The following is a 56167-nucleotide window of genomic DNA, read 5'->3' on the forward strand; positions in this document are numbered from 1 at the left end:
TAATGCTTTTCTTCACGATAAAACTCCTTTACAATATTTTTATAGAATTATTTTGCAATGAAAATAATAACATATTTTTTAAAAAATAGGAGTGTGTTTATGAAAAAAAAAAGTTTATATTTTTTGATACTATTGATCGTTGCAGGCTCGTTTATTGTTAATATTTTTGTAGATAATGAATCTATTTTAACAATAGTTAATATTATTGGACTAATTGCAATTATTATTATGGGCATTGTTTTAAGAATTACTTTTGGTAACTCTTCTGAAAAGTAATCCTTTTTAAGATCAAATGAAAAAAGCATCCTCAATTTTACAAAGGTGAATTACAAAAAGATACATTGTATCTACTCTTAGCGGTTATATCAATACTTTTGCGACTTGACGCCAACATTACGGCAATTCTTTTGTAAACAGAAAAAGAGGAGTAAACACATGGTTTACTCCTCTAACTTAGTTTTTTTACCTTTGGCTTCTTCATAGTCAGGCGTTTTCTTTGATAAGCCAAGACGATCATTTTCACCATTTCCGGGCATGTCGCTCATTTCTATATACTCGTCTCCAAGTTTTTCATAGTATTTAAAAGTAGTTAATTCACGAGAAGAATCATCAGGCATATAAAATGCGAACTGAATATATTTTCCTCCATCGTAAACCCGAACTATAGAATTAGCCCTCGAAACATTTACTCTAGTATCATCGCCTTTATATTCTTTATATTGATTGGTTACATTATCAATCGTATCATCATATTTATTGCCGCCGCATGCAGTTAAAAAGAACATCATCATCAAACTAAGGAGAATAAAAAGGTTTTTCAAAATAAACATTCCCTCCTTTTTCAATATTTAGTATAAACAAACAATTTAATCTTTGCCACTTTTTATCCATTTCCCTTAACCTGCACATTATCGACTAACCAACCATCTTTATCTTTTTTCATAGTCGTTTGAACAATCAACACTTGATTCGTAGTAACTGAATTTGCAGTGGTTGAGATTTCTACAATGTTCAAAAACAATTCATGGGATTGATCTAAGGGTTTTGAATAACTCTCTAAAGAAAGTAATTCACTTTGCACACTGACTGTGTGCTTTTGATAAGAACGAGAAGGGAATGCATAGTCAAATCCTTTTCCAGTTGTATGCTTCTTAACTGCCTCATATCGCTTATCTATGTCCGAGTAATTAAAAAACGCTTCAATATGGTTCAATTCCTTAATTTTTTCTGTCAAAACTTCATTCTTATCCTTTAACTTTTCAAGCTTATACGTTTGCTGTCCATTCGTAAAAAATCCGGTCAGCAATATCAATAATAAACAAGCTGAAGCCCATGTAATATGTGTTTTCATGTTTCCACTCCTAATTATTTAATCCGTCCAAAAGATACAAGGTGATCTCTCCAATAACCAGATTTTAGATCAGAATATTCGATTCCACTGTCATTTGAATTGAACATTCTGCTATTGCCTACATAGATGCCAACATGAGTAATGGTTTTTCCTTCATATGTGCCACCAAAGAACACCAAATCACCCGCAGTCGCTTCTTTTTCACTTATTTTCTTTGTTGCTCCATGTTGTTCTTGTGCTGTTCTTGGAAGAGTGATTCCAGCTTTCGCAAAAGACCATTGAACAAGGCCCGAACAATCGAATCCAGTTTTCGGATTTGAACCGCCCCAGGCATACGGTTGCCCTTCATACTTTAAAGCTTCTTTCATGACCGTTTCATAGAAATCCATAGAACCGTTCACAGGCTTTACATTTTTATCAGAGCCTTTCACATACCTCATGACATGGTCAACATAACTTGGGTCACCGTAGCTTTTCCAGCCCATTTTAAAAGCTTGCAGTCGGCTAAAATCAAGTGCTAATTTCTTAGTGTATTTCCCGCCATTCTTTTTCACATAGTCTATAAATCCAGAACCGAAATTGTATGCCTGTAAGGTTAAACGAACATCACCGCCAGCCTGTTTAAAAACCTTCTTAAAATGTTTAATTCCAACTTCAATCGAACGTTCTGTGTCAGTTATGGAGTTTGGAGGTAAACCGATACTCTCGGAACTTTGCATAATATCTAAAGAACGCCCACCACTTTCCTGCATGGTGAGCGCCATTATAATATTCACTTGGTCAAATACGCCTTCCTGACGGGCGTACTTCTCAAATACAGCCCTAAATCGTTCGACTTCCGGTGCAATGCCAACTGTTTCATATTCGCCATCCCCGCCGCCTTTAGGCAAGTGGGCAGTTCGTGGGGAGTACACAATTTTTAAAAAAGCACAAAAAAATACCAAGGTCGTCAAAACCCTTGGTATCATTGATGCGGCCGAGAGGACTTGAACCTCCACGGGTTATTCACCCACTAGGCCCTCAATAAAGTGGAAGTATATTGTCAGTTACAAAAGCCTGTTATTTCAAGCATTTGAGGTCATTCATTACATCTATTTACATCGGTTTATATCTATTTTGGGCACAAAATGGGCACAAGTTCAGCAATCCGTCCAAATAAAAAAAGGAAGGTCTAATCCCTTCCTCTTTATGCACCAACTCGATCTGCGGCAATTTTAAAACCACCATTTGAAGCATTGTCTGTATCCGAAAAGTGAGTAAATGCTAAGAAGCTACTTAACACCATTACTGTCAATAGAATTCGGCTGATCTTCATTTATAATCTCTCCTTTCTTTATTCTTCGTCTCGCCTCAATACTAATACGATAATACTCATTTGATAGCTCTAAATTTCCCCGATGATGAAAATAATGCCCAATTTCGGTAGCAAAATTTTCAACGTCTGCAAACATTTTTCTGTCTGCAAGATAAGAAAATGCTTCATTAATTAAATGATATTCACCATTCGAAAAATAAAGTCCTTCCAAAATTTTAAACTTTGCTGTGTATTCCTTATCTTTGTTCTTTTTAGCTACCTCTTTACCATGCAAATAATATTCCTGAGCAACATTAACATTATTTCTTTTCGCCTCAACATGAGCCATAGCAAATAAAGCTTTTGTTAAAAAGATGTGTTCAGATTTTTCAAAAATTTTAATTGATAAATCCAGATGATTAGCAGCATTATCGTAATCCTTTAATTCCTCATAACAAATTCCAATATTCATGTGAGACATACCAATCAAATGATCAATCTTTATATCCTCTGCAATATCTAAAGCCTTTAAAAATTGCTGTAAAGCCATTTCAAACTCCAAAGAATCAATTAAATTACCTGCAACAATAAATTGACATCGTAATGTCTGGACAGCATATTCATCATATTTTTTAAATATCTTTAGCGCGCGATTAGCATAGTTCATTGAGAAATAAGTCTGTTTCATATAATAATAAACGTACGATACTTTGAAGAAAAATTCTGCCCTTTCTATCTCATCCTCAACCTGGTATAACTTAGTTTCAGCAATCCTATAAGCACTTATAGCACTTGTTAATTCTTTTCGTCTAAATTCGTACATACCCAAGAAAAAGAAATAATAATATTCAAGCATTCCTGTCAATTGCCCCTGCTCTTCTATTTCCTTTATTGTCTCATAAGCACTATTTAGGTCATCTATTTCTTTGGATTCCATATAGGATAGCATTATCTCATGCCTGAATTCTAACAATTGATAATATAACAGAGCGTCTTGGTTCTCTTCCATATTTACTAATTCCACTTCTACTTCTTTTTTTATTCTCTCAGCTTTTTCAACTTGATCATTCTTTATCGAAGTGTACCAAGTATTTAATTTTTTCGTAACTAGATCATACGGAATTTTAGTTTTATCTAAAAGAATCGGACGCAAGAAATATCCCCCACCCCTACATAAATTATGATAATTTTTACATTAATTGTATTATGTCAGATTTAATTTAAGTATACAAAGATGAATTGCAAAAAGGTACATTATATCTACTCCTTTGCGGTTTTTTTGCGGTCATAGCAATTCTTTTGCGACTTGACAGAAACATTTCAAATTAAAAAAGAAAGGCTCTATGCCTCTCTTTTTTTTTCACTTTTTCCCAAGTGTATCTTTTATTCATATACATTAGGATATTTTTTTTCAAAGTTTTCGCCTAAATATTTACTCGCTTCGCCCTTAATTATTCCATAGTCTGATTTTGCATCTCTTCTTTTATAACATTGCGGATTATAGTTAATACCAGACAGAAGTGCTTGAAATTGTTTCGCGTTAAAGTTTTTAAAATATGGATTAATACAATAATTAAATGTTATATCAGCATTGATAAAGTAATTACTATGTATGTGTTGACTGATCATAAGATCATAAAAACTCTCCAAACAACAATTATCTTCAGCTATTTTTTTTAAAAACTCTATTTCATTTTGTTTAAACACTGTATATTGCGAAAATGGCGTTAGAGAATTCTGAAATGTTTCATCGTATGATTCGTTATTAAGCTTTTTAAAATGCTCTTCAACTGTAGGAGACAAGAAATGTGCTAAATACTCATACTCTCTCTTTCCTTTCACTCTATTAATTATTAATTGCTTAGCATGAGTTTTCAATACTTCGTAAATATCCGGGTAAATTGCCAAAAGATTAATTAACTTTGCAATAATAATTTCTTTGTCAAGAAAATCACTAAAATAATCTCTTTCTTTTTTTACTAATCTCTTTAATAAAGTTTGGTTTTGTTCTAATAAGATCATTAGTACATCAAAGTTTACCTTTCTATTTTCCTCCTCATTGGATCCTTCTTTTCTGAAGACACACTTCCACAAATTTTTAAATACGTACTCCGTCAGTTCATCATTAAAGTAATTGAAAAACTTGGAATTAAGATAAGTTTTCAATTTCTCAATTGACGAAAATTCATTCTTAACCCTTGCAATCTCCACAAGAAATGGAACGAAAACTAACTTTGAAAATATCGGTTTTTTTATAAGTAAACCGTCCAACATATTTCGGATATGTGATATGACTAATTCCTCTGTAGGTTCATATAAAATTTCTATAGAATTAACAACCGGATGGGCAGATAAATTTCTGTCGTTTTTCAATGCCAAAATATGTGTGTACACATCGTTTTCTAAAATTCTTGCTTCTTTGAATGCTTTTTCTATTAAATTATTTTCCCATTGAGGCGATACTGGGTTTTCATCCTTCTCAACATCTAAATCACTAAGAACTTTTTCTGCTTTTTGGTCGTTATGGATATCTCTAAGATCAGAAAGTTTATAAATTAAGTCACAAATGACTACAGAATATAACATCACTATTGCAGACCTAAAATTTTTATTTTCATAAGAACTTACAACTTCTTCAAAATATTTCTTAGTCTTGTGATGATCTATTTTCTCCATCTCTTCTCTAAGATTATACGCCATCTTAACACCCTTCTTATTTGAATTATATTTTCGCTCTCATATATTATACATCAACTTCTTCAAAGTGGATTTACAGCAATCCTTTTATAAATTGAAAAAAAGAGGAGTAAACACACGGTTTACTCCTCTAACTTTGTCTCTTTTCCTTTTACTTCTTCATAGTCTGGTGTTTTCTTTGATAAACCTAGTCTATCATTCTCTCCGTTTCCAGGCATGCTATCCATTTCTTCATATTTATCTCCTAGTTTTTCAAAGTAATCATATGGTGAAAGTTCACGAGAATGATCTTCTGGAAGATAAAAAGCAACTTGAATATACTTTCCTCCATCATACACACGAATTAAAGCATTCTCTCTTGTATATATACTGGTATCAGCGCCCGATTCTTTTGCGCTTTTTTTGTCTTGATCAATAACTTCATTAATCGCATCATCATACTTGTTTCCACCACATGCAGTTAGAACAAACATCATCATCAAACTAAGAAAAATAAAAAGGTTTTTCAAAACAATCATTCCCTCCTTTTTCAATATTTAGTATAAACAAACAATTCGTTCTTTTCCACTTTTTATCCAGAATGATGACATGATTGAGTAATTCTGAGTATTTGTAAAAACAACTTTGCTACTTGTATTCTCCATTAAGTTCCTATAAAGTAAAACTTAGCGATAGATCGGCTTTTGTAGGGGCGTTCGGCTCACCTCCACGTTTGGAAAGAAGGGAGGTGAGAATATGGCAGTAGAAAGTGCAATTCAGTTGATGCTTTCTTTTGGAATCCTAATTGTAGCGATTCTGACGTTAGCCTATAATTTCACAAACAAAAAAAAGTAAGAACGCCCCAGACTCCTACATCTTAGCGTTCCTACTCATAAATTAGACTTTTGGAAAAAAGCCGACTCCCTTGCAGGAGCTATTCTATTGCAGATCGGAGATGTTACCAGCATCTTCGATCTTTTTTATTCACAGTATACTCATTAAAACAAATAATATTCCCGACACACTGTATATTATAAACCTATAAGCGTGTACTGACTGTCATTACACTAAATGATATCATAGTGATATCATAATTATATCATAACGATGCTGTAATTACAGTGTACCCACATTGAATATACATTGCAACAATTAGTTCTCTAAGAGAGAATAAATTCCCTTAAGAGAACTTCGCTCTCTGACAGACCGGGAAAACTTTATCCATTCCCCTTGACCTGCACATTATCAACTAACCAACCATCTTTTTCTTTCTTCATAGTAGTTTGAACAATCAACACTTGATTCGTAGTGACTGAATTTGCAGTCGTTGAGATTTCAACAATGTTTAAAAACAATTCCCGGGACTTATCTAACGGCTTTGAATAGCTCTCTAATGAAAGTAATTTACTTTGCACGCTGACTGTATGTTTTTGATCAGAACGAGAAGGGAATGCATAGTCAAATCCTTTTCCAGTTGTATACTTCTTAACTGTTTCATACCGCTTATCTATATCGGAGTAATTAAAAAACGCTTCAAAAAATGCCTTATTTTCCGAAGCGCTGCTAGTTGATTCTATATGGTTCAATTCCTGGATTTTTTCTGTGAGAACTTCATTTTTATCCTTTAACTTTTCAATCTTATACGTTTGCTGTCCATTCGTAAAAAATCCGGTCAGCAATATCAATAATAAACAAGCTGAAGCCCATGCAATATGTGTTTTCATACTTTCACTCCTAGTTATTTGATTCGTCCAAAAGATACAAGGTGATCTCTCCAATAACCTGATTTCAGATCAGAATATTCGATTCCACTGTCATTTGAATTAAACATTCTGCCATTGCCTACATATATGCCGACGTGAGTAATGGCTTTTCCTTCATATGTGCCGCCAAAGAACACTAAGTCACCCGCAGTCGCTTCTTTTTCACTTATTTTCTTTGTTGCCCCATGTTGTTCTTGTGCTGTTCTAGGAAGAGTGATTCCAGCTTTCGCAAAAGACCACTGAACAAGGCCCGAACAATCAAATCCAGTTTTCGGGTTTGAACCACCCCAAGCATACGGTTGCCCTTCATACTTCAAAGCTTCTTTCATGACCGTTTCATAAAAGTCCATAGAGCCATTCACAGGCGCTACATTTTTATCAGAACCCTTTACATATCTCATGACGTGGTCAACATAGCTTGGATCACCATAGCTTTTCCAGCCCATTTTAAAGGCTTGCAGTCGACTAAAATCAAGTGCTAATTTCTTTGTGTATTTCCCGCCATTCTTTTTCACATAGTCTATAAATCCAGAACCGAAGTTGTACGCCTGTAAGGTTAAACGAACATCACCGCCAGCCTGTTTAAACACCTTCTTAAAATGTTTAATGCCGACTTCAATTGAATATTCTGGGTCAGTTATGGAGTTGGGAGGTAAGCCGATACTTTCGGAACTTTGCATGATATCTAAAGAACGCCCACCACTTTCCTGCATGGTGAGCGCCATAATAATATTCACTTGATCAAAAACACCTTCCTGACGGGCGTACTTCTCAAATACAGCCCTAAATCGTTCGACCTCCGGTGCAATGCCAACCGTTTCATATTCGCCATCCCCACCGCCTATAAAATCGTCCCCGACTTGATTTTCCCTTGAAATCGTCATAACCACTACGACACATAAAGCAAAAAAGAAGATAAAAGGAGCCGAGAACGCCAAAGGAAGAACTACCTTTTTACTTATCATTTTGTTCTTTCATCCCTTCTCAGTCGATCTTCTACTTTTGATGAAGAGCGTCTTGCAATTTCATTTAAAGACACTTGCTCAAATGTATTAACGCTTTGTTCAGTCCGTTTAATTGTTTGTGATGAAGGCTGTTTTTCTCTTGATACAGTCTTACTTTCAGCAGGGGCAACAGCCACACGAATACCATCTGAATGAACTTTTGCGGGTTCAGATGGTCTGATTTTACGTTCGCTATTGGCAATAGGTTGATTTTCTACTTTTGTAGGTTGATTCGTCATGACTTTTTGGTCTGATCTTTTGATTTCTGCTGTCTTCTCTTGTGCTACAGGCTCACTCTTTGAAACAGAATCATCTTTCTGAACTTCAAAGTCATGATGTTTTTCAGTTTCAGTATTCTGGTTTTGTCCTTCATGAACATATGCCTTTTGGTCTGTACGTTCTGTATCTTTCTCATTCTCTTGTAAAACTGGCGCTCTATTAGAAGTAGTTTCTTCTTTAAGTTGTAATGATGCATCGTCAGTTTGTTGCTGATTATCTGACTGTTTAAGAAGCTGTTCAACATATTCTTTTTGATCTGTTCTAGCTAATTCATCCTTTTTATCCTGTAAAATAGGTGCTCGTTTGGATAAATCCTCATTTCCTTCATTCAAAGCATCTTTCAGCATAGGAGAGTTTATACCGTCTTTTCTCAATCTGTCTAAATGGGATTGCTGATTATTTTCTTTTGCATTTGCAAAGGCTTCTTTTTGTTTTTGTTGTTCTTTCGATATAGTTTGAGGATTTCGCTTTAAATTTCGATTGTTATGACTAGCTATTCCGTTAGCTGTTTCTTTTTGCGGGGTTCTTGAAATGGCATGAGTATTATCATATCCCATAGCAGCCCCACTCGGTGAATTACCGCCGCCACTTGAAGCGCCAGTTACGCCATCAGCATTTGAACCATCTTTTCTCCCCCTAAAATTCTTTGCAAAGTCAGTAAATACGCCACCTCCGTTACCCAATGTGCTTCCTATTTTCTTCGCATTTTCCCAAGCTGGTTGAACAACATTTTGTCTCATGTTTTCCATCATATTATTATCAACTGAAACAACTTTTCCAGCAGTCACAAACTTGATAATGGCATCCCTCTTGTGAAAACCAATCCACAAGATTGAGGCAAGGACAGCGACATTTAAAAGATACATTCCGAAACCATTTGGCGGTATTAACTTGTCAACGATAAAACAAGTCACATACACAAACAGAACGACGACCCCTAACATTGCTTTCAGTAGGTAAACACTCCCCAAGCGTCCAAGCGTAACAAATCCAGAGTAAGCTAATTGAGGAACATACGCTAAGATGAAAGCGAATGGCACAAAGAATACAATCACTAAAGCGATAATTTGAAGCAAGAAGTTAAAAAACGCTAATGCTAAAAAAGGTATCCCAATGACAATAGAAGCGACCACAGCGATAAAAGATTCTCCAAGTTGATTAAAGACATTCCCAGAGGTCATAGACTCATTATCGTATTTTTCAATTTCAGTGTCCTTTATATATTTCTGTTTTGCTTTTTCTCCGTCTTTTGACAGCTTGTATGAAAGCAATTTATCGACCCTCGATAATTTCTCTTTCGAATCACCTCTTTCATTAATTTTTGCTTCACTTGTTTCTCCAAAGTTCACAATTAGAAATGGCTTCATCAAAGCAATGTCAAAGTAAAGATTACGCATAACCGCAACTGTGCCTTCCATTTCTTTGCCTTTTTCAATCGCAGAACTGTCTGCAAAATTGCCTTCATCATTAACAATGCCAACCAATCCATTTCCCGCAGTTAAAAGCTTTCCTTGCGCTTCTACAGACAAGGCATTCAACGCTTTCATGTAATAACCAGCGTTCGACATCCAAAGCCCGCCGATCACCATGACACAAATAAATAGAATACTCCGCCGGATTGCTTCTTTTACGCTACCTCTCACACAGAACAGGTAGACAACATAGGCGCACGTGAAAATAAATAAAACTTCACCGAAATTATTTTTCAGTGTTTTATAAACTGTTTTAGAGACGTTTGTAATAGAATTTGCGAACTCGTCAATTGGTTGCAAGTTATACAAAATATCCATTCCCGCATCAACCACACGGACAATGTTTCCGGCAAAAGAAAAAGTGACGTTTGTCAGTCCAACAAACGCCCCTTTGATTAAATCATCGGATGCTTCATTATTCGCTTGATAGCGTGAGATAGGAAATCTTTTCACCTTCAATTCAACGCCGCCGGCTTTTTCGACTTTTGGCTGAGTGGTGGTATCTCCATCAGCCGAAAATACTGTTACAGCAGAAGCAACAGTTAAAAACAGCAACACGATAGCCGATACAATCAGAATCCTTTTTTTCTTCATCACAGCCACCTCCTAATCTAATCTAGTTAATAAATAAAATTGGTATCTGGCTTTCTCTAAGTCTTTTTTCGATAGCACAACATTTTCAGGATAACGTTCATTCAGAGAAAAACAGATTGCCTTCTGATACTTCATATGTCTAAAAATCTTTCGATTCTGTTCAACTTTAATGCCTAATAATTCTTGAAGAAACTGTGCCGTTGATTTATGACCTATAAAGCTTTTGTATCGCCCTTCATAATACTTAAGCCACTGCTGTGCATCTTCTAATGTAATTTTCTCAGCTTTATAAAATCCTGGAACTGTTACGACAAGAGAATTTAATAAAGCAATTTCCATGTACGTCTTAACCCCTTTTACAAATATTTTTCTTCCGCATAAGCAACAGCTTTTTTCTCGACTGTTTTTAAAGCGCCTTGCCATTCTTCGAATAGACATTCAATTGAAATTTTAGATGTACGGCCATAATAATCTTTAAATAGACATTGACCTTGAAACATGGATTCCATCATCTTTTTGTTTTCTTCTGTGACCTCCATGTTCATCCATTTCAATACTTCTTCACGCTCGTTTGGTTCATCAAAAGCGAAAGCAACACCAAAGTTTCCTTTATCCTCATCATTCAAAGCGTCTTTTGTAGACTGCGAGATAAAATACTCAGCGTTATTATAAGAGCGACCAATACGCCTCATTTGCCGTTCGACTTTTTTTCCTTGTTGTGACGTGGTAAATATCCAAGCTTCATCTATAAATTCAACAGTCTGTTCATCTGGATTCATTCCGAATAATTCACAAAATTTACCGAGTGCAAACATGACGGCACTAGACTTTAATTGCGATATGGTATAGTTTTCAATTCGCTCAGAATAATCCGGCAAATCCATGTTTTCAACTTCTAAAATGGTGATTCGCTCTTCAAGTGACAATGCAGGGTTCGAACCATCGTGAATACAAAGTTTTAAAATAGAATCTGACACAACTTCATTCAAGTAGTCGCCAGCTTTTTGTACAGCTTTTTCGGGATGGTCCTGCATCTTCCGAATAATATCAAGCGAACCGACCTGATTTCCTTTTTGTTTTTCCTCGATTACATCTGACGTAGCACGAAGGAAAGCTGTGTTTATGTCATCCTTTCCTTTGAAATCATAAACTTGTTCAAAAATGACTTGAACCAGCTCTTTTGCTTTCATAGGAGGGAGGAAGGAGATAGGATCAAGCGCCCCCCAATTCTTTCGATCCTCGTGATCTAATGTGATGTAATTATATTTCTCTAAATGGGCGATATATAAAGGGAAGTTTTCTCGGATAGTTTCATCATTTAAAACCTTGCGAATCCATTTACGCATCTCTTTTTTGGGGTCAACGTAAAGCGATTTTATATTTAACATACTGATATAATTAAAGATCAACTTCGCCAAATAAGATTTGCCGTTTCCTGTGTCTCCTGTGATGAGACAGTGAGGAGAACGTGTCTTTGAACCCTTTAACTGCTGATTGGCTAAAAAAGGATGAAATAAGACAAATTCACGGCTGGACATAATGGCGTTTTCTAAATCGGTATGCTCTCGGAAACGATCAACCCAACCGAGGAAAAAACCGATTTTTGAACCAATATCAGAGTTAACTGCGAAAAGACCCTCCGCCACGCCGTCTTGTGTTGTTTTTTGAATCCAGTTTTTATCTGTTATATCTAATTTTTCTCCCGGAAGCATTTTATAAAAAAGGTTCAATTGATCAGCCACTGGAAGACGACATGTAATACCGGCGCCTTTCAAGTGTCTTTTGACAATCTTCGATTTTCCCACACATTCTTTTTTCGTCTTTCCATGAACGACAACAACAGCCAGCCAGTTCATCACATGTACATCTTCTTTCTTTATCTCATCTTGTAAATGTCTTACCATTGTGGCACTTGTGACAGTCGAAACATCACTTCGATCCCCTGTGCTTTGTTGTTCTTTTTGTTCTTCTTTTAGTTGCTGTTTTTTGAGGTTGAGGGCAGGTTTTGTGATTGATTTTGATTCCGTTTGAATTTTCATTTGGACTTCGACAGGGAAGGGAAGAGACTGCGCTTCATAAAACAAATCACTTTCAGACATGTTGTGGAGAAATTCATCAATCACCACAAAAGCCGTATAGCCTTCATCTTGATCACTATGCAGATGTAAAACTGATGGGTCAGTGGGGTCTATGATCGTATTTGTTATAGAACGAACATCCTTTATTTCACTTTCCTCATTCGTCTGGTGTTTCAATCCACGCACAAAGTGATAACGGTTAATGTATGTCATTTCTGATTCTGCAAGCCGTTCTCCGCGAACAGAAGCCATGATATTGGCTAGTGTTTCTTCGACTTCCTCATATCTTTCAAAAAAAGAGGTGGAAACATTTTGTTCCCACCCGAGCATTTTTACAACAGTATCAGTCGCCGTATTGAATAGAGATAAAATATTATCTTTTAGTTCGACACTAATATTTACAAGACTGCTTTTCAGTTTTACACCTAAAATGAAATCATACTTTGTCAGCCTTCCTAATCGCTGTTCTAACAGCCTTACTGTTTCTTCATTGTAGTAACGAGCCACATCCATTGCGTCTGCCGAAATATCTGTTTCTAAGTCCTTAAATCGTTTTTCCAATTCATACTCACTTGGATACATCATCAAGTGGAAATCCTCATAGGATGTAATTTCTTCAAAAAGATGCTGCCACTTCTTTTTATACGATTCAACTTTTTCTCTATTTTGCATAGGAATCGAATTGCTTTTTATTCGGTAGTACGCCCACACGTCGCCCGTTCTTGTTAACAGCAAATTCTTGTGTATTGCCTTCATAGGCGTTTTTAGTCTCATTCGAATAATCCACCACCTTCACAAGTTTTCGAAACTCAATTTGTTTTTCATTACTTAAATCAACCTTTCGGTCATTGCAAAACTTCTTTTGTGGAAGCTTGATGAAGAAGTAATACTTTGCAAAATCAATGAAGTATAAATAGATGTTTTTGCCTTCCGGCTTTATTTTCGTAACAAGCATTGTTAAAAAAATCGGTATTCCAAAAATCACGATGACGAAACTGTTATCAAAAGCGTGAGGAAAAATCATCCTCACGCCGTACCAAAATCCAAAGCAGATACCAACAAAAATGAAGTAGTTAATAGCCGGTATTAATTCAACTGCAAAAGGTAATGAATAGTTGTCGGTTAATTGCTGAATTTTTTTCGGCTCTCTCATCGCCTTCCGATAGTTGAACACCAGACGACTCATTCAAATGCCCCCTTACAATTTTTCCATTAGTGCATTGATCCAGCCGGAGAATTCTGACCAGTGTTTAATAATCCAAGTCACCGCACTGCCAATACAGCAGACAAAAATAATGCCGCCCATTTTTAATTTAGTAAGATGCTTTGCGGCTATGAACATGACCACGATCGTAATGAATTGGACAACAACATCTGATGCCCATCCTTTTACCCCTCCAAGTGTTGGAAGGTCTGCGCCAAGAATAAAGAAATTCACGAAATCCATATTTAAACCTCCTATTGATGTTTAAGTTTATTTACATAAAACTGACCGCTGTTTTCCGTAATCTCCAAACTGAATTTTTCATTTACCGGAATATCATTTTCTTTTTCCTTAAATCGAACAGCACAAAAAACCTCGAAACCTTTTTTCGTCTCGAAGATTTTCATTGACTGCACTTCCCCAAATAACAAGTTTCCTTCCAACGCTTCCGGCTTTTTCATCATATAAACCATTTCTTCTTTCTTTTCAGAAGCGTATTTCTCAAAGAAAGTATGAAGGAATGATTCGATAGATTCTTTTTTCTCGCCTGCATATTCGTCTCTAGTGTCTTCTTTACCCTTAGAAGCAATATCGCCTTTCAAATCATAAATCTGTGTAAAGTAAGGAACAGCAGACACCGCAAAGGAATCACCTTTATTTGTGACTGGAATATTCAGCAACATTTGTTTTTCGGATTTCTCGTTTGTTTTAACCTTTTCTTTCACCTTCTTTTTCTTCTTTCCGTCTTTAACTTCTTTTTCAACTTCCTTTTCTACAGGATATAGATTTTCATATGTGACCTTATATTGAAAAAGACTGTTTTTATCACCTTCTTTCACGTTATATAAGCTGTATTCTTTTAACTCTCGATCACCTTTTAAGCCATCCACATTGAAGCGTTCTTCATCTTCAAAATGGTTATCCTCCTGTTTCACCATGTAGCTTTCAAGGCTCTGCATACGTTTTTCAATAGATTCTTGATCGTTCTTCACATTCACATATTCATTGATGAACCCTGATAGAAAGTTTTCAGCAGCAGTCACCGAAATTTTTTGTTTATCGTCATTTGTTGGCTTACTCGCTTCATCTTTCATGTCATTTAGTTGGGAACGTGTGTTAATTGATAGAAGCACAGCGAGCAAACAGATAAACAGTAACCCCCCAACACAAGACCACAATGTAACTGCGATCAGCTTCGACCTGTCACGAGGAACTTTCTGTTTGTCTTTTTCCGGTCTTTCAATTCGTTTCAATTTTTGAAAGGCAGACCGAAAAAATGACTCTTCTTTTTTATCCAAGTCAATTTCTTTTTGGAGCAATTCGATTCACTCTCCTTTCATAGATTTCTAAGCACTTTCCTCCTGGTTAACTTTCATGTTTCTTGTCATTTTCAAAATTGCTCTCGCCATTTTTTCATAGTTCGGTTCATTTAACTCCGTCACGATCACTTCCACTGGCTTACCTTTAATTTCAACGACCTCAACACTCTGTTTCATGAAAGACCTCGCTTTCTTCAAACCTGTTTTGTTTTTTCAAGGAATAATAAAAAGGATGCTACACGATGTAACACCCTTTTTATGCTTTGGTTCTCCACATAAACTTTTAAACTAGTCATTCGACCGTCTGGCAAATATCTTGTTTTATAGAATGTGTAACGATACTCAGCAAACCCTTTTACTCGTTCGCCCTCGACAACCAACATGCAGTCTCTGCTTAAACTTCTTACAAAGACTAAAGAGGGAATACCAACATTAAAGCCTAGTCTTTTGAAGTGATTATCAACCGCAGACACTTGATCACCTCGTTATATCCGTCCTCCGTTTTTAAGATGGGTTTCTTCGTAATCTTTTCTAATAACATGTGGATCATACATTACAAATTCGACAAGAACTACTCCGTCATCTGATTCCGTTTCATTTTCTTCAAGGACTCTAAAGTGAAAATACAAGTTCGCAACCATATCCCCGCCACTATCTTTCCTAACGTGAATAATGATCATTTGATCATAACCCGAAGACATTTCATCCCTTAATCTTTCCAGAACATCATCCAACAAGTGGATATTAAGATGCCGTTCTAATGTGTTTATAAGGGAGGACTCATTTATAATCCTGTAATCCATGTTTTCACCCCCTCAGTGATAGTAGCTTATTCCTTCAAATTCGACGCTCCGTTCATCTGTCTCCATATCTTCATCTTCTAGGATGTTAAACGTTGCTTGAAGTTTAGCATTCACGTTATCTATAACCGCAAGAGTTTGGACTATGACTCTTTGAGCAACATCACTGTAAAAGACATCTTCCATCATTTTTTCGATCAATTCCTCAACAATATCCAAACAGCCAAGAGACTCCAAATCACTTTCCAGTCGGGCCTTATTTAAAAGATTAATATTAAACATGAACAATCCCCCCTATAGTTCTTTCAATGCCTAGAACCACATAACCGGGACGCTGTTTGTAATCAGTAATATATATAATTTGTGCTTCTAATTTCCGCCCAGTAAATTCATCCATCCATTCATGAAGTACCAGCGTATCTCCGACCATATAGAACCTGTCGTTTTTTCGAATCTCAAATTTCTTTACGTCTTTTAATACAGCCTCATAGTACTCTGGATATATCTTAAGATGATGCACTACCATGACAGCACACCTTTCTTGTTTAATATCTTGGGTTTCACCCAAACCCACCAACGGAAGCCCGTTGGATTGCTGTTAATCTAGCCCCCTATTCCCCCGAATCATCGGGGGACTCCCTCGCCGGTAGGCAGGAACAAACGGTTGTTTGTTCAATGCCAAGAGGGTTTTGGTGGCGCTGAATATGTCAACTCCTTATCCTCACTTCGTTCCGGTACCGTTGACACATACGTTTAATCGCATCACCTGTTTTTAAGAGCGATAGCAGTCTATTTAAAACCTTTAAACGACCATGTCCGCCACCTCAGCAAGAAACACATCCAACATCTTTTCTTGTTTGTCTGACAGCTCGGCTTCCATAATCATGTCCGAAAGATCATTGCGACCCAAGTGTTGGTCAGCTTCCAGCACCATTCTCATAGTGGGAGAACATGAGTTTTTCAGCCAGTTCCTTGTTTTCTGGTAAAAGTCTCTTTGTGGCTTCATGTACAGTTGCAGTTTCCCTACATCACCTATAAATTCAGACCAAAAAAGGCTCGTTTTCCAATGCTCCCGAGTGACTTCCTCGTCAGCATCAACGAACCTTACATAGTTGTTAATGATTTGCATGGCGACTAATGTTAAATCTTTTGTTTTCATCAAAGCATCAATAGCAGTCTGCGCCCTTTCACTTTTCAAGCGCAATTCATAGCGATTCCAGTCACCTAATTCTTCTAACGGAATATTGTATTTTTCAGCTTGCTCATAATTCTTCTCGTAAAAGCACAGATACGCTTCTGATTTTTTTGAGCCGAAATAAATTGTCGTTCCGCCTGTTAAACCATCCGATAAATCGAATGAGCCATTGAAATCAGATTTCCTAAACCGGGAAATACATTCGCCCTTTTGGGCTTTTTTCAACAATTCCGGGATTGAAAAGTATGTTTTTTTATCATCAATTGCCAGATCAAGGCGAGTAAATGAACCGCCATTCTGTATACAGTCTTGAAAGAAATCAAACCATGTTTTCTTCCGGCAATCTAAGAACGACTCAAATTGCCGACAGCCTTGACCCGATAACTCGACCAAAGTACCTCTGTTATCTCCCGGCGGAGAGTAAAAAACTTTGATGAAGTCCAGCTCAAACGTCCCGACATATCCGTAAAAGCCGTTTGGCTTTTCTGTCATGAAATCTTTGTTCAAGTGAAGAATGTTCTCGATAATGTGGTCAACATCATGCGTTTTGAAAGTCACACGAATGTAGTCAACCATTGATGTTAAAGGCTTTTCAGCGTTTTCTTCTTTTTCTTTTACGATTACTACCCCCCTGTTAGCGTGGGGGGGTTGTTTTAGCTCATCCATTCGCTTCGCTCACTCCTTCGCCGCTGGCCGTCTGGTCGCTTACGCTGCCGCTGGCGACTGCCGTCGCCTGCGCTCCCTCGACTCCAACCAGCGCATTTTTAATAGACGACATAAAATCATATCCTTTCGGCACGATAGGGCTGTAAAACTCCAACACTGAACCAGTACCAACATTGGCATATCCTCGCCCTGTCTCTTTTTTATTCACATATGCTTTATCAACATCGCCAAACATCATTCCGTAACCGGTATCGGACATTAAACCTAATGACACACGGAAGCTAAACTGATCACGAATACCGTCAGCTAAATATTTTGCATCTGGACGTTGTGCGCCTAAAACGAGAAAGTAACCCGCCTGTCTCCCCTTCATGACTAACTGTTTCATGTAAGAAAGGGCTTCATTTCTTTCTTTCATATCTAAAAAATCCATAAACGCCACATATTCATCAAAGAAGATAAAAACAGGTTTTAAGCCTAAATAGGCATAGTTTTCACCTGTCTTATAGTTGGGCATCTGTTTCATTTCATCCATTCGTTCCATCATGCCATCTACAGACTTTCTTAGGCACATGAGAATGCCGTTCTTTTGGGAATATACCTTTTTCGGAAGCACTTCTTCCAAGTCTGCTAAATCTGCATTCTTAGGGTCCAATATTCTTACATCTGCCCCAAGTCCAACACACGCCTTGATAATCGTTAGCATGAAATATGTTTTTCCTCCACCTGTACCGCCGGAAATTAACATGTGCGGCAACTTATCAAATTGCCATGAAATATGCTTCATTAACGGAAGTACTCCATTCTCAGCTACTGCATCATCAATGGAAATACGATTCTTTTTCACATCATAAAGAAGCTTAAAGCAAACAAAACCTTCTTCCATTTGCTTATCAACCAAGTCACAAAATAAGCCGTTTTCCAAATCCTTTCCTAAGTCTAGGAAGCGATTCTGAAAACGGCTCATGTCCATAGCAATACGAATATAAATGTGATTGTTTTTGACCTGGTAATACATTCTAGGAAAGTATGTGATCTTTTCCTTTGTGTCAGTTTCATTCGAAAAGAGTTTTCTCACTTTCACATTATCTCTTTCGTAAAACTTATTCGAGAAAATCATTTTTGCAATCTTTTGCCTGTGAAGAATTTTCTTATAGCTGTCAAAGAAAAGAAAGTAAGATGCAACTATACTTCCAACAGCAATTAACACAGAGCATAAAACGCTTTTAATGATTAAAGGCACATTCCATTCAAAGTGATCAATCACTTGAAATACATCAAAGTTAAGAAATTGATCTTTCCAAAAGAAAAACATAGATAATAAAAAAACAGGCACAAAAATAATTGCGCCTGCTAATTTTACGTTGTTTCTCATGTAAGGGCGGATTCGTCTCCCCCTATACTTCCAAAGCATTGTCTTAAACCTAGAGATGAAGCAACACTCCTAACATTTCAAAATATATGGTAAAATCAAGATGTTACTCATCATTGTCAGTACTTTTGTTTTTCTTCTCCATCTTCCTTTCAAAGTATTGAAAAAGAAGATGGAAACCACCAAACAAACCGAATGCACAAGCAAAAAAGAATCCTTTGATAGCGTACTCTAGCATTTCACCACCATTAATAGCATTCACCCCCAAAAATAATCACAATAGAAAGGAGAGAGAATCATATGTTCGAACAGGCAATAAAAGTTTACAAAAAATTCTATTCGTACATTATTTTATTCTTGTTACTTTGCAATATTTTAACTTATTTTAGCCCAAACCTTTTCTTAAATTTTTTCCTATTAATTAAAAAGTTTGCACCTACAGGTTTAACTGAATATTTTTCAAGCAGGAATATTACCCTCGAAGAAATTTTCAACTCTTATTCATTACTCATTTCTCTTACCGGATTATCAGCTCTTTGGTTTTTTAGTTATCACTTTTTTATAAAACACCGCATACGTGACCGACATGACGAAAACTTCTTATACCATATGGATAAAATTTATTTTTTCTTATTATTTTTATCCACGAACGTCACTTTACTTCTCACACTGTTTGTACAAACTTTCTCTCTTTCCTATCAAAGAATATTTGACCAAATCCAAACATACAATCTTGCTGATAAATTTTTTCTTTTTACTGGACTGGCAGTTATTATATCCTTCTGTTTTATAATAATTTATACTTATCTCACAATTGGAGAATATAAAAAACATGAAGAATTATAGCGTGCCCATTACTACAAGCACGCTATTCTTTTTATTTATTTCTTATCATTCCCACCAGTTGCCGCCGCAGGTTTCACAGAAGAACCGCCTTTTACAACAATATCATCAGCTTCAAGTTTCCACATCACATTGGCAAAGGTTGAATCCCTTTGACTAGTCGCTATAGCGCTAATTTTTGGGTTTTTCAACTCAATGTCAGCAAAAGCAGGGATTTCTTTTGCTCCTGCATACTCAGGAATAGTTACTTCAATTTGACCACCTTGAACAGCACTAGCAATGTTATAAATCCTAGATTCCAGTACGTCAGTACGCTTATTGTTTTCCCGATCATAAACATATCTTTCTTTGTTAAGTCCCATGAATTTCATTTCTCCAAAAGTCATATTGATATCCGGTACAATAAAGTTTAAGTTCATTTTTCATATCCCCATTTCATTTTTTTATTATTTATTTTCAAAAAAACATTAATTTCGATTTTATATTTTGGATTCGCTCCGGTTCTGTATCCATCTTGGCGCTTATCAGTTGCTAGCGACTTTATGCCCTCATGGCAACCTAGTAGGCTAATTATAGCCATCAAGCTGACTACAGCTATTCCGCACGCTTATTCTAGCCTGCTACAGCATTTAAAGTGATTGCTGTTCATCACTCAAATACTCACGCATGACATTTTTATAAAAGTGCCGTATAATAAAGGTGTCTAATCTTTACACGGCGTTCTTGATGATCATTCGTCAAGGCGCTTTTTTTGTATATGTAGTTTTCAAGGAACAAACACTCCTAGCGACATAAGTTATACAAATCATCGTTATACAAAGTAAACACTTGGTTATCCTTCTTACTCAATGGACGAGTAGACCAGATACACCACCAATTCCAACCTTTTAAAAGCTCAGATATTTCTTCATTAGCCTTCAAATAATTATCAGCATCAACAACGAATGTTTCACACGTGGCATAGTCTTTAAAATGATTCAAATCCTTATCAGCCTTTAAAGCTTCAACATCAGTAATGATTGTTGCATTCACCCTTATTTTCATCGCATCCCCCCTTTCAAAGGATTCTTAACGGCTCCTTATAGTGGTATATAACGTCACACTATGGATGAGTGCCGTAACCTTTCGATATCTTTTCTTCCAATGCCATAATGCTTACATATCCTGCGATATGAAACGCCTCTCCGTAGTAATTCTTGAACATTTTCATTTGTTAGAGGAAGGTTTAAATAATGCTTTATGACGACTGAATTTAGAGCAATTTTCATTCTTACTGTCCAATCACCTTCCATTCGTTTGGCCAGAGGAACAGCTTCTTTCATAAATGAATTAGTTTGTTTTAAATTCATTTGATTTAACCTGTTCTACTTTCGTCACTTTTGTAAAAGTAACGATTCTCAAATTTTTGCTTATTCACCTTACCACGGAGAACCATATAACCTTCTTTCTTCATTTCAGCATTCAGTTGTCTAATAATCTCATAAGATTTAGCTTGTTTAACTCCAAGGATATTTTGAATGTCCTTGGCAGTTAAAAATTCTTTCATGATTCTCCCGCCTTTCATAATCAACTTTTCGTGGTTAATTACATTATAAATCAACTAAACGTGTTCGTCAATGAAAATAAAAACTTTTCGTGGACTTTTTGATAAAAATATATAATGTACATAAAATATGACAACGATTAGTTGATTTCATAAACATAATAAAACAACAATAAGTGGATGTCAATATATAAAACAACTTTTCGTGGACTTGAATGAAAAAGTCAACTTATGGTGATATTATTTATACATAATCAACTTTTCGTGGAGTGGAAATCATATGACATTAGGTCAAAGGTTAAAAATATGTAGAAAAAAAACCGGTTGGAATCAACAACAAGCAGCAGAGAAAATTGGTATATCAAAATCTGTTTTATCAAACTATGAGAGAGATTACAGAGACCCCGACACATCAACATTAAAAAAAATTAGTGATGTTTATAACGTAACAACAGATTACTTACTAGGAAAAAGTCAAAATCCTATTACTGTTACAGAAACCAACGATGATGGCAAGAAAGGCGATCTACTTAATAAGACAATCAATGAAGCCATACAAGAATTAAAAGATGAGGATACACTCCTTTTTATGAATGATGGTGAATTTGACGAAGAGACTGCCCTCTTAATTAAAAAAGCATTAAAAAATGGAATTAAGTTTATAGACGAATTAAAAAAGAAAGAGTGATCATCATTTATACAAGCAAAAGTATAAAACACAGGACCCAATTAGTTATCAATAAGTACGGAACAAATGATGTATACAAGATTTGTGAACTATTAAATATTTACATTCTGAAAAATAATCTCGGACAAGCTAGGGGTTTACTTCAATTTGATAAGCCGACAAATCAATATTTAATCCATATAAACGAAAATTTAAATAACGAACAATTTGTAATCGCCCATGAATTAGGGCATTACTTCCTCCACAAAAATCTTAATACTTTCAAAATTCAAAAATGTTCAAGCGTGTTAAAAGATAAACTTGAACATCAAGCAAATCTTTTTGCCGCAGAACTATTACTCACAGACAAAATGATTCGCGATGCCCTCCCCATCATTAGAGAATTCAACCAAGAGCAAATGGCGTCTTATTTTAGAGTACCTTTATCTGTAGTTACCGACTATAAATTTTCACACCCCGGTAACACATTAAACAATATATTCAACTTCTATAATAATCAACTGAAGGCATTTGGGTAAGGAGCGATAATATGCCAATAAAAAAAATAAAAAGTGGAAAATATAAAGTAGACGTAAGCTTAGGTACCGATCCTATAACTGGGGAAAGAATCAGAAAAAGACCATCTGCCCCAACAAAAAAGGACGCAGAGGCGTTAGAAGCAATTCTCAGAAGTAAACACAAATCAAAAGAATGGATAAGCAAAAAAGAGATCAGTTTTCCTGAATTAATAGAGTTATACTTAAATGAATGTAAACTTTCAAATAAACCTGGCTATCATAATATACAATCATATACCATCGACAAACACATAAGAGATTATTTTAAAAAAGCAGATATTAAAAGAATTACCCACAATGAAATCATTAATTTTAGAAAAGACCTTATTGAAAAAGAACAAAGCAATGGAAAAAAACTAAGTAACAAATCAATAAATAACCTTTTAGCCACATTGAGCCAATTATTTGAAACAGCAGTAAATGAAGGTGTAATAAATGAAAACCCTTGTAGTAAAGTTAAAAGATTACCATTAAAACACAAGAAAATGAAATTTTGGAGACCCGAAGAGTTCAAAAAATTCATTAGTTTTATTCCTGACGATCAACTATTGTTTAAAACGTTTTATACAACAGCCTATCTTACAGGATTAAGATGCGGAGAAATGTTAGCGTTGCAATGGGACGATTTAGACCCGTATTTAATGGAAATAGACATTCGAAAATCAGCTACTTATATAAAGGGCGATTTTATTGTTACTGCACCAAAAACAAGGAATAGTATCCGTCGTATAAGTATTAATCATAAATTATTACAGCTTCTCGAAAGTTGGAAACGGCACCAAAAAGAGTTATTCAACTCGTTTAAGATTCCACATTCAGTGAATACTTATGTATTTCAATATAAAGATAAACCATCATCAAAGGATATTTTTAGCCGAAAAATAAAATATTTCTGCAAAGACACTGAATTAGAACCAATTAGATTACATGATTTCCGACATTCACATGCCGCCCTTTTAATAAACCAAGGTGAAGACTACATTACAATAAAGGAGCGCTTAGGTCATGCTTCAGTGAGAACAACTATTGACGTATATGGACATTTATATCCTAACAAACAAAAAGAAATGGCGGACAAATTAGACGACTTACTTTAAGTTAGTGGACACTTTTGGTCACAAAACACATTTTCTTCAAAGACATAAAAAATACCAAGGGCGTCAAAACCCTTGGTATCATTGATGCGGCCGAGAGGACTTGAACCTCCACGGGTTATTCACCCACTAGGCCCTCAACCTAGCGCGTCTGCCATTCCGCCACGACCGCGTGATCATTAAATTGTTTGTGGTGGTTTATTAGGCTCTTAACCTAGCAAAACCGATTTGCGTGCACTTTGTAATTAAAGTGCGGGTGAAGGGACTCGAACCCCCACGTCGTAAGACACTAGATCCTAAGTCTAGCGCGTCTGCCAATTCCGCCACACCCGCAAAAAGACAAATGGTGAGCCATGAAGGACTCGAACCTTCGACCCTCTGATTAAAAGTCAGATGCTCTACCAACTGAGCTAATGGCTCTTGCTATTAAATTTCAAAAATAAAAATGGCTGGGCTAGCTGGATTCGAACCAACGCATGACGGAGTCAAAGTCCGTTGCCTTACCGCTTGGCTATAGCCCAACGAAATGGAATGACCCGTACGGGATTCGAACCCGTGTTACCGCCGTGAAAGGGCGGTGTCTTAACCGCTTGACCAACGGGCCGATGGTTGAGAACTTATATGGAAATCTGATGGCGGAGAAGGAGGGATTTGAACCCTCGCGCCGCTTACGCGACCTACACCCTTAGCAGGGGCGCCTCTTCAGCCACTTGAGTACTTCTCCAATATGGCTCCACAGGCAGGATTCGAACCTGCGACCGATCGGTTAACAGCCGATAGCTCTACCACTGAGCTACTGTGGAATAATAAGACAAGACTTATTGTATCAGCCTTGATTTGCAGTGTCAAGAGGTATATGTTTTTTGTCTATCTCTCGTGACGACTTTTATAATGTACCATAGGCTTGCCATATTCGTCAACCTTTTTTACGAAAAAAATCTTTTTATTTTCCCGCGGCATTTTCCGCACCTGTATCTGTCAGGGTTCATGGCACGCTTCTTTATATACTGTTGGCCGCAGGCCGCACAGATATACCTATAAGTTTTTTTGTTTTCTGTTTTTTTCTTAAGGGGTGTACAGAACCTTGGCGCGTTGACCTGCTGCATCAGCACTCGAAAATCTCTGTCTCTATGCTTGTACCCCTTTCCTTCAAGGTGAAGATGGTAATGGCAAAGCTCGTGCTTAATGATGCCGATCAGTTCTTCCCTGCCGTGTTCAATCAGGTATTTTCTGTTCAATTCAATGTTATGAGAGGTTAACAGGTACCTTCCGCCCGTCGTTTTCAGCCTGTCATTAAAAAGCGCCTGATGGCGGAACGGCTTTTTAAAATACGTTTCAGAAATATCCTCTGTCAGTTTTTGAAGCTCTTTGTTATCCATGGTGCACCTCACTTAAAAAACATTGAACGGGACAATTCACCGTTCGCATACAATATGGTAATACTGTCCCTCTTATGATAAAAGCTGAGGAGGAATGAGCCTATGCCAAATTGGCTTAAAAAACAGATGCAGAAAGCGTTCCTTGAAAAAGATAATTACCAAATTAAACTGCTGAATCAATGCTGGTATTTCTATAGGAAAAAACACTGCTCGTAAGCAGTGCTTTTATTTTATCATAGACAGCGATACTCTGCCTTTTTGTACATCTACACCGTCAACCCAAACCGTCACAATGTCACCGACGGACACGACATCAAGAGGATGCTTGACGAATTGATTGCTGAGTTTTGAGATATGCACAAGCCCGTCTTGTTTGACTCCGATATCAACAAACGCTCCGAAGTCCACTACATTGCGCACGGTGCCCTGCAGCTCCATTCCCTCTTTCAAATCTTCCAGCTGAAGGACGTCTGTTTTCAGCAAAGGCTTAGGCACCTCATCACGGGGATCGCGTTCCGGCCTTGTCAGCTGTTCACAAATATCTTTCAGAGTGATTTCGCCGATTCCAAGCTCTTTTGCCGTTTCAGAAAGCGCCAGCTGATTGATTTTGTCCCTCGATTCCGCCGTGCCGATTTGTTCTGTTGAAAGACCGAGCTTTTTCAATAGCGCTTTTGTTTCTTTATAGCTTTCCGGGTGGATGCCTGTTCTGTCCAAAGGCTCTGTCCCTTCCTGCACTCTTAAGAAACCGATGCATTGCTCATAGGTTTTCGCACCGAGTCTCGGGATGTCCTTCAGTTCTTTTCGATTCGAAAACTTCCCGATTTCCTCACGCTTTTTAACAACGTTGCCTGCTACAGACTTTGATAATCCCGCTACATATTGAAGCAGCGCGGCGGATGCTGTGTTGACGTTTACTCCCACCTGGTTTACGACTGTTTCGACGACGAACCGCAGAGATTCATTTAAACGTTTTTGGCTGACATCATGCTGATACTGTCCGACCCCCACAGATTTCGGATCGATCTTGACAAGTTCCGCGAGCGGATCTTGAAGTCTTCGCGCAATGGATACGGCACTGCGCTCTTCAACCTGAAGCTCAGGGAATTCTTCCCTGGCAAGCTCAGAAGCCGAATACACGCTTGCTCCCGCTTCATTGACGATCACATAATAAATTTTGCGCGGCATGTCCTTCAGTGCATTGACGATGAATTGCTCTGTTTCTCTGGACGCCGTGCCGTTTCCGATCGCCACCATCTCGACTTGATACTGCTCGAGAATCGCTTTGACTTTCTCATGGGCTTCTTTCGTTTTGTTGACTGGCGCATGCGGGTAGATGACATCAATTTTCAAGACTTTCCCTGTCTCATCTGACACAGCAAGCTTGCAGCCTGTACGGAAGGCTGGGTCAACACCGAGAACGGTTTTGCCTTTCATGGGCGGCTGAAGCAGAAGCTTTCTCAGGTTCTCAGAGAAAATATGAATCGCCTGTTCATCCGCTTTTTCTGACAGCTCTTTTCTGATTTCACGCTCGATCGCCGGCTGGATCAGCCGTTTATAGCTGTCTTCAATCGTCTCCTGCAAAATCTCTTTTACGGACGTTGTGCAGTTTTTGATAATTTGTTTTTCTAAATACGCCTTGATGTAATCTGCTGGCGGTTCGATCGATACCTTTAAAATGTCTTCTTTTTCGCCGCGGTTCATCGCCAGCACTCTGTGCGGAACGACTTTTGCGATTGGTTCTTCGTACTCATAATACATTTCATACACATTTTTTTCGTCTGTGTCCGCCGACTTTCCGGCTGCAGATTTCATGGTTCCTTTTTTAAAGGTTTCCTGGCGAATCCACTTCCTGAAACTTGGCTCGTCTGAGATTTGTTCCGCAATAATGTGCTTGGCGCCTTCAATCGCTTCTTCCCGTGTGAACACTTCTTTTTCTTCGCTGATATATTGGTCTGCGGTTTCTGCCAGACGGTTATCTTGCGGAAGTGTCAGGATATAGTCGGCAAGCGGCTCGAGGCCTTTGCTTTTCGCGACTGTCGCCTTTGTTTTGCGTTTTTGTTTATACGGGCGGTAAAGGTCTTCCACTTCCTGAAGCTTCACCGATTGCTCGATTTTACGTTTCAAGTCATCTGTTAATTTATCCTGCTCTGCAATGAGCCGGATGACTTCTTCTTTTCGCTGATTCAAGTTTTGTATGTATTGCCAGCGTTCAGAAATTGTCTGAATCTGAACCTCATCCATTGAACCCGTTTGCTCTTTTCGGTATCGGGCGATAAACGGGACTGTGTTGCCGTCTTCAAGCAGGCGGATGACACTTTCAACGTGTTTTTGTGACAAACCGATTTCTTTCGCAATTTGCTGTTTTAAAAGGGCTGACGTTTCCATGTAACCATTGCCTCCAATTTTGTCGTTCTTTCTCTAGTGTATCAAAAACCGAAAGAAACACATAAAAAAAGACAGCTGGGCAGCCGTAACTTTCTTCGTTCTTCAACGCCCAGAAAGTTCCGTTTGATTGCTGGCAGTTTCCACACACCCATCGTATTGAATGCACCATTACAAAAAAAGAAGCCGGATGTCCAGCTTCTTTTTCTGATCTTTTAGGACAGCTGTCCAAGAATATAGGTCAGATCATCTTTTCTCGATGTTGTGTACATTTTCAGTGAATTCGATATGTCTTCTACCGATTGGCCTTTTTTCAAATGGGAGCGGATATCGGGTACGTTTAGTCCATCGGTATGTATAATGAACTTTGAACCCTTTTCATAGGTGGCGGTGTGTGTTTTGTATTTTTGCGGCTTTCCTGATAAATAGCCTGAAATCGGCAGAGGATAAAAGCTGTCACCAGACGGGGAATGCAGAATAAACCGTACGTTTCCGACAGAGCAGTACGTAAACTGCCTTTGTTTAAAATTGATTTTCAGGATAGAAGCTGTAGCGCCTCTTTTGTGTTTCATCGCCTGATTACAGCGTTCAATAATGCTTTGTACGTCTTCATTCGCATAGTTTTCCGCTAAGGCTTTGATTGCTGCGGAAGATTCGTTGGCAAGCGATCCGCTTCCAAGTCCGTCAGCTACCGCGCAAATTAACTCCTTATCATCAGCTTTCATATAAAAGCTGTCGCCGCAAATCGATTTTCCTTCTTTATTCAGTTGGAATACAAGAGTTTGAATATGCTCGTTTTCTTCAACCTGGATCATTACATTAACTCCATCGAGGGATCTTCAGTCAAGGCCTCTCTGAGCTTCTTCACAGCTTTGCGCTGCAGACGCGAGACGTGCATTTGAGATATACCGAGAATGTCCCCAGTTTCTTTTTGGCTTTTGTTTTGAATATACGTAAGGTCTATGATTTGTTTTTCACGGTCTGAAAGGACATGAAACACGCTTTGCAGCATCATTTGCTGGTTGACCCGCTCATATCCATCCTCCTGTGATCCGACGATATCAAGAATCGTGACGGTGCTTCCTTCCGCATCCGCTTCAATGCTGTGGTCAACGGATAAGGCTTGATAGCTTTTGCCCATTTCCATCGTTTCAAGAACCTCTTCTTCCGAAACATCGAGGAATTCGGCAATCTCTTCTACTTTCGGCGACCTTTGTGTTTCAGTCGTCAGCTGATCAACCGCCATTTTGATTCTTGGGCCCAATTCTTTGATTCGTCTCGGTACGTGAACGCTCCACGTCTTATCTCTGAGGAAACGTTTAATCTCACCAATAATCGTCGGTATCGCAAAAGCTTCAAACGATTTGCCGACCACCGGATCGTATCGCTTAATCGCTCCCAGCAGCCCGATCATGCCGACCTGGCGAAGATCCTCGTGGAAGCTTTTGCCTTTTGAATATTTTTTCGCAAGCATATCAACAAGATTTGTATATACCTGCACAAGCGTTTCTTGCGCCTGTTCATCTTGATTTATTTGGTATTCACTTATGAGCCGATCGACTTCATCCTTAGTTAGTTTCGTAGTTTTTGATGGTTGTGTCATGATCAACTCGCTCCCCATTTAAATACTTTGTCATCGCTACGGTGACGCCGGAGTTGTTTTGCACTCTGACTTCATCCATAAGCGTTTCCATTAAATATAGACCGAGCCCTCCTTCTGATAATTGATCAACTGTGTGCGAAGGTGTGTACGGCCCTAGATCCTGTTGCTTTTGATCGAAATCAAAGCTGTCTCCTTCATCCGCCACAATGACCTCTAAACGGTCTTCAAACACACCGAATCGGATTGACACTTCACCATTTTTATCTTCTTTGTAAGCATGCTGAACCGCATTCGTACACGCTTCACTGATTGCGATTTTCAGATCTTCAATTTCATCATACGTATAGCCCATTCTGCTTGCGACGCCTGACAGCGTCAGCCTTATAATCCCTACATATTCAGGCTGGGCCGGCACTTTCATTTCGATGTAATCAGCATTATTCTTCATTGCACTCCACCTTCTGACTTTGCAGAAATATCAATGATGTCCTTCAAACCTGTAATCTCAAACAGACGAATCAGCCGGTCAGAAAGATTTTCAAGTTTCAGCGACCCACCTTGTTTTTTCACTGTTTTAAAGATGCCTACAAAGACGCCGAGTCCGGTACTGTCCATGTAGCTGACATCTTTCAGGCAAATTTTTAAGTCAGCGCCTTGTTCTGCCAGAGGAACGAGCTTCTCTCTGAGCACCGGAGCTGAGTATACATCTATTTCTCCTGCAATGTTTACTTGTGTATCATTCTCGTTTTGCTTCACATCAACATTTATATTCATTCTTATCACCTCAAATTATCCTTCAAATCATTAATTGTTGTATACCCCCGGCTGGCTGATGCTAAACCTTTCTTCGCAAAACAATTAACGTAAAATCATCGTGAAGCTGAAAGTCCTGCAATTTGAGGAGGCTGTCATAAATGTTTTTGACCATTTCCTGCGCAGAGGAACACATATGTTCCTCAATGAGTTTCTGCAGATCAGGACGCTCCAAGAAACCGTTTTCCGTTCTGCATTCTGTGACGCCGTCAGAAAATAAAACAATCATATCGCCCTTATCGAGATGCTGATCAAATTGTTTGTAGTCATAATCCTGGGAGATGCCAAGAACGAGCCCTTTGGCCTCTAAATCGTAAAACGTGTTGTCTTTTTGAGAATAATAGAATCCCGGTTCATGTCCCGCCGAAGCATATGTAAATTGATGCTTGTCCATATTGTAATTGGCATAAAGCATCGTAATAAACATGCTGGCGTCAACGTTTTGTTCGACAACCCTGTTTAAATTTTTCAGCACCTGAGAAGGATGTATGCCCGTTTCCGGCAAAGAGTCCATCGCGTATTTAATCATGGACATACAAAGAGCCGCCGGAATGCCTTTTCCGATCACATCCGCGATTGCGATATTAATGGATTCCTTGTCTTTGACAAAGTGGTAATAATCACCGCTCATCTGTTTAGCGGGCACACTGATGGCACCGATATCCAGCGCTTCTTCCTGCGGAATCTTTGTTCCGAGCAGCGTCTGCTGGACATTCGCCGCGATTTCAATTTCTGATTTAATTTCCTGCTGTATTCCCCTGAGGGTTTGATGCTCCTGATAAGCCATTCCATATCCAATCATGACTTCTATTAAAAAATCCAGCGAATGAAAAACATCTTCCGGGAGACTCGGATACAGCTCCTTCAGCACTTTTCGGTGAATGCTGATGATTTCTTCCGGAGGAATTTGATGCTCGATTGTTTTTCGGCTGAATTTTTGTGCTTGATATAAAGATGTTTCTGTTAATTCAGCTATATATCGACTAAGCAGCTGATGATACCGCTGCTCAATAACCTCCCTAAAATCCACTTTCTTACCTCCTACCGAAGCCATTTAATGGCTTGTATCTCTGTTCCTTCCCCCGATACGGAATTTAAACTGAATTCATCCATCAGCCTTTTAACACCAGGAAGTCCCGCTCCTAGTCCGCCAGACGTTGAAAATCCATCTTCCATGACTTTACGGATATCAGGAATTCCCGGCCCTTGGTCTTCCGCTATGATTTTCAGGCCCTTTTTTCCTCTGTCAGCGACCTGTTCAATACCAATCTGGCCTTTGCCGGCATACAAATAAATGTTCCTGGCTAATTCTGAAATAGCCGTTGTAATTCTAGCCTGGTCTACCGTGCCGAAACCCAGTTCTTTTGCAACATTTCGCCCCAGTTGTCTGGCCGCCACAATATCCCATTCTGTCATGATTTTTACACAGGATTGGTCGTTCATTCGCTATTCCCCCAATTCCCGCTTCAATGTCTCAAGCCCCTGCTCTAAGTCGAGCGCAGTTTCGATTTCCTCAAGTGCGATTCCAAGTTCAATCAGCGTCACTGCCACAGCGGGCTGAATGCCGGTCAAGACCACTTTCGCCCCCATTAACTTAGACATTGTAATGACGTCGCCCAGCACTTTGGCGATAAATGAATCAATCATATCTACAGATGTCAGATCAATCACGACTCCGTTGGCACCTGTTTCGTATATTTTATTTAATAAGTCTTCTTGAAAGGTCAATGCTGTTTGGTCATCAAGTTCCCATTGAATGGACACTAATAAGCAATTATACAGTTTCAAGATCGGGATTTTCGGATGTCTCAAATGTTATTCCCCCAATGAAACGATTTTTCGATCCGTCATTTCCAATGCTGTTTGAATTCCTTTTTGCAGGGTATTCTTAGTAATAATCTGGGATAAATCAATGCCCAGGTTGACAATGGTCTGAGCAATTTCCGGACGGATGCCGGCGAGCAGGCATTTCGCGCCGACAAGCCTTACCGCTTCAGACGCCTGAATAATATGATGGGCAACCATCGTGTCAACGACAGGAACACCTGTGATGTCAATCAGCACGACTTGTGACCGGTGTTTGACGACACCGTTAAGAAGATTTTCCATAATTCGTTTTGCACGTTCGGTATCTATTGTTCCGACCAGCGGCATCACGGTGATGTTTTCAAACACCGGGATAAGCGGCGCAGATAGCTCCTGCAGCGCAATTTTTTGCAAGGATACGGTTTTTTCCCACGAGATTGAGTATTGGTTGAAGATTTCTGTATTAATCGGGCTGAAAAAGCGGTCAAGCTGCCAGATTAATTCCGTACTCTCTTGATCTGGCAATCTCTTATCGTTCATCTTCGTGTAGAGACGCTTCCAGAATTCAGCAAGCGCCGTAGCCAGAAACTTCAAAGAAAGTCCAATTTGGACGGTTCTCAGCGCCAGTTCGCTGATCTGGCTTTCAGCCGCGCTGTCGTCCTTAACAGACTGCAGAAGAATGTCGATATATTCCTTAGATATATTTTCATACACTTGGTCAGTCAGCTGGTATGATTCTTGCTCGCTTAATTCTCTTAGTGTGTCAGTCCACAGTTGGAGCAGTTCATTTTGATTCTCGGCAATGAACTGGTATACAGTCTGATTCGACATCAAATTCGCTTACCTCCCGATAAAAAACAACATATTTTTTGTTATTACACTATTATATCGTTTATGTTTTTTGAAAACAAAAAAAGTTGCTCGATTTGAGCAACCTGCACATATGTCTAAAAATCAATGAGTGCCAAACTGATTTGTAAGGCTTCATCAACCTTATCCATCATTTCATCATCCAGATGAGTAATCTTATCCGTTAACCTTTGCTTGTCAATCGTCCGAATTTGCTCCAGCAAAATAACGGAATCTCTTTCAAAACCGTAGCGTTTTGCATCAATTTCGACGTGGGTTGGTAATTTCGCCTTCTGTATTTGCGCTGTTATGGCTGCAACAATAGCAGTTGGGCTGAAGCGATTTCCGATGTCATTTTGGATCACTAAAACCGGGCGCACCCCGCCTTGTTCTGAGCCAACAACAGGAGATAAATCAGCAAAATAAACATCGCCGCGTTTCACAATCAAATGATTATCCTCCGCTGACTAAGCGCTCAACTGTCGTTTCAGCCTCGCACTCCGCAAAGTGAGCCTCAGAAGAAATATTCAGGTTGATTTTCGCCATTTCCATATAGCCGCGTCTCATCAAATCACGGTTGTGACGAGTTGTTCGTTCGCTGACATACGCTCTCACTGCTTGTGATATCAGTTCGTTTCTGCTTCGTTTCTCCCGCATCGCTACACCATCCAATTCAGCTACTAGGTTTTCGGGCAAGCTGATTTTCATTTCGGTTCTTGCGCTGGATTCAGACAAAAAACATACACCTCCACCAAACTTACGGATACGACTCTTTTATCCATCCAGTGATAATGATACCATTATTCACTCTTCAAGCAAAGCTGTTTTATGAATTCTCCATTATGAGATGAGCTATTTGCTTTTATTTTCCTGCACTAAAGGATTTCTTACTTCCATTATACTCCCATTTTCCAAAAACATACGGGGAACCCGGGAACTTATTGTACAAGACACCTCATAGTTAATGGTTTCGAGCCTGCCTGCAATTTCATCCATGGAAATATATTCATCTCCCTGCCGGCCTATTAATGTGGCTTTTGTGCCCGGCGGATATTCCTGATCCAGCTCCACCATAAATTGGTCCATGCAGATCCGGCCGGCGATCTTCAGCCGTTTTCCCTTTACAAGGATTTCGGTTCCTTCCAACTTTCGAAGCCAGCCATCCGCATAGCCGACAGGCACCGTCCCGATCCATGTATCTTTTTCCGCTGTGTATTCCGCTCCGTAGCTGACGCTCTCGCCTTTTCTGATCAGTTTGACATGCGACAGCGTTGAATGCAGAGTGAAAGCGGGGCGCAGCTCAAACGGTATTTCGTCCGTCATGTCGGCTGACGGACGGAGGCCGTACATGCCGATGCCGAATCTGACCGCGTTGAAAAAGCCTTTTTTCAGCCTGAGGCCGGCGGCGCTGTTCGCACAGTGCACCATCAGTTTCTTAAGCGGCAGCGGAGCAATCAGTTCTTTAAAGCGCTCAAACTGCTTTAAAAAATAGCCTCTTTCTTTTTCATCCGCTGTCGCAAAATGGGTAAATACCCCTTTGCATTTTAAACGAGGGTTACGGTCAAGAATCGCCATGACGTGATGAACTTCTTCTTCTGTTTTTACGCCAAGCCTGTTCATCCCCGTATCGACCTTTAAATGAAAATGAAGAGAACCTTTTTTCATATGGCGGGCGGCTTCCTGAAGCCATTCAACAGAATAAGCTGTTATTGTCACATCATATTCTGCCGCGATTGATACATACTCAGGGGGAACCGCGCCGAGCACCAAAATCGGCGCTTTCAGGCCCTTGTTGCGCAGTGAAATCGCTTCATCGAGAATAGCCACTGCCAAGCATGAAGCACCTGCGCCAAGCGCCGCTTTCGCTGTTTCTGCATCGCCATGCCCGTAGGCGTTCGCTTTCACAACTGCCATTAGGTGGACATGTTCGCCGATATGTTCTTTCATATTGCTGACATTTTCCTTTATCGCGGACAAGTCGATTTCCGCCCACGTATTTCTGTAAAAAGGTTTTGTGCTCATTATGACACTTCCTAGCTTTTATTCAATATCATTTACATATCATACTAAAATTAAAGGCCAAAGGGAAACGATGCAAGACGAAAAAAAGGCCAAATCATGTTTGGCCTTTGGCGGTTATTTAGATGATTGTCCCTGCATGCTTTTCGCGACTGTCACCATTTCCTCTTTCGTAAGATCTTTAGATGAGAGAAGGTAATCTACGCCATCATACGTCCATGATAATGATGCATCCGACAAGGCGCCGATGGTGTAGCCGAGATTCACCGGTTCGCCGTTCAGCCTAACTGAGGAGGAAGCCTTGGCAATTTGGGCTTTTTCCTGAATTAAGGTAAATGATTTTTCTCCTCCGTAGGTCATGATGATCCGCTTCCCGTCTTCAGTAGAGATATCTTTTTCTTCTAGCAGCTTTACGCCAAGCGGCAGTTCAAGCGGCGTTTTGACCGCGAATGTATCGGATGGCTTCGCGCTTGTGGCAACGTCCATTTGGGAAAGGGTCATATTTTTCTTCTCGTCAAAGGATTCTTTGTCGAAATGTTTATTGAATTCGAAGCTGCTGAATTCTACTTTCACCATAACTTTTCGGTCAGTATCCATGACTTTGACAGATGACGGGCTCATATCTTTTTTGTTAAACGTGATTTCTTGCGTTGGCAGCATTTTGTTATGCTGATAGTTCGTTTTTGTTTCAAATACGTAGTTCTTTTCTTTCGCAGTGAAAACCGCATCTGAATCGTTTTGAACATCCTTTACGAGCGATTCAAACAGATAGACCTGGCTGCTGTTGTTCGGCCAGTCGCTTTGAAATCTGAAGCTCTTATTTAAAGACGGCGTGAGAACAAATACTCCGTTTTCGTTTCGTAAAATGACTTGGTTTTGGTCCTTTTTCGGATTTTCCAGATAAACCCTGTACAGAGACGGCTTTTTGTGCCAGATTTCCACATTGTATACTTGAGGCTCACTCCCTGTCTCGATGGTCATTTTCGCTTTTGCTTTGTACGAGGTATATTCTTTCGCCTTTTCATCTAACCCGGTCACAATATCTTGCTGTGTTTTTTGCCCGCAGGCAGAAAGAATAAGGACAGCAAGCAGTCCCGTTAAAAGCAAAACAAAGCTTTTTCTCACCTTTTTCAACCCCTTTTTCTCAATTGATGTAAAAGGAAGAAATCGCTTGTTTGACTTTAACGGTACGCTCGGTACACGTTAGGCAGAACGGATGCGTACCATAAAAGCCTCAAACAACTTGTCTCCCTTAATGCACTATCAAATATATGAGTGGGGCGCCCCTAATATGCAGACTAGCTTGACAACCTTTCAATCACCACCTGCGCGGCCGCGTATTCCTTTGTATGGGTGATTGATACGTGAACGGCGGCTTGGCTTAGTTTTGCGCAAATGATATAAGGCTTGCCATTTTGGTCTTTCTTAATTTCAATATCCTGAAAGCTAAGCTGTTTTCCTATACCGGTGCCAAACGCTTTCGAGAAAGCTTCTTTTGCCGCAAATCTGCCCGCGAGAAACTCGATTTTTCTTTTCTCTGAAAGCTCATCATATTGATCAAGCTCGTTTCGCGTCAAAATCCGCTCAGCAAATCGTTTCTGGCGGCCGGCCATAGAAGCGATCCGTTTAAGCTCGGTGATATCTAGTCCTATGCCGTATATCATGGGTGATAACCTCCTTTGCGTATGTACTATTTGAATGGTTTGTCTCATAAACGTGTTACTATAGAAATACCAAAATGAAGAAAAGGGGCTCGGAATGTTTATACGGACCGAAAATTTTCAAACGTTTATCAGGCTTTATCCCGTTGTCACCTTTATATTGGCTTTGCAAGCTGTTCTCTGGCTATTTTTTTCACTTCCTGTCCATTCAGTCGTGTTATGGAGAGATACCGTCACAGGCTATAATCTAGGCGTTGCAAACGGTGAATGGTGGCGGCTGATCACACCGGTTTTGCTGCACGCCGGTTTTACCCATCTGCTGTTTAATTCCATGTCGATCTTTTTATTTGCCCCGGCTTTGGAGCGTATGCTGGGAAAAGCGCGTTTCCTCCTTGTGTACGCCGGCTCCGGCATCATCGGTAATATCGGCACATATGTGACAGAGCCGCTTGATTACGTGCATGTCGGGGCTTCAGGCGCGATTTTCGGACTGTTCGGCGTGTATCTGTTTATGGTTCTTTTTCACAAAGAACTGATCGGGCAGGAGCATTCCAAAATGATTGTCACACTGCTCGCATTTGCCGTTCTGATGTCGTTTATCAACTCCAATATTAACATGATGGCCCATCTGTTTGGGCTTTGCGGCGGGTTTCTTCTCTCCTTTTTATGTGTGCAAAAAAAAGAGCGGCGGTATTAACCGTCCGCTTTTTCATATGAGTACCAGTTCAAAATGAAGTCCGCATCCTCTTCACCTACATCCCTCACCGTTAATTCTTCCATATGGCTTGATGATTTTACCGCGGTAGAAATGGTATACAGACGGCCTTTCTTTTGAAAATAGGATTGGCTGAATTTGCAAATCTGCATTCTTCTTTTCAGCACAATCGCGGTTGTTCTGCCGATAAACCTTGACGTCAGCTGAAGACGCTCCCCGTTGATCGTCCATGCTGCATCCTTAAATGCGAGGTAGCCGAAGAACAATTCAATCGGCAGCAGCATGATCGACAGGTAGCCCCATGGCTGAAAGAAGATACATAATGGGATGATCAAAAAAAGTGAAAAAATGACGGAGCGGAATAAATATCGTTTCAGCGCGCGCCGCGGCAGACGGCGGACGTTTTCTTCCAGCGTGTATTCCGGCGTAAAGGCCTGAAGCATGTGCGGGAGCTTCTTTTTATGAATCATCGGAAAAAGAATCGTCAAAGCGCCTTCTTCTTTTTCCCGGTCGCCGCCGCCCGCGCTGACAATGGACACCGTCACATAGCCGAATAACTGGCGGATGATATTTTCTTTGATTTTAATGGCTTGTATTTTTCGGAGCGGAATCGTGACTTGATGTTTTTCGATAATCCCTCTTGAAATGACCAATTCCTGCTCTTTTTTTATAATTTGAAAGTTCGCGTATTTAAACATCATACCGGCGATGCTGAACATCCAGACGATAAATAAACCGATAAAAATGAGTACCGCATAAATACCGATGCTGGCGTGCTGAAGGAAGGAGAATTTATCGAAAAACCAATCCATCGGCAACACTTCATCAAGCTGAGAAATAAGTGCAAATACAGCGGAGATAATCACTCCGATTCCGCCGGAGGTAGAGGCGGCCATGAGCAACTCTTTCATGTTCATGCGATAGCGCTCTTGCGGCTCAACTTCCGGAGTCTGCTCCTGTTCTGCTTCCAGCAGATCTTCATCGTGTTCGCTTTCGTGACTTTTTGCTTTTTTCTTAAAGACTGATTCTTTGATGCGTTCGGCTTCTTCAACAGAAATAGCCGACAGAACAGCTTCCGCCTCCTTGCCTCCGCCTGCCGTTTCAATTTGCAGCTTCACAAGCTTAAAGATTTGCTGGATCACACCCGCGCTCGTATTCATCGTTTGAATCCGATCGATCGATATGTATCGCTTTTTCGTGACAAACAAGCCTTCTTCAATTCTGAATTCGTCATCTTCGATTCGATAGGTAAACCTTCTCCATTTGATGATACTTGCGGCCACAAGCCAGATAAACAGCACACCAAGCGCAATAGCTCCATAAAAACGGACCGTATGGTTTGAATTAACGATATACACAAAAAAGAATGGCAGAATGATATTTTTAATCGTTTGAATAATGGTATGGCATAAATTCAAAATGACTGCCGCCGGGTGCAGGCGTTTCGGTTCAGACATCATCTTCAGTCACCCTTGCCAGACGGGAAATAGAGTCTCTCAGTCGATCCGCTTCCTCCATCTCTAAAGCGGGGATCGAATGAACGGTCGCGGCCGTGGAAATTTTTACAGTTGCCAGGTTGTACTTTTTCAATAACGGCCCTTGTGACGTATCGACGTGCTGAACCCTGACCATCGGGACAATCACACGTGTCACCACAAAAATACCTGACTGAATATCGATTTCATGTTCATGGACTTCATAGCGCCACACTTTATGACGGATCTTTGGAATGATAAAGACCGTCACAATTGAACCCAGCAGCCAAATCCCGCCGAGCACGCCGCTGATCGAGTACGGCCAATGAAAATAATAGCTTAACACTGCAACTGCTATGACGATAAGCAAGCAGACAGCGGATATGATGATCTCTTGAAGTCGCCAAACCTTTAATCCGTCTGGACTGATTTGGTTTTTAGGCTGCTCTCTCAAAATACCTACCTCCCGTTTTTTCATCTTTACTTATACGTCTCTTATACAGAAAGGTTTCATTCTTAAGCATACAGAGAAAAACAGCTTCCGTCAGCTGAAAGTTTGCTGAATACCAAGTCGTAAACATAAAAAAACCCAAAACGACATGTTTTGGGCTTCTAATCGATAGAATTAGTAAGATTTTTTCTGGCGTCTGTCACCTGAAGAACGGCGATCGTTTGAACGCTTTTTGTCGTAGGAAGAACGGTTGTTGTTTTTCCCTTTTCCGCCGCGATAGCCGCCGCCTTGTCCATCTCTGCGTTTAGAAGAGCGCTGGTTCTTGTGGCGTTTGCCGACCATCGGCGCTTCGTCTGTTAAGCGAATCGGTGTGTTGTCCGGCTCTTTTGTAGACATCTTGATAGCCGCCGCAACCACTGTCACTGCATCATGATCTTCAAGCAGCTCAGCTGCCGCTGTCATGTAGAAGTTCAGGTTGTTTTCACTGATTGCCGTGCGAAGGCGTTCAACCGTAACCTGTTGCTGGCCTTCTAACGCTTCATCAAGTGTAGGCTCCTTCATGCGGTCCATTTTGCGTTTTGTTGTTTGTTCAATTGCGCGAAGCATGCTTTTCTCACGCGGTGTAATGAACGTCATCGCCATACCTGTTTTTCCTGCACGGCCTGTTCTTCCGATACGGTGAACATAGCTTTCAGGATCTTGAGGCACGTCGAAGTTGTACACGTGTGTAACACCAGAGATATCAAGTCCGCGAGCCGCAACATCAGTTGCAACAAGAACTTCGATTGCGCCTTCTTTAAATTTGCGAAGCGCAACCATACGTTTCGCCTGCGTTAAGTCACCGTGAATTCCTTCAGCCGCATATCCGCGAAGGTTCAGAGCTTCAGCCAGCTCATCAACACGGCGTTTTGTACGTCCGAAGACGATCGCAAGCTCAGGAGACTGAATGTCAAGAAGACGAGTCAATGTATCGAATTTTTTACGCTCCTGCACTTCTAAATAGAACTGCTGAATGTTAGAAACCGTCATTTCTTTCGCTTTTACTTTCACGTGTTCCGGCTCAGTCATGAAGCGCTCCGCAATACGTTTGATCGGCGCTGGCATTGTAGCAGAAAACAGAAGTGTCTGATGCTCGCTCGGCACGTTTGAAAGAATAGATTCAATGTCGTCAATGAATCCCATGTTCAGCATTTCATCCGCTTCATCCATTACAACAGTGTTTACATTGTTTAAACGAATTGTGCGGCGGTTAATGTGATCAAGAAGACGTCCAGGTGTTCCCACAATGATATGCGGGTTTTTCTTTAAAGCCCGAATTTGTCGTCCAATATCCTGTCCGCCGTAAATAGGAAGAACCTTCGCACGCTTATCTTGTCCGATTTTATATAATTCTTCAGATACTTGAATGGCTAATTCACGGGTTGGCGCGATTACGATTGCTTGAATATCAGGAGACTCGGGGTTAATTTTTTCAACAAGGGGTATACCAAACGCAGCTGTTTTACCTGTACCTGTTTGCGCTTGTCCAATGACGTCTTTATTTGAAAGTCCGAGCGGTATCGTTTGTGCCTGAATCGGCGTTGCTTCTTCAAATCCCAGACGGTTAATTGCTTTCATGAGATCAGAACTTAAATTAAAATCTTGAAACGTTATAGTCAAATTATTCAAACTCCTTCTAATTGCTGTGTCAGTAATGTCGTGATTTACCACTAAAAACTGCCCTTTCCACAAAAAGGACAGGTCCATACGTATACAAAGCCCGAATTACTTCTAAGTTTTATCTTACCATTACACTATTTGTTTTTCAATAAAATGAGAAGCAGATTGGCTTCTCGAATATGCCGGCTGCTGTTTCATCCGCTCCCAAATGTCCGGCGGGAGAACTTCGGGCAGGCGAATGAAAATCCGGACAAATATTTTTCGTATCGCAAAATAACCTGTATTTATTGTATCATAGCCGCAGCCAGCCAGACATACATTATTTCAGGCCGGCATACATTAGTGTTTGCACATCATTCTATTTTATGATGCAATATGCGTTTTTTTCGCAGGATTTTTTTTTATGAAAGCGGGCTGTCTATTAAATCTTTAACGATTTCTTCAAGCTTCATACCTCTGGACGCTTTGAATAAAATCAAATCTCCTTTTGACGCGTTTTCCTTCACGGCTTGAAAGAGATCTTTTTTCTCGGTGAAGTGGCTGACGCGTTCTTTCTCAAAGTGGTTCAGTGCGCCTTCCGCAATAAAAGCGCCCAGCTTTCCGTACGTAAAGACGCGGTCGATTTTTTCAGGGCTGATGACTGCGCCGCACTCTTTATGGAATGTTTCTTCAAGATCACCGAGTTCAAGCATATCGCCGAGCACAAGCATTTTTTTTCCGTAGCCTTCAAGGCTTTCTGTCAATTGAATGGCGGCCTTCATTGAAGTCGGGCTGGCATTATAAGCGTCATTGATAATCGAAATGCCGCTGTCTGTTTTGATGAGTTCGAGCCTCATGCCAGTTACCTTTAGTCCGCTCAGTCCTTTTGCCGCGTCATCAGCCGTGATGCCGAAATAAGCCCCCACGGCGATCGCAGCCATAGCGTTCATGACATTGTGCTTGCCGAGCACCGGAATAAAAAACGATTTTCCCATCCCTTTGATTGTGAAATGGGTTCCCGCTTCACTCTGGCTGACATCCTGAAGCTGATAATCATTTTGCGCTCCCGATCCGTACGTTTTCGTTTGGCAGCTGTATGCTTTTTGAAGGAGCGGTTCATCCCCGATATAAATCAGCACTCCGTCTTCTTTAAGCCCGTTAATGATTTCAAGCTTCGCCTCTGCAATGCCCTCTCTTGAGCCAAGGTCTTGCATGTGGGATTCGCCTATATTTGTAATCACAGCCGCATCCGGTTTTGCCAGGCGGCTCAGGAGGTCAATTTCTCCTTTGGCGCTCATTCCCATCTCCAATACGGCGATCTCCGTATCTTCAGGCATGGCTAAAACCGTCAGCGGCAAGCCGATGTGATTATTAAAGTTCCCTCCTGTTTTGTGGACACGGTACTGGGTTCCCAAGACGGCGTGAATCATATCTTTTGTTGTCGTTTTGCCATTGCTTCCGGTTACCCCGATGACACGCGTGCCAAGCTCCTGTAAATAAGCTTTTGCAAGTTGCTGAAGAGCGGAAAGGGTGTCGTCAACTAAGATGACGGCCTGTTTCTCGGGCGGATTTGGTTCTGACCGATCCCAAAGAACGGCCGCTACACCGGCGTCAAAAGCCTGCTGCACAAATGTGTGTCCGTTAAAATGTTCCCCTTTCAGCGGGATGAAAAGCTGATCTTGTTCCAGTTTCCTTGTATCAGTTGCCACTCCATGAATGACTGTTTGTTCGTATTGCGGATTTGTCAATGTGCCTTTGACCATCTCTGCAATATTTTTTATGGTTCGCTTAATCAAGTGCGGTCCCTCTCTTTCTTTTTGTATACGGGAAAAGACACTGCCCTCTTACCGGCAGTGTCCATCTTCATTAGAATGTATGCTTAATCAATTGTTTCTCAGCGTGGCGTTCTTTTGCAAGCTCCACAAGCTGTTCAATAAGGTCAGCGTATTCCACTCCCGCCTCTTTCCAGAGCAGCGGGAACATGCTGAAAGGAGTAAAGCCAGGCATTGTGTTAACTTCATTGATCAGAACTTCGCCGTCTGCGGTCAAGAAAAAGTCCGCTCTGACAAGTCCTGAACCATCGATCGCTTTAAACGCCTTAATTGCCATATCACTGATTTTTGCGTATTCCTCATCGGTCACGTTTGCCGGAATCACCAGATCAGTATCTCCATCCTCATATTTCGCTTTGTAATCGTAGAAATCTGTCTTCGGTGCGATTTCTCCCACAACAGAGCATTTAGGATCATCATTTCCAAGTACGCCGATTTCGATTTCTCGGCCATTAATTCCTTCTTCAACGACAACTTTGCGGTCATATTGGAATGCAAGCTCGAACGCTTTTTGCAATTCTTCACGGTTTCGGCATTTGCTGATTCCGACACTTGAGCCAAGGTTCGCCGGTTTTACGAAGCAAGGATAGCCTAACTCCTGTTCGACCTGCTCACAGCTTTCTTCCGGAGAACGAGTCCAGTCTTTCTTAAGGAAAGCTGCGTATTTAGCCTGAGCTAGGGCGGCTTGCGCGAATAGATGTTTCATCACGACTTTATCCATGCCTGCTGAGGAAGCAAGCACGCCGTTGCCGACATATGGAATATTTAACAGTTCGAGCATTCCTTGAATCGTACCGTCTTCTCCGTTCGGTCCGTGGAGGAGCGGGAATACGACGTCGATGGCTTCATTTTGCTCTGACGCTTCCTGCGGAAACATCTCCTGATTCAGGGCAGCTGGAGAAAAAGCACTGCCTCCTTGCTCAAATTGAAGCATTTTCACATTTGAAACAGGCTCGGTTAAACGGGCGCCTCTTACCCATTCGCCTTTTTCAGTTATATAAATCGGATGTATATCAAACTTCTCAGTATTAAGCGCTTTGATTACAGCCAGAGCCGTCTGCAGTGAAACATTATGTTCAGCCGACTTTCCTCCGTACACTAATCCTAGACTTGTTTTCAATGGATACTCCCCCCACTACAATTCATCTTTACTATCTTATCACTTTCACGAGAAAATGATCTAATTATTTTTGGGCATGCTGATGCTGAAAGCATTTGTATGTAATTCATTTTTATTTTATATTAAAATGGCATTGAAAAGGAGATGTGACATATGAAAAAAATCACAACAAACGAACAATTTAATGAACTGATTCAATCTGATAAAGAAATTATTGTGAAGTTTTATGCAGATTGGTGCCCAGACTGCACACGCATGAATATGTTCATCGGCGATATTTTGGAAGAATACAATCAAAACGATTGGTATGAGCTGAATAAGGACGAGCTTCCTGAACCGGCTGAAAAATACCAAGTAATGGGCATTCCCAGCTTACTTATCTTCAAAAACGGTGAAAAAACAGCTCACCTTCACAGCGCCAATGCCAAAACGCCTGAAGAAGTGACTGAATTTTTATCTGAACATATAAGCTAATTCGTTAAACAGCCTTATTTTATGTCGTCGGGCTCTACATGAACATGAACATGAGTGACATCGTGTTCATGTTTTATTTTGTCTTCTACTTCATCCGCCACTCCATGGCCTTCCTCTACTGTAAGCTTCGGATCAACCGTAATGACCATCTCAATATGAACTGTGCTGCCTAAATACCTCGCTTTCACATCTTTTAGACGATGTACATTCTCAATTCTGCCCACAGTCTGTTTGTAAGGCTCAAGATCTTTCAAATGAAAACCGTCTGTTAATGAATGTGAAGCGTCTTTAAAGATATCCCAAGCCGTCTTGCAGATGATGATACCGATGACAAAAGCCGTTACCGGATCGATCCACGGCAGCTGCAGCTGGGATGACATCACACCGATAAACGCACCCGCACTTACAAAGGCATCTGACCTGCTGTCCTTTGCTGCTGCCATCAAGGCAGAGCTTTTAATGGATGCCGCCAGCCTTTTGTTATATAAATAGATGCTATACATAAACACAGCACTGCCTAACGCCGTCCATGCCGCAATAAGACTTGGCGTTTCGGTTGTTCCGCCCGCAATCGCTCTCCCCCCGCCGATTAACACTTCAATGCCGACAACCATCATAATAAAAGACGCAACTAGGGACGAAATCGTTTCAGCCCGATAATGGCCATATGGATGATCGTTGTCAGCCGGCCTTTGAGAAATACGCAATCCAATGAGTACCGCTACTGACGCTACAATATCTGTTGCGTTATTTAATCCATCTGCTCTCAGCGCTTCGGAATGGTAGAGAATCCCAACGACAAGCTTCAGAACAGCAAGGATGACGTATGCGAAAATATTGAGGAGCGCCCCTTTTTCTCCCTTTTTCAGATTTTTTGTCCGCTCCATTGAATACCAGCCTCCATTCTGTTACATAGTATGGTTCCAAAACATGAAAAATAGCAGCAGTATTCAATGGAGAGGGACATTTCGACAGCAAATTATTGCCCGGGAAACTTTTTGTCGATCTGTTGAATATTTGCAGATTTATGCAAGAATAGGACTGTTTTCACCTTTACAGGCTAATGGGGACAATGTATACTGAGTTCAATTGATAATGATTATCAATATCGTTTGATTGGAGGTTGGTGACACAATGACACCTCAGTCTGGAGAAATCAGAAAAAAACAGCTCATTCATCTGTTAATACAGAATGGTATATACAAAAAGTCCACGCGTCATTTATATGAATTGTCGCTGACAGAGTTAGAAAGTGAATACAAACATGTCAGGAGGGAACCAGAGCATGTCGAAGCGTAAAGTAAAAACCTACCAGCAGCTGATCCAGGAAAACAAAGAGGCGATTATGGGCAACCCAAAGCTGATGAATATCATTTATGACAGAATCGACCGCAAGCATCAAAAAAATCTGCAGGAGCAAAACAATACATAAAAAGAGCCGGGAAGGCTCTTTTTTTTCATCACTCAAACGCTTCTGAGGCCAGCTTTTGGATGACCGCATCATCCATCGGCGGGTTATGGAGGCCTGCGCGCGCATCACGATAATAGCGCTGAAGCGGGTTGGTTCGTTCTAGGCTTTTGGCGCCGACAATTCTCATCGCTTTATCGACAACAGACAGCGCAGCATTTGTGACGATATGTTTCGCCGCACCGAGCTCGCTTCTCAAATGAGGGCGGCGCTCTGGATCGTCATACAATTGGGCAATATGGAAAAGAAAATGTCTGGCAGTAGTCAGTTCAAGCTCCATTTCGCCTGTTCTTTGCTGGACGGCCGGAACATCCTTGATCGGCCCCTTCAAACTGTTTGGAGAATACTCGGCTGCAAATCGCACCGCATAGTCTCGTGCTGCTTGAGCAATGCCAAGATAAATCGCCGGTATGTGAAGAAGCCATCCATTCGGTTTTGCCCCTCGAGGACCTTGAAGCACTTCCACCAGTTTCTCCTCATCAAGCATGACCTCATTCAGTACTAGGTCATGGCTCCCAGTCGCTCGCATCGCCATCATATCCCACGTTTCTTCAATCGACAATCCGGGATCATCTTTATGAATGAGAAACACGCCTGTTGATTGTTTTTCTTCAATCCATGCCGTGACTAAAAAATAATCCAGTGCTTGCGACATCGTCGTAAAGGTTTTTCTTCCGTTCACTGCCCATTTGCCATCTTTTTTAACGGCGATTGTACCGGGACGCCCTCCTCTTGTCGGGCTTCCGGTGTTCGCTTCTGTCGCCGCCCTGTTGATGACAGCCCCGTTTTTAACTTCCTTTGCAATAAACGCAAACACATCTTTATCCCAGCTGTTTCCTTCTCCGAGCTCTCCTATTACGCTCAAATGCCAGCCGATGCTCAATGCTGCAGGTGCGTCTCCCCGTGCCAGCCGTTCTTGAAACAGGAGCATATCGTAAACAGAAATGCCCCCTCCTCCATGAGATGCCGGCAATGTTAAGGCCGTATACCCGGCATCACGCAGTTTTTGTATTTTTTCTGCAGGAAAACGTCCCTGTTCGTCATCTTCAGCGGCCGTTTGCTGAAATTCATCCGCAATCCGTCCGATTCTCTCCATCCATTGCCGCTGTTGATCGTTTTGTATAAATAATGACATCCGGCAGCCCCCCAAGGTTTTAATTCCGATAAGTTTAATATGTATTATAGATTTCCTGCCATCATTCCGCAACTGTTAACCTTTATTTCCGGTATAGAAAAACACGCCGTTCCCTCTAGGGAACAGCGTGTTTAGACAGGATTTGCATCCCGGTCTTGTTTCATGCCGAGATAAATCAGCATATATGTCAGGTAACCCATTGTCATCACCAGGCCGCCGAAGAAAAAGCTCGAGAAAATCGGCTCTTCAAAAGCGGTTACTGCCGCTAGCACAATCCAGCTTGCATACAGATAGATGATAAAATAACGGATGCCCGTCTTCATTTTATATATCATGTACAGCCCCACGAGAGAAAACAATCCAAGCGCGAGTCTGAAATAAACAAGATGTTCAAATTGAAAAGTGAATGACACAAATGAGAATCCAAGCAGCAATACGATCGGTAAAGCGGTAATAAAGTTCCTCAATCGAGACACCTCCGTCAGTACCTTTAGTATAAACCAAAATATCAGCTGATATTGATTTACGTGATTTTTTTCACAAAAGTGTCATTCCTTGCCTTTATACCCGGACATCCCGTTTACAGAAGCACCACCAGCCAACGGCAATGAAAAATATGGCATGTATGATGATAATTCCCACCGAAAACAATGGCGTCATGCCTGAAAACAACACGGTCTGGCCGCTGCTGTATTGGGTAAAGTCAGTGTTCGCAAAAAGTAAAAAGCTGCCCCATTTGTTTTCAAACAGCTTCATGAGCTGGACAAGTGTACTCGCTCCATATAAAACGACAAAAGAAACGACGACAGCTACCGCACTGTTGCGGAACAGCGAAGAACAAAGCAGCCCGAACAATCCCATCATTACGGCTTCAAGCCAGTTTGACCCGATCAGCTCCAAAGTGTTGATCAGCAATGCCTGTGATTCTGAAGTCACGGATGTGCCAAAAAAGATAAGACCGAATAATAATGCCAGAATGTAGTATGCCAAATATAAATAAAAGCTGGCCATCACAATTGTGATTAATTTTGACCCAAAAATCTTTTGGCGTTTAACTGGACGAATGAGCAGAAATTTGATCGTCTTTTTATCAAACTCCATCGAAACAATTGTCGCTGCAATCACGATCGTTAACGCCTGCAGCAGGATGTTCAGGCTCGGTGTATACGAAAAATAGCCGATGAAATTTTCATCTGTCCCGGCGCTGATGACAATCCGTTTAATGATCAAAGCCATGAAAAATTGAAAGACCGCCATCAAGATAAGAGATACCAATGTGACCTTCCGATTAAAAAGTTTCATATGTTCATTCCAAACTAATTTAGACAAGCTCTTCTCCCTCCTCTTGATGGGCAGTTGTCGCTTTTATGAATTCATCTTCCAGTGATTGCGTGTAAGGCATAACGGAAAATACATCCAGGTCTTGTCCGACAAGTGAGCGGTTCAGCTCCGGAATGTTTTCTTTTGCTACCTCAACAACAATCGCCCCGTCTTGCCGCTCAGCTTGATATTGATTGCTTGTCAGCCAATTGAGTGCTTTTTCTTCCGGCTGCACTTCAATGATTGCTTTTTCTGTTGTTTGATCTGTTCCATATAAGCTGACTTCCGCTTTGATCTCGCCTTTTTGAATAATGATGACACGGTCACACAGATCTTCAACCTCGCGCAGTAAATGGGTGGCGAATAGGACTGCTGTCCCTTCCTTTTCCGCGAGCTCTTTAATATGATCGCGAAAATCCTTCATACCCGCGGGATCAAGACCGTTTGTCGGCTCATCTAAAATAAGAAGCTTCGGCCCGTGAAGAATCGCCTGCGCAATGCCAAGTCGCTGGCGCATGCCAAGGGAATAGGTTTTGACCTTATCATGAATCGCTGACGTCAGCCCGACACGTTCCACCACTTCATCAAGCCGTTCATCCGCTATTTTTTTGTGCATATTCGCAAAGTGCTTGAGGTTTTCCCAGCCTGTCAGGTACGGATAGAACTCTGGGTTTTCGACGATCGCCCCCACAGCTTCCATTGCTTGTTCAAACTCTGTATCATGCTGGAATCCGCTGATTGTCACACTTCCGCTGTTTTGTTTTAACAGCCCGACGATGATACGGATGAGTGTTGTTTTCCCTGAACCATTCGGGCCGAGCAGGCCGATGATTTCTCCCTCCATGACGTCCATGCTGATCTGTTTTAAAATCTGTTTAGACCCGATCTTTTTATCGAGGCCTTTAATATGTAAAATCGGCTCAGCCATAAAGCCTTCCTCCTTTTTCGGCAAAAAATAAACAGTGCCCAACAATTAGGCACTGTTTGTATTATAGCATTTGTTGCTTCCAAATGTTTGGTTAAACCGATAGAGTCGACGTTTGCTCAGGCTGTTTGTTCTTCTCTGTTTCTGTCACAATGACAGCGCAGGCCGCGTCTCCTGTTGTATTTACAACTGTACGAAGCATATCAAGCAGGCGGTCAATTCCAAGGATCAATCCGATTCCCTCGACAGGAAGACCGACAGATTGAAGCACCATAGCAAGCATAATCAAACCGACTCCCGGAACACCCGCGGTTCCGACACTTGCTAATACAGCCGTCAGTACGACCATCAGCAGCTGCGTGAGTGTCAGATCATGCCCGAATACCTGCGCAATGAAGACGGTGGCTACCCCTTGCATGATGGCTGTTCCGTCCATATTAATTGTAGCGCCCAGCGGCTGGACAAAGCTGCTGATCGGCTCAGGCACCTTTAGTTTTCTCTGTGCCACATCCATGGAAACCGGCAGAGTCGCATTGCTGCTGGAAGTACTGAACGCGACGACCATAACCTCTGAGAAATCTTTAAAGAACGTAATCGGATTTCTTTTGGCGATAAGCGCTACCGTAGATCCGTAGGTTACGACTGCATGTATCAATAATGCAATGGTTACCACAAGCATGTACAAGCCCATCGCTTTCATTGCACTGAACCCTTGGCTTCCCACGGCTGTCGCAATCAAACCGAATGTGCCATACGGAGCAAACTTCATGACCAGATTCACTAGGTACATCATCAATTCATTTCCTTGCTCAACAACTTTGAGAAGCATATCCGCTTTTTTACCGAGCATTGTAATCCCAAGCCCGACAAAAATGGCAAAAGCGATAATCTGCAGCATATTTCCTTCGGTCATCGCTTGAACAGGATTGGTCGGAATAATGTTTAACAGGGTGTCGGCAATACTTGGCGCTTTTTCAGCAGTGAATTCGGCAGACGATGTATCATATGTTCCAAACTCTCCCGGTTTGATGACAAGAGCTAAAATGATGGCAATGGTAATCGCCACTGCAGTTGTGACGAGAAAATAAGAAATCGCCTTTAAACCGATTCTGCCAAGCTTCTTAGGATCGCCCAGTCCAGCTACTCCCAGTGTCAGTGAGAAAAAGACAATCGGAACGACAAGCATTTTGATAAGGTTTAAAAAGATCGTACCAAGCGGACCAAATACAAACTTATTCAAATTTTCAAATAATTCAGGTGATGTCAGGTTAAGAATAATTCCCGTCACCGCACCCAGCACCAATGCAATGATTATCTTTGTAGCCAGCTTCATCTGCATTCCTCCCTTTTTTAAAAAAAAGCCCGCGAGAGACTCCCGTGGGCTTTGGCTATTACATCAAACCACTGGATTCTCTCTTCACGCTGATGAGGTTAGCTGACGGGTTCGGACGAAGAGATGTCCGTTTTTCTGACGAAAAATTAACCCCAAAAGATCGGGTCCCCCACTCCTTAGTTAAAGGATTAAGCGTGTGGCTTACTATTGTATGATAGTTTATTTATACAGAAAAGAACCAATTTTGTAAACTATTTTTTGTTACTTTTCTCTTGGAATCTTTTAGGTCCTTCTTCCTTATTGGTCACATCAAGGATATCAAGGAGAAACACAAAGATCGGAATCCCGATAATTAAACCCCAAATGCCTAAAAAGTGCTCAGAGAAAATGAGTACTATGAAAGTGAAAAAGATCGGCAGTTCTGTTTTCGCAGACATCAGCTTCGGATTTAAGAAATAGGTTTCGATCGCATGTATGGCGAATATGACAAGCACAATGTAGAGCACATACATTCCGCCGCCTGTGCTGTAAGCGATAATACTGAGCGGAATCAAAGAAATGACAACGCCTGCTACAGGAATTAATCCAAGGAAAAACACCATAATAGAAAGCCCAAACAGCTGCGGGAAATGCATAATCCAAAGCGCGATAAACGTCAGAACACAGTTGACGAGCGCAATGATAAATTGAGCCTCAAGCACTTTGCCGAACGTTCTTGCAAATTTTCTTCCGAAGAAAGCAATTTCCTCATAAAAGACCGCCAGTTTGCTCGTTTTAAATTTCCCCATAAATTCTGAAAGCCGTTTTTTCTCAAATAAGAAAAACATGCTGAGAACGAGCGCCATTACGACCTGCAAGCCAAATGTGCTGATATCGGCCAGATACGTATACACCACATTGAAACCCTCTTTGACATATGAACTGATATTAATATCTCCGAAAACACTGGTGATCTCATCAAAGAAAGGGATGGTGTCCGGGTGATACGCAATATGTTTAATTTGCTTAGCCAGCTGCTGAATCTGCGCCGCGACGATCGGATAAAAAACAAATCCCCCAACTGTAAGCAGCACAGCCAGCAACACGTAAAGAAACGTAATGACAACCCGCTGGCTTACGCGGAAGAATCGACTTGCGAACTGCCGTACGACAAACTCCAAACGATCCATTAGAAAGGTGAAAATGAAGGTAAGCAATATTAAGTTGATCATGCTCTTAAATAGATATAACACACCAGTTAACACGACAAAGACGGAAAAACGCCTTACTCCCGGGTGCTGAAAAAATTTAACTAAAGCGGCCATTTATACACCCCTGTTAGGACAAACGTCCTTAATTCAATATAGTATCCATCTGTAAATTATATAACAAAAAAATGCTGAGGTCTCTGTCATTACCTTAATAATTCTTAAACAATTAAAAAAACGGCCCCATGGATGAGCCGCTCATTTCTTAAACTGCTGTTTTCATTTTTTTCATGTCTTCAACAGCCTCTATGCTTTTTGCTTCATCGAATTCATTTTCGCTTTTTGCAACAATGATCGTGGCGATTCCGTTTCCGATCAGGTTCACAATCGCTCTTCCTTCACTCATGAAACGGTCAACCCCAAGCAGGAGTGCAAGACCCTCCAGCGGAATGACCTGAAGCGCTGACAGTGTTGAGGCAAGGACGATAAACCCGCTTCCCGTCACACCGGCCGCTCCCTTCGATGTCAGCATCAGAACGAGGATAATTGTAATTTGCTGGCCAATGCTGAGGTCTACTCCAAACACCTGTGCCAGAAAAACCGTCGCCATTGATAAATAAATCGATGTGCCGTCAAGGTTAAACGAATAGCCCGTCGGAATGACAAGCCCGACAACGGATTTTGAACAGCCGTAACGCTCCATTTTATCCATCATACGCGGAAGCACCGATTCTGAAGAGCTTGTGCCAAGCACGATCAGAAGCTCATCTTTAATAAAGCGCAGGTAATTCCACAGACTGAATCCGTAAAGCTTGCAGATGATATTTAAAGCTACAAATACGAACAGGAACATCGTAATATAAACAGACATCATTAAACTTGCCAGAGGCTTGATGGAATCGAGACCGAAGTGCCCGATCGTATACGCCATCGCCCCGAATGCCCCGATTGGCGCCGCACGCATGATATAGCCGATGATTTTGAAAAAGACGTGAGAAATCTTGTCGAAGAAATCAATGACGCTTTTCCCTTTTTCACCTAATGCCGCAAGACCGACTCCGAAAAGAATCGAAAAGAATAAGACCTGCAAAATGTCCCCTTTTGCGAAGGCATCAACCATGTTGGACGGAACAATGTGTGTGACAAATTCAATCCAGTCGATTCCCTGACCGCCATTTTGCGTGTATTGTGATACATCACCCTTTTCAAGCTTGCTGTAATCAAGACCCGATCCCGGCTTTATCATATTAACGACGAACAAACCGATAATGAGTGCGAGAGTTGTGACAACCTCGAAATAAATAAACGCTTTCCCCCCTACTTTTCCAACCTTCTTCATATCGCCCATTTTTGCAATCCCGAGAACGATAGTGAAAAAAATGATTGGGGCGATCACCATTTTAACAGCGTTGATAAATGTATCGCCAAGCGGTTTCATTTCTTTGCCGATATCAGGCCAGACCAGCCCGACAATGACCCCGATGATGACCGCAGTTATGACCTGAACTGTTAAATTTTTAAACAGTTTCATATTCTGCATCCCCCTGTCCTATTCGCCTTTGTGTCTTTCTTACTAGAATGATAGCGTTTTCATATAGGGTGGGGAAGTTTATGATCATAACGGACATTTTGGTCTTTTTGGTCTCAGGTTTATCCTTTAAACACGTAGCGGTTGACAGGACGGCCGATTCCGCCGTATTGAACGTCCAGCTTAATGGTTCCTTTTTTTTCTAGATAATCAAGGTATCGCCTGGCTGTCACTCTGGCGATACCGAGCGCCTTGGCGACCTCTTCTGCAGAAAGAGATGCGGTTTGGCGCTTCAAAAAAGCAGTGACTTCATTCATCGTAAAATGATTCAATCCTTTTGGCAGATCCTGTACGGCCTGCTGCGGAATATTCAGGATCGCATCGAGCTGTTCCTGGGACAGCGTATCATTCGCTTCTATTTTTTGTTTATATTGCTTGTACTTTTCAAGTGCCTGTCTCATTCGCTCAAGCTTAAATGGTTTTAAGATATAGTCAGCCGCTCCATTTTGCAGCATAAGGGAGATCGTTTCTTTGTCTTTTGCAGCGGAAACGACAATGATATCCACTTCAAGCTTTTGCTTTCTGATCTCCTGCAACGTTTTGATCCCGTCTTTTTTCGGCATGTACACATCGAGAATGACGAGGTCGGGCTGTTTTTCTTTAATTAGCTTGATGCCTTCTTCTCCGTTTCCCGCTGTTGCACAGACAATAAAGCCGCTGACAGTTGTGATGAAATCCTTGTTTACCTCTTGAACCATCGGATCATCTTCAATGAGCAGAACCTTCCATTCTTTAAGAGCCATGCTGCGCTTCCTCCCCCTTCATTGGAAAAACGATAGAAAAAGCTGTTCCTTGCCCTGCGTGTGAATCCACTTCTATCGTGCCCGATCCTTTGTCTGTAATTTGTTTGACTAGATACAGGCCATAGCCTGTGCCGCCTGTTTTATTCACTGTAAATCCTTTGTCGTAAAGGTGCGGCATATGTGCCGATTCAATCCCGCGGCCGTTATCTTCTATTAAAATTGCCAGGATATCATCCGTTTGTTCGATGCTGATGTCAATCCGTTTGTCATTAGATTGAACCGTTTCAAATGAACCGAAGGCATTTTCAATCAGGTTGCCAAGAAGCACAACGATATCATGCTGATCAACATGCTCAGGAAATTGCTGAAGGCTGCTGTTTTCATCAATATGAACAGCAATGCCCAGCTCCCTTCCTCTTCTGATTTTACTTAATAGAAGGCCAGCCGCAGCGTCATTTTGAATCGAGCGATGAAGAAATTCAGTCACATTTTCCTGCTCAGTTGACGCCCGGAATGCAAGCTGCAAGGCTTTTTCAGATTTCCCCAGCTGGATGAGACCGGCGATCGTATGCAGCTTATTCATATGCTCATGGTTTTGGACGCGGAGCGCCTCTACAAAGTTTTTGACGCCGGTCAACTCCTCCGCCATCTTAGCCGCTTCCGTTCTGTCCTGAAAAATCGCGACGGCGCCGATGACTTTTTTCTTCATGACGATCGGAATTCTGCTGCTCATAATCACCTTTCCGCTGACGCGAATTTCTTCATTATAAACCGCTTTGTTCCGCTCCACGATTTCGGGCAGGCGCGAATCCTTAAGAACCTCCCAGATCACCTTTCCGACCAGATCGCCCTGCACCTCAAAGATCTGTTTCGCTTTTTCATTGAAAATCGTAATGATAAGCCGGTTGTCGATGGCAATCACGCCTTCGTTCATGGAGTGAAACGTCGCTGTCCGTTCTTCATACATTCGGACAATCTCATGAGGCTCAAGCTGAAACATTTGTTTTTTGATATGGCGGGCCAGCAGAAAGGAACCTGCAAGGCCGAAGCCGAGTGTCAGTACAACGATGAATGCGATATCGTGTTTTAACTGAAGCAATATGTCGGTAATCCCCGGTAGTGTTTTCCCGACAAGCACCACGCCGCTCTGGTTCAGCTCGTGATCCTTCACCGGATAAAAAGCGCGGACCGCCGTGCCGATCTCGCCCTTTGCTTCTGAGAAATAAATATGCTCCGCAAACGCCGCCTCTTCGTCTGCACCCTTGGATTTCTTGCCGATACTTGTACTGACAGGATGCGTGTAGCGGATGTGATTCATATCCATGACGACAATATAGTCTGCTTCATTAATCATCCTGATCTCTTCAACCGCATGGCGAACAGCTTCTGTTTGTTTTTTTCGCGCCAAGGCCTCTTTCACTTCTGTCATCTCCGACACTGTCCGGGCCGTATTCATCAAACGTTTTTTCAGCTCCCGCTCCTCTGTATGCTGGATATTGCCGATGAGCACAATGCCGCCGATCAAAAAGGAGAAAATGACGAGTATATAGGATAAGATCGTGATTTTCCAACGGATTGAGAGCTTCTTTTTGTTCATCAGCTTCTCCTTTCAGGTCTTTACGAATGGCATGTCCCCCATTATCCTTAAAACATAGGGGAGGGCTTTTCATGAAGAGTTTGTTTGCATGTCTCGCACTGATGATCGCCGGAATTGCAACCGCTTTATTTATCGGATTCCATGATCGTTCCGGCAGTGAAGAGATCGTTTATGATGACGATCAGGAAGGCTTACAGGATCAAATCGTGTTTACATTCAGCCATGTGGTTGCCGAAAACACGCCGAAAGGGCTGGCCGCCAATAAATTCGCCGAGCTGGTAAACGAGAAATCAGGCGGAAAAATAAAAATTGAAGTGTTTCCGAATGGAAGCCTGTATTCGGACATTGAAGAAATTGAAGCATTGCAAAACGGCGATGTTCAATTTATCGCCCCCTCCACATCGAAGCTCGGCATGCTCTCGCCTGAATGGGGCGTGCTGGATCTGCCGTATGCATTTACAAATTACGAAGCCGTCAAAAAAGGACTGCACGGCAGCATCGGCACACAGCTGTTTGATTCGCTAAAGAAAAACCAATTAAAAGGACTCGCCTATTGGACGAACGGCTTTAAGCAAATCACGACAAATCAAGGGCCGGTCAAAACCCCGGATGATTTAAAAGGACAAGATCTCCGCATTATGCAAAGCGATGTGATAGAAGATCAGTTCAAGCTGCTTGGCGCAAAGCCTCATCAGGAATCCTTCAATTCTACCTTTCAGCTGTTAGAAAACCATACAGTCGATGGCGAAGAAAATACCATTTCAAACATCTATTCTAAAAAATTTTATAATGTTCAGGACCATTTGACAATAAGCAGCCACGGTTATCTCGGCTACGCTGTCATGACGGATGAGCATTTTTG

The 56167-nt window shown here is 41.0% G+C and carries 67 protein-coding genes, 7 tRNA genes, 1 pseudogene and 1 riboswitch (2 of these 76 only partly in view); of the genes and pseudogenes, 11 read left to right on the top strand and 64 right to left on the bottom strand.

Features of this window, described 5'->3' with window-relative positions:
• A protein-coding gene (locus tag ACY3LV_RS02920) for a hypothetical protein (protein ID WP_333561165.1) crosses the window boundary here: on the bottom strand, nucleotides 1-16 show its start. 608 nt of this gene lie to the left of the window's left edge; only the first 16 of its 624 coding nucleotides appear in the window; the start codon lies at nucleotides 14-16; its stop codon lies beyond the left edge, outside the window.
• An 83-nt stretch (nucleotides 17-99) separates the two neighbouring features.
• Here ACY3LV_RS02920 and ACY3LV_RS02925 point away from each other — a divergent pair, with 83 nt between their 5' ends.
• Nucleotides 100-276 (top strand): hypothetical protein, encoded by a 177-nt coding sequence (locus ACY3LV_RS02925; RefSeq protein WP_464863369.1) that lies wholly within the window; start codon nucleotides 100-102, stop codon nucleotides 274-276.
• A gap of 164 nt (nucleotides 277-440) precedes the next feature.
• On the opposite strand, the gene ACY3LV_RS02930 is transcribed toward ACY3LV_RS02925, so the two are convergent.
• From ACY3LV_RS02930 to ACY3LV_RS02955, 6 genes are all read right to left on the bottom strand, one after another.
• Nucleotides 441-821: a cystatin-like fold lipoprotein gene (locus ACY3LV_RS02930; RefSeq protein ID WP_333561341.1), complete on the bottom strand. Its 381-nt coding sequence runs from the start codon at nucleotides 819-821 to the stop codon at nucleotides 441-443.
• Nucleotides 822-883: 62 nt separating this feature from the next.
• Nucleotides 884-1351 carry a hypothetical protein gene (locus tag ACY3LV_RS02935; RefSeq protein WP_333561167.1) on the bottom strand — a complete coding sequence of 156 codons (468 nt, stop codon included), beginning with the start codon at nucleotides 1349-1351 and terminating at the stop codon, nucleotides 884-886.
• Nucleotides 1352-1365: 14 nt separating this feature from the next.
• Entirely contained in the window at nucleotides 1366-2349 is a 984-nt protein-coding gene (locus tag ACY3LV_RS02940; RefSeq protein WP_464863370.1) for a bifunctional lytic transglycosylase/C40 family peptidase, read from the bottom strand.
• 273 nt (nucleotides 2350-2622) lie between these two features.
• Complete coding sequence (locus ACY3LV_RS02945; protein ID WP_464863371.1) at nucleotides 2623-3798, bottom strand: response regulator aspartate phosphatase; 1176 nt, start codon at nucleotides 3796-3798, stop codon at nucleotides 2623-2625.
• A 230-nt stretch (nucleotides 3799-4028) separates the two neighbouring features.
• A complete protein-coding gene (locus tag ACY3LV_RS02950) occupies nucleotides 4029-5345 on the bottom strand; it encodes a hypothetical protein (RefSeq protein WP_464863372.1) in 1317 nt (438 codons plus the stop codon).
• A gap of 119 nt (nucleotides 5346-5464) precedes the next feature.
• Nucleotides 5465-5851, bottom strand: a complete 387-nt coding sequence (locus ACY3LV_RS02955; RefSeq protein ID WP_464863463.1) for a cystatin-like fold lipoprotein — start codon at nucleotides 5849-5851, stop codon at nucleotides 5465-5467.
• Nucleotides 5852-6077: 226 nt separating this feature from the next.
• Here ACY3LV_RS02955 and comI point away from each other — a divergent pair, with 226 nt between their 5' ends.
• Complete coding sequence (gene comI / locus ACY3LV_RS02960) at nucleotides 6078-6176, top strand: competence inhibitor ComI (protein ID WP_186437250.1); 99 nt, start codon at nucleotides 6078-6080, stop codon at nucleotides 6174-6176.
• Between the two features lie 362 nt (nucleotides 6177-6538).
• On the opposite strand, the gene ACY3LV_RS02965 is transcribed toward comI, so the two are convergent.
• The 20 genes and pseudogenes from ACY3LV_RS02965 to xis form a co-directional block, all read right to left on the bottom strand.
• Nucleotides 6539-7045, bottom strand: coding sequence for a hypothetical protein (locus ACY3LV_RS02965; RefSeq protein WP_464863373.1), 507 nt, complete (start codon nucleotides 7043-7045; stop codon nucleotides 6539-6541).
• Nucleotides 7046-7059: 14 nt separating this feature from the next.
• The gene (locus ACY3LV_RS02970; RefSeq protein WP_464863374.1) at nucleotides 7060-8049 is read right to left on the bottom strand and encodes a bifunctional lytic transglycosylase/C40 family peptidase; all 990 of its coding nucleotides are present in this window, start codon (nucleotides 8047-8049) and stop codon (nucleotides 7060-7062) included.
• Nucleotides 8046-10442 carry a CD3337/EF1877 family mobilome membrane protein gene (locus ACY3LV_RS02975; RefSeq protein ID WP_464863375.1) on the bottom strand — a complete coding sequence of 799 codons (2397 nt, stop codon included), beginning with the start codon at nucleotides 10440-10442 and terminating at the stop codon, nucleotides 8046-8048. The genes ACY3LV_RS02970 and ACY3LV_RS02975 overlap by 4 nt, the downstream gene beginning before the upstream one ends.
• A gap of 3 nt (nucleotides 10443-10445) precedes the next feature.
• Nucleotides 10446-10772, bottom strand: a complete 327-nt coding sequence (locus ACY3LV_RS02980; protein WP_014662881.1) for a YddF family protein — start codon at nucleotides 10770-10772, stop codon at nucleotides 10446-10448.
• A 17-nt stretch (nucleotides 10773-10789) separates the two neighbouring features.
• Nucleotides 10790-13285: a VirB4-like ATPase ConE gene (gene conE / locus ACY3LV_RS02985; RefSeq protein WP_464863376.1), complete on the bottom strand. Its 2496-nt coding sequence runs from the start codon at nucleotides 13283-13285 to the stop codon at nucleotides 10790-10792.
• Nucleotides 13173-13697, bottom strand: coding sequence for a conjugal transfer protein (locus ACY3LV_RS02990; RefSeq protein WP_302897119.1), 525 nt, complete (start codon nucleotides 13695-13697; stop codon nucleotides 13173-13175). The genes conE and ACY3LV_RS02990 overlap by 113 nt, the downstream gene beginning before the upstream one ends.
• Before the next feature lie 12 nt (nucleotides 13698-13709).
• The gene (locus ACY3LV_RS02995) at nucleotides 13710-13958 is read right to left on the bottom strand and encodes a hypothetical protein (RefSeq protein WP_202328750.1); all 249 of its coding nucleotides are present in this window, start codon (nucleotides 13956-13958) and stop codon (nucleotides 13710-13712) included.
• An 11-nt stretch (nucleotides 13959-13969) separates the two neighbouring features.
• Nucleotides 13970-15034 (bottom strand): conjugal transfer protein, encoded by a 1065-nt coding sequence (locus ACY3LV_RS03000; protein WP_464863377.1) that lies wholly within the window; start codon nucleotides 15032-15034, stop codon nucleotides 13970-13972.
• A 27-nt stretch (nucleotides 15035-15061) separates the two neighbouring features.
• Complete coding sequence (locus tag ACY3LV_RS03005) at nucleotides 15062-15211, bottom strand: hypothetical protein (RefSeq protein WP_003328171.1); 150 nt, start codon at nucleotides 15209-15211, stop codon at nucleotides 15062-15064.
• A gap of 17 nt (nucleotides 15212-15228) precedes the next feature.
• A complete protein-coding gene (locus ACY3LV_RS03010) occupies nucleotides 15229-15507 on the bottom strand; it encodes a hypothetical protein (RefSeq protein ID WP_080624166.1) in 279 nt (92 codons plus the stop codon).
• 12 nt (nucleotides 15508-15519) lie between these two features.
• Nucleotides 15520-15837 carry a hypothetical protein gene (locus ACY3LV_RS03015; RefSeq protein WP_464863378.1) on the bottom strand — a complete coding sequence of 106 codons (318 nt, stop codon included), beginning with the start codon at nucleotides 15835-15837 and terminating at the stop codon, nucleotides 15520-15522.
• 12 nt (nucleotides 15838-15849) lie between these two features.
• Nucleotides 15850-16116: a hypothetical protein gene (locus ACY3LV_RS03020; RefSeq protein WP_464863379.1), complete on the bottom strand. Its 267-nt coding sequence runs from the start codon at nucleotides 16114-16116 to the stop codon at nucleotides 15850-15852.
• A complete protein-coding gene (locus ACY3LV_RS03025; RefSeq protein WP_464863380.1) occupies nucleotides 16109-16360 on the bottom strand; it encodes a DUF3850 domain-containing protein in 252 nt (83 codons plus the stop codon). The genes ACY3LV_RS03020 and ACY3LV_RS03025 overlap by 8 nt, the downstream gene beginning before the upstream one ends.
• Before the next feature lie 276 nt (nucleotides 16361-16636).
• Entirely contained in the window at nucleotides 16637-17695 is a 1059-nt protein-coding gene (locus ACY3LV_RS03030) for a replication initiation factor domain-containing protein (RefSeq protein WP_464863381.1), read from the bottom strand.
• A complete protein-coding gene (gene conQ, locus ACY3LV_RS03035) occupies nucleotides 17688-19109 on the bottom strand; it encodes a coupling conjugation protein ConQ (protein WP_464863382.1) in 1422 nt (473 codons plus the stop codon). The genes ACY3LV_RS03030 and conQ overlap by 8 nt, the downstream gene beginning before the upstream one ends.
• Before the next feature lie 839 nt (nucleotides 19110-19948).
• Nucleotides 19949-20329: a helicase processivity factor HelP gene (gene helP, locus ACY3LV_RS03040; RefSeq protein ID WP_464863383.1), complete on the bottom strand. Its 381-nt coding sequence runs from the start codon at nucleotides 20327-20329 to the stop codon at nucleotides 19949-19951.
• A gap of 38 nt (nucleotides 20330-20367) precedes the next feature.
• Nucleotides 20368-20493 (bottom strand): annotated as a pseudogene (locus ACY3LV_RS03045) (hypothetical protein); the annotation flags it as partial.
• A gap of 200 nt (nucleotides 20494-20693) precedes the next feature.
• A complete protein-coding gene (locus tag ACY3LV_RS03050; RefSeq protein ID WP_202328767.1) occupies nucleotides 20694-20954 on the bottom strand; it encodes a hypothetical protein in 261 nt (86 codons plus the stop codon).
• Nucleotides 20955-21007: 53 nt separating this feature from the next.
• Entirely contained in the window at nucleotides 21008-21259 is a 252-nt protein-coding gene (locus ACY3LV_RS03055; protein WP_464863384.1) for a hypothetical protein, read from the bottom strand.
• Nucleotides 21260-21264: 5 nt separating this feature from the next.
• On the bottom strand, nucleotides 21265-21456 hold the full coding sequence (xis, locus tag ACY3LV_RS03060; RefSeq protein ID WP_049635822.1) for an ICEBs1 excisionase: 192 nt from the start codon (nucleotides 21454-21456) through the stop codon (nucleotides 21265-21267).
• Nucleotides 21457-21733: 277 nt separating this feature from the next.
• Here xis and ACY3LV_RS03065 point away from each other — a divergent pair, with 277 nt between their 5' ends.
• Genes ACY3LV_RS03065 through ACY3LV_RS03075 form a run of 3 tightly spaced genes read left to right on the top strand, consistent with a single transcriptional unit; the run spans nucleotide 21734 to nucleotide 23795 of the window.
• On the top strand, nucleotides 21734-22141 hold the full coding sequence (locus tag ACY3LV_RS03065; protein ID WP_464863385.1) for a helix-turn-helix domain-containing protein: 408 nt from the start codon (nucleotides 21734-21736) through the stop codon (nucleotides 22139-22141).
• A complete protein-coding gene (locus ACY3LV_RS03070; protein ID WP_464863386.1) occupies nucleotides 22138-22659 on the top strand; it encodes an ImmA/IrrE family metallo-endopeptidase in 522 nt (173 codons plus the stop codon). The genes ACY3LV_RS03065 and ACY3LV_RS03070 overlap by 4 nt, the downstream gene beginning before the upstream one ends.
• Nucleotides 22660-22670: 11 nt before the next feature.
• Nucleotides 22671-23795: a tyrosine-type recombinase/integrase gene (locus ACY3LV_RS03075; protein WP_464863387.1), complete on the top strand. Its 1125-nt coding sequence runs from the start codon at nucleotides 22671-22673 to the stop codon at nucleotides 23793-23795.
• A gap of 85 nt (nucleotides 23796-23880) precedes the next feature.
• Here ACY3LV_RS03075 and ACY3LV_RS03080 read toward each other — a convergent pair.
• The 8 genes from ACY3LV_RS03080 to ACY3LV_RS03115 all read right to left on the bottom strand — a co-directional run bounded on the left by ACY3LV_RS03080 (nucleotide 23881) and on the right by ACY3LV_RS03115 (nucleotide 25171).
• Nucleotides 23881-23964, bottom strand: a tRNA-Leu gene (locus ACY3LV_RS03080).
• 79 nt (nucleotides 23965-24043) lie between these two features.
• A tRNA-Leu gene (locus ACY3LV_RS03085) sits at nucleotides 24044-24125 on the bottom strand.
• Nucleotides 24126-24136: 11 nt separating this feature from the next.
• Nucleotides 24137-24212: transfer RNA gene (locus tag ACY3LV_RS03090), tRNA-Lys, on the bottom strand.
• Nucleotides 24213-24238: 26 nt separating this feature from the next.
• Nucleotides 24239-24313: transfer RNA gene (locus ACY3LV_RS03095), tRNA-Gln, on the bottom strand.
• 11 nt (nucleotides 24314-24324) lie between these two features.
• A tRNA-Glu gene (locus ACY3LV_RS03100) sits at nucleotides 24325-24396 on the bottom strand.
• Between the two features lie 29 nt (nucleotides 24397-24425).
• Nucleotides 24426-24516, bottom strand: a tRNA-Ser gene (locus tag ACY3LV_RS03105).
• A 4-nt stretch (nucleotides 24517-24520) separates the two neighbouring features.
• Nucleotides 24521-24595 (bottom strand) — tRNA-Asn (locus ACY3LV_RS03110).
• A 123-nt stretch (nucleotides 24596-24718) separates the two neighbouring features.
• On the bottom strand, nucleotides 24719-25171 hold the full coding sequence (locus ACY3LV_RS03115) for a SprT family protein (RefSeq protein ID WP_333561168.1): 453 nt from the start codon (nucleotides 25169-25171) through the stop codon (nucleotides 24719-24721).
• A 102-nt stretch (nucleotides 25172-25273) separates the two neighbouring features.
• Between ACY3LV_RS03115 and cmpA the strand changes: the two genes are divergently transcribed.
• Complete coding sequence (gene cmpA / locus ACY3LV_RS03120; protein WP_003225207.1) at nucleotides 25274-25387, top strand: cortex morphogenetic protein CmpA; 114 nt, start codon at nucleotides 25274-25276, stop codon at nucleotides 25385-25387.
• Between the two features lie 9 nt (nucleotides 25388-25396).
• On the opposite strand, the gene ACY3LV_RS03125 is transcribed toward cmpA, so the two are convergent.
• The 14 genes from ACY3LV_RS03125 to acpS form a co-directional block, all read right to left on the bottom strand.
• Nucleotides 25397-27556 carry a Tex family protein gene (locus tag ACY3LV_RS03125; RefSeq protein WP_464863388.1) on the bottom strand — a complete coding sequence of 720 codons (2160 nt, stop codon included), beginning with the start codon at nucleotides 27554-27556 and terminating at the stop codon, nucleotides 25397-25399.
• Nucleotides 27557-27768: 212 nt separating this feature from the next.
• Nucleotides 27769-28368 (bottom strand): phosphoserine phosphatase RsbX, encoded by a 600-nt coding sequence (rsbX, locus tag ACY3LV_RS03130; RefSeq protein ID WP_148963064.1) that lies wholly within the window; start codon nucleotides 28366-28368, stop codon nucleotides 27769-27771.
• Entirely contained in the window at nucleotides 28368-29156 is a 789-nt protein-coding gene (gene sigB, locus ACY3LV_RS03135) for an RNA polymerase sigma factor SigB (protein ID WP_333519323.1), read from the bottom strand. Before sigB ends, rsbX begins: the two co-directional genes overlap by 1 nt.
• Entirely contained in the window at nucleotides 29122-29604 is a 483-nt protein-coding gene (gene rsbW / locus ACY3LV_RS03140) for an anti-sigma B factor RsbW (protein WP_148963062.1), read from the bottom strand. The genes sigB and rsbW overlap by 35 nt, the downstream gene beginning before the upstream one ends.
• The gene (gene rsbV, locus ACY3LV_RS03145) at nucleotides 29601-29930 is read right to left on the bottom strand and encodes an anti-sigma factor antagonist RsbV (protein WP_148963061.1); all 330 of its coding nucleotides are present in this window, start codon (nucleotides 29928-29930) and stop codon (nucleotides 29601-29603) included. Before rsbV ends, rsbW begins: the two co-directional genes overlap by 4 nt.
• A gap of 61 nt (nucleotides 29931-29991) precedes the next feature.
• Entirely contained in the window at nucleotides 29992-30999 is a 1008-nt protein-coding gene (gene rsbU, locus ACY3LV_RS03150) for a phosphoserine phosphatase RsbU (protein WP_003225194.1), read from the bottom strand.
• A gap of 11 nt (nucleotides 31000-31010) precedes the next feature.
• Nucleotides 31011-31412, bottom strand: a complete 402-nt coding sequence (rsbT, locus tag ACY3LV_RS03155) for a serine/threonine-protein kinase RsbT (RefSeq protein ID WP_003240352.1) — start codon at nucleotides 31410-31412, stop codon at nucleotides 31011-31013.
• A 3-nt stretch (nucleotides 31413-31415) separates the two neighbouring features.
• The gene (gene rsbS, locus ACY3LV_RS03160; protein WP_003225190.1) at nucleotides 31416-31781 is read right to left on the bottom strand and encodes an RsbT antagonist protein RsbS; all 366 of its coding nucleotides are present in this window, start codon (nucleotides 31779-31781) and stop codon (nucleotides 31416-31418) included.
• 3 nt (nucleotides 31782-31784) lie between these two features.
• Nucleotides 31785-32609, bottom strand: coding sequence for an RsbT co-antagonist protein RsbRA (gene rsbRA / locus ACY3LV_RS03165; RefSeq protein ID WP_148963060.1), 825 nt, complete (start codon nucleotides 32607-32609; stop codon nucleotides 31785-31787).
• A 113-nt stretch (nucleotides 32610-32722) separates the two neighbouring features.
• Nucleotides 32723-33073, bottom strand: a complete 351-nt coding sequence (ndoA, locus tag ACY3LV_RS03170; RefSeq protein WP_003156187.1) for a type II toxin-antitoxin system endoribonuclease NdoA — start codon at nucleotides 33071-33073, stop codon at nucleotides 32723-32725.
• A 4-nt stretch (nucleotides 33074-33077) separates the two neighbouring features.
• On the bottom strand, nucleotides 33078-33359 hold the full coding sequence (gene endB / locus ACY3LV_RS03175; RefSeq protein ID WP_003225183.1) for a type II toxin-antitoxin system antitoxin EndoAI: 282 nt from the start codon (nucleotides 33357-33359) through the stop codon (nucleotides 33078-33080).
• Nucleotides 33360-33476: 117 nt separating this feature from the next.
• Entirely contained in the window at nucleotides 33477-34646 is a 1170-nt protein-coding gene (alr, locus tag ACY3LV_RS03180) for an alanine racemase (protein ID WP_333561170.1), read from the bottom strand.
• Nucleotides 34647-34760: 114 nt separating this feature from the next.
• Nucleotides 34761-35777, bottom strand: coding sequence for a LolA family protein (locus ACY3LV_RS03185; protein WP_202328952.1), 1017 nt, complete (start codon nucleotides 35775-35777; stop codon nucleotides 34761-34763).
• A gap of 164 nt (nucleotides 35778-35941) precedes the next feature.
• Complete coding sequence (gene acpS, locus ACY3LV_RS03190; protein ID WP_087992961.1) at nucleotides 35942-36307, bottom strand: holo-ACP synthase; 366 nt, start codon at nucleotides 36305-36307, stop codon at nucleotides 35942-35944.
• A 94-nt stretch (nucleotides 36308-36401) separates the two neighbouring features.
• Here acpS and ACY3LV_RS03195 point away from each other — a divergent pair, with 94 nt between their 5' ends.
• On the top strand, nucleotides 36402-37001 hold the full coding sequence (locus tag ACY3LV_RS03195) for a rhomboid family intramembrane serine protease (RefSeq protein WP_087992962.1): 600 nt from the start codon (nucleotides 36402-36404) through the stop codon (nucleotides 36999-37001).
• Here the strand turns inward: ACY3LV_RS03195 and ACY3LV_RS03200 are convergent.
• From ACY3LV_RS03200 to ACY3LV_RS03220, 5 genes are all read right to left on the bottom strand, one after another.
• A complete protein-coding gene (locus ACY3LV_RS03200) occupies nucleotides 36998-38479 on the bottom strand; it encodes a PH domain-containing protein (RefSeq protein WP_148963057.1) in 1482 nt (493 codons plus the stop codon). The two genes, ACY3LV_RS03195 and ACY3LV_RS03200, sit on opposite strands and share 4 nt — an antisense overlap.
• Nucleotides 38469-38948 carry a PH domain-containing protein gene (locus ACY3LV_RS03205; protein WP_087992964.1) on the bottom strand — a complete coding sequence of 160 codons (480 nt, stop codon included), beginning with the start codon at nucleotides 38946-38948 and terminating at the stop codon, nucleotides 38469-38471. Before ACY3LV_RS03205 ends, ACY3LV_RS03200 begins: the two co-directional genes overlap by 11 nt.
• Nucleotides 38949-39119: 171 nt before the next feature.
• Nucleotides 39120-40604, bottom strand: a complete 1485-nt coding sequence (locus tag ACY3LV_RS03210) for a degradosome RNA helicase CshA (RefSeq protein WP_148963056.1) — start codon at nucleotides 40602-40604, stop codon at nucleotides 39120-39122.
• A 401-nt stretch (nucleotides 40605-41005) separates the two neighbouring features.
• On the bottom strand, nucleotides 41006-42379 hold the full coding sequence (locus ACY3LV_RS03215) for a UDP-N-acetylmuramoyl-tripeptide--D-alanyl-D-alanine ligase (protein WP_333561172.1): 1374 nt from the start codon (nucleotides 42377-42379) through the stop codon (nucleotides 41006-41008).
• Between the two features lie 70 nt (nucleotides 42380-42449).
• Nucleotides 42450-43535, bottom strand: a complete 1086-nt coding sequence (locus ACY3LV_RS03220) for a D-alanine--D-alanine ligase (protein WP_148963054.1) — start codon at nucleotides 43533-43535, stop codon at nucleotides 42450-42452.
• Nucleotides 43536-43688: 153 nt separating this feature from the next.
• On the opposite strand from ACY3LV_RS03220, the gene ACY3LV_RS03225 reads away from it, so the two are divergent.
• Entirely contained in the window at nucleotides 43689-44009 is a 321-nt protein-coding gene (locus tag ACY3LV_RS03225) for a thioredoxin family protein (protein ID WP_019713385.1), read from the top strand.
• 14 nt (nucleotides 44010-44023) lie between these two features.
• Here ACY3LV_RS03225 and ACY3LV_RS03230 read toward each other — a convergent pair whose 3' ends face one another.
• Nucleotides 44024-44896: a cation diffusion facilitator family transporter gene (locus ACY3LV_RS03230; protein ID WP_333561173.1), complete on the bottom strand. Its 873-nt coding sequence runs from the start codon at nucleotides 44894-44896 to the stop codon at nucleotides 44024-44026.
• 247 nt (nucleotides 44897-45143) lie between these two features.
• Here ACY3LV_RS03230 and ACY3LV_RS03235 point away from each other — a divergent pair, with 247 nt between their 5' ends.
• Complete coding sequence (locus ACY3LV_RS03235) at nucleotides 45144-45308, top strand: Fur-regulated basic protein FbpA (protein ID WP_087992969.1); 165 nt, start codon at nucleotides 45144-45146, stop codon at nucleotides 45306-45308.
• Nucleotides 45262-45441: a Fur-regulated basic protein FbpB gene (gene fbpB / locus ACY3LV_RS03240; RefSeq protein ID WP_087992970.1), complete on the top strand. Its 180-nt coding sequence runs from the start codon at nucleotides 45262-45264 to the stop codon at nucleotides 45439-45441. Before ACY3LV_RS03235 ends, fbpB begins: the two co-directional genes overlap by 47 nt.
• A gap of 28 nt (nucleotides 45442-45469) precedes the next feature.
• On the opposite strand, the gene ACY3LV_RS03245 is transcribed toward fbpB, so the two are convergent.
• The 9 genes from ACY3LV_RS03245 to dctS all read right to left on the bottom strand — a co-directional run bounded on the left by ACY3LV_RS03245 (nucleotide 45470) and on the right by dctS (nucleotide 55305).
• A complete protein-coding gene (locus ACY3LV_RS03245) occupies nucleotides 45470-46612 on the bottom strand; it encodes an acyl-CoA dehydrogenase family protein (protein WP_333561174.1) in 1143 nt (380 codons plus the stop codon).
• Nucleotides 46613-46743: 131 nt separating this feature from the next.
• Complete coding sequence (locus tag ACY3LV_RS03250; RefSeq protein ID WP_333519333.1) at nucleotides 46744-47079, bottom strand: hypothetical protein; 336 nt, start codon at nucleotides 47077-47079, stop codon at nucleotides 46744-46746.
• A gap of 94 nt (nucleotides 47080-47173) precedes the next feature.
• Complete coding sequence (locus ACY3LV_RS03255) at nucleotides 47174-47941, bottom strand: ABC transporter permease (protein WP_333561175.1); 768 nt, start codon at nucleotides 47939-47941, stop codon at nucleotides 47174-47176.
• Nucleotides 47934-48860, bottom strand: a complete 927-nt coding sequence (locus ACY3LV_RS03260; protein WP_148963048.1) for an ABC transporter ATP-binding protein — start codon at nucleotides 48858-48860, stop codon at nucleotides 47934-47936. The genes ACY3LV_RS03255 and ACY3LV_RS03260 overlap by 8 nt, the downstream gene beginning before the upstream one ends.
• Nucleotides 48861-48951: 91 nt before the next feature.
• Nucleotides 48952-50190, bottom strand: a complete 1239-nt coding sequence (locus ACY3LV_RS03265; RefSeq protein ID WP_333561176.1) for a dicarboxylate/amino acid:cation symporter — start codon at nucleotides 50188-50190, stop codon at nucleotides 48952-48954.
• A gap of 73 nt (nucleotides 50191-50263) precedes the next feature.
• A riboswitch (cyclic di-AMP (ydaO/yuaA leader) is annotated at nucleotides 50264-50395 on the bottom strand.
• Nucleotides 50396-50441: 46 nt separating this feature from the next.
• Entirely contained in the window at nucleotides 50442-51494 is a 1053-nt protein-coding gene (locus ACY3LV_RS03270; RefSeq protein WP_333561177.1) for an AI-2E family transporter, read from the bottom strand.
• 148 nt (nucleotides 51495-51642) lie between these two features.
• Complete coding sequence (dctP, locus tag ACY3LV_RS03275; protein ID WP_148963046.1) at nucleotides 51643-52908, bottom strand: C4-dicarboxylate transporter DctP; 1266 nt, start codon at nucleotides 52906-52908, stop codon at nucleotides 51643-51645.
• Between the two features lie 119 nt (nucleotides 52909-53027).
• Nucleotides 53028-53708 (bottom strand): two-component system response regulator DctR, encoded by a 681-nt coding sequence (gene dctR / locus ACY3LV_RS03280; protein WP_148963045.1) that lies wholly within the window; start codon nucleotides 53706-53708, stop codon nucleotides 53028-53030.
• Nucleotides 53698-55305 carry a two-component system sensor histidine kinase DctS gene (dctS, locus tag ACY3LV_RS03285; RefSeq protein WP_333519337.1) on the bottom strand — a complete coding sequence of 536 codons (1608 nt, stop codon included), beginning with the start codon at nucleotides 55303-55305 and terminating at the stop codon, nucleotides 53698-53700. The genes dctR and dctS overlap by 11 nt, the downstream gene beginning before the upstream one ends.
• A gap of 71 nt (nucleotides 55306-55376) precedes the next feature.
• Here dctS and ACY3LV_RS03290 point away from each other — a divergent pair, with 71 nt between their 5' ends.
• Nucleotides 55377-56167: the 5' portion of a TRAP transporter substrate-binding protein gene (locus ACY3LV_RS03290; RefSeq protein WP_464863389.1), read on the top strand. It continues 262 nt past the right edge of the window; the window shows 791 of its 1053 coding nt (coding positions 1-791); the start codon lies at nucleotides 55377-55379; its stop codon lies off the right edge, out of view.

The sequence above is a fragment of the Bacillus sp. 11C genome (assembly GCF_055486375.1).

Bases quoted from the DNA above. Each gene is read 5' to 3' on its own strand.
- ACY3LV_RS03230 (WP_333561173.1), bottom strand. From the start codon at position 44,896: ATGGAGCGGACAAAAAATCTGAAAAAGGGAGAAAAAGGGGCGCTCCTC.
- ACY3LV_RS03200 (WP_148963057.1), bottom strand. From the start codon at position 38,479: ATGATGTCTGAACCGAAACGCCTGCACCCGGCGGCAGTCATTTTGAAT.
- sigB (WP_333519323.1), bottom strand. From the start codon at position 29,156: ATGACACAACCATCAAAAACTACGAAACTAACTAAGGATGAAGTCGAT.
- ACY3LV_RS03195 (WP_087992962.1), top strand. From the start codon at position 36,402: ATGTTTATACGGACCGAAAATTTTCAAACGTTTATCAGGCTTTATCCC.
- ACY3LV_RS03225 (WP_019713385.1), top strand. From the start codon at position 43,689: ATGAAAAAAATCACAACAAACGAACAATTTAATGAACTGATTCAATCT.
- dctS (WP_333519337.1), bottom strand. From the start codon at position 55,305: ATGAACAAAAAGAAGCTCTCAATCCGTTGGAAAATCACGATCTTATCC.
- ACY3LV_RS03005 (WP_003328171.1), bottom strand. From the start codon at position 15,211: ATGAAACAGAGTGTTGAGGTCGTTGAAATTAAAGGTAAGCCAGTGGAA.
- ACY3LV_RS03125 (WP_464863388.1), bottom strand. From the start codon at position 27,556: ATGGAAACGTCAGCCCTTTTAAAACAGCAAATTGCGAAAGAAATCGGT.
- ACY3LV_RS03245 (WP_333561174.1), bottom strand. From the start codon at position 46,612: ATGTCATTATTTATACAAAACGATCAACAGCGGCAATGGATGGAGAGA.
- cmpA (WP_003225207.1), top strand. From the start codon at position 25,274: ATGCCAAATTGGCTTAAAAAACAGATGCAGAAAGCGTTCCTTGAAAAA.
- ACY3LV_RS03030 (WP_464863381.1), bottom strand. From the start codon at position 17,695: ATGGATGAGCTAAAACAACCCCCCCACGCTAACAGGGGGGTAGTAATC.
- rsbT (WP_003240352.1), bottom strand. From the start codon at position 31,412: ATGAACGACCAATCCTGTGTAAAAATCATGACAGAATGGGATATTGTG.
- ACY3LV_RS03260 (WP_148963048.1), bottom strand. From the start codon at position 48,860: ATGGCTGAGCCGATTTTACATATTAAAGGCCTCGATAAAAAGATCGGG.
- ACY3LV_RS03015 (WP_464863378.1), bottom strand. From the start codon at position 15,837: ATGGATTACAGGATTATAAATGAGTCCTCCCTTATAAACACATTAGAA.
- ACY3LV_RS03115 (WP_333561168.1), bottom strand. From the start codon at position 25,171: ATGGATAACAAAGAGCTTCAAAAACTGACAGAGGATATTTCTGAAACG.
- ACY3LV_RS03265 (WP_333561176.1), bottom strand. From the start codon at position 50,190: ATGAAGCTGGCTACAAAGATAATCATTGCATTGGTGCTGGGTGCGGTG.
- ACY3LV_RS02995 (WP_202328750.1), bottom strand. From the start codon at position 13,958: ATGGATTTCGTGAATTTCTTTATTCTTGGCGCAGACCTTCCAACACTT.
- dctP (WP_148963046.1), bottom strand. From the start codon at position 52,908: ATGAAACTGTTTAAAAATTTAACAGTTCAGGTCATAACTGCGGTCATC.
- rsbW (WP_148963062.1), bottom strand. From the start codon at position 29,604: ATGAAGAATAATGCTGATTACATCGAAATGAAAGTGCCGGCCCAGCCT.
- ACY3LV_RS02980 (WP_014662881.1), bottom strand. From the start codon at position 10,772: ATGGAAATTGCTTTATTAAATTCTCTTGTCGTAACAGTTCCAGGATTT.
- comI (WP_186437250.1), top strand. From the start codon at position 6,078: ATGGCAGTAGAAAGTGCAATTCAGTTGATGCTTTCTTTTGGAATCCTA.
- ACY3LV_RS03065 (WP_464863385.1), top strand. From the start codon at position 21,734: ATGACATTAGGTCAAAGGTTAAAAATATGTAGAAAAAAAACCGGTTGG.
- ACY3LV_RS03050 (WP_202328767.1), bottom strand. From the start codon at position 20,954: ATGAAAATAAGGGTGAATGCAACAATCATTACTGATGTTGAAGCTTTA.
- ACY3LV_RS02965 (WP_464863373.1), bottom strand. From the start codon at position 7,045: ATGAAAACACATATTGCATGGGCTTCAGCTTGTTTATTATTGATATTG.
- ACY3LV_RS02970 (WP_464863374.1), bottom strand. From the start codon at position 8,049: ATGATAAGTAAAAAGGTAGTTCTTCCTTTGGCGTTCTCGGCTCCTTTT.
- ACY3LV_RS03020 (WP_464863379.1), bottom strand. From the start codon at position 16,116: ATGTTTAATATTAATCTTTTAAATAAGGCCCGACTGGAAAGTGATTTG.
- conQ (WP_464863382.1), bottom strand. From the start codon at position 19,109: ATGCTTTGGAAGTATAGGGGGAGACGAATCCGCCCTTACATGAGAAAC.
- ACY3LV_RS02990 (WP_302897119.1), bottom strand. From the start codon at position 13,697: ATGAGTCGTCTGGTGTTCAACTATCGGAAGGCGATGAGAGAGCCGAAA.
- xis (WP_049635822.1), bottom strand. From the start codon at position 21,456: ATGAAAGAATTTTTAACTGCCAAGGACATTCAAAATATCCTTGGAGTT.
- ACY3LV_RS02935 (WP_333561167.1), bottom strand. From the start codon at position 1,351: ATGAAAACACATATTACATGGGCTTCAGCTTGTTTATTATTGATATTG.
- ACY3LV_RS03270 (WP_333561177.1), bottom strand. From the start codon at position 51,494: ATGGCCGCTTTAGTTAAATTTTTTCAGCACCCGGGAGTAAGGCGTTTT.
- alr (WP_333561170.1), bottom strand. From the start codon at position 34,646: ATGAGCACAAAACCTTTTTACAGAAATACGTGGGCGGAAATCGACTTG.
- rsbV (WP_148963061.1), bottom strand. From the start codon at position 29,930: ATGAATATAAATGTTGATGTGAAGCAAAACGAGAATGATACACAAGTA.
- ACY3LV_RS03235 (WP_087992969.1), top strand. From the start codon at position 45,144: ATGACACCTCAGTCTGGAGAAATCAGAAAAAAACAGCTCATTCATCTG.
- ACY3LV_RS03025 (WP_464863380.1), bottom strand. From the start codon at position 16,360: ATGGTAGTGCATCATCTTAAGATATATCCAGAGTACTATGAGGCTGTA.
- ACY3LV_RS03075 (WP_464863387.1), top strand. From the start codon at position 22,671: ATGCCAATAAAAAAAATAAAAAGTGGAAAATATAAAGTAGACGTAAGC.
- conE (WP_464863376.1), bottom strand. From the start codon at position 13,285: ATGAGACTAAAAACGCCTATGAAGGCAATACACAAGAATTTGCTGTTA.
- rsbX (WP_148963064.1), bottom strand. From the start codon at position 28,368: ATGATCCAGGTTGAAGAAAACGAGCATATTCAAACTCTTGTATTCCAA.
- ACY3LV_RS02950 (WP_464863372.1), bottom strand. From the start codon at position 5,345: ATGGCGTATAATCTTAGAGAAGAGATGGAGAAAATAGATCATCACAAG.
- ACY3LV_RS03055 (WP_464863384.1), bottom strand. From the start codon at position 21,259: ATGAATTTAAAACAAACTAATTCATTTATGAAAGAAGCTGTTCCTCTG.
- acpS (WP_087992961.1), bottom strand. From the start codon at position 36,307: ATGATATACGGCATAGGACTAGATATCACCGAGCTTAAACGGATCGCT.
- dctR (WP_148963045.1), bottom strand. From the start codon at position 53,708: ATGGCTCTTAAAGAATGGAAGGTTCTGCTCATTGAAGATGATCCGATG.
- ACY3LV_RS02925 (WP_464863369.1), top strand. From the start codon at position 100: ATGAAAAAAAAAAGTTTATATTTTTTGATACTATTGATCGTTGCAGGC.
- helP (WP_464863383.1), bottom strand. From the start codon at position 20,329: ATGAACTTAAACTTTATTGTACCGGATATCAATATGACTTTTGGAGAA.